We start from the raw sequence: 57671 nt of genomic DNA on the forward strand, positions 1-57671 counted from the left end.
GCCACCGCGTTCGGCGTCGCCATCGACCAGCTCGTCGAGCAGGTGCGGGCCGGCACCCGGGACCACCGCTGCGACGTCCGCTTCGGCCGCGAGGTCGTCAGCATCCTCGCCGCCGCCGAAACCGCCCGCACCGAATCCCGCACCATCCCCGTCCCCCTCCCCTGACGCCCACCCGCCGTTCCCGTTGATCATGAAGTTAGCGGCGCGACACGCCGTGGCGGATGGCAATAACTTCATGATCAACGGGGTCGGACCGGGGCCGGGTGGGTGGGGGTTAGGTGGGGGTGGAGAGGGCGGCGTTTAATTCGTCGGGGGAGTTGAACTGGTCGGGTGGTAGTGCCTGCAGCATCTGCAACATCGCTGTGCTGGCCCCGTTCTCCTGACCCCAGCGGATCAGGTCCTCCCGGGAGACCGGGTAGTCGAGCCCGGCCAGGTACTCCTGCAACTGAACCCCGGTGACGGTCATGCCGGCCGGCTACCCGCTCGCGGTGGTCGTACACCGGCTTGGTTGGGCCCACGACGGCCCGGCGGCCGGCGTGTCGGCCCGCGTTGCGCGCACGGTTTGCCGCAGCGGCGGCCGGGTAGCCGCTGGCATGCTGGTTCAGCGGCTCGGCGCGCCGAGCGATTTCGACCCGTTGCTGGAGCGCGTTCGGAACGCCAGGGTGGTGATGATCGGTGAGTCCACCCACGGCAGTTACGACTACTACCGGTTGCGCGAGCAGCTCACCCGCCGGTTGATCGCGGAGTGCGGTTTCTCCTTCGTCGCGGTGGAGGGTGACTGGCCCGACTGCGACCGGGTGCACCGTTCGGTGACCGCCTCGCCCGGCGGCGCGCTCGAACCGCAGCTCGCCCTCCACCAGTTTGAGCGATGGCCGACCTGGATGTGGGCCAATGCCGAGGTGGCCCGGTTCGCCAGTTGGTTGCGGGCCTGGAACGTGGAGCGGCCGGAGGAGCAGCGGGCCGGTTTCCACGGCCTCGACGTGTACAGCCTCTGGGAGTCGATGCAGGCGATCTTCGACTACCTGGGGGAGGAGGACCCGAAGTCGCTGGAGGCGGCGCAGGACGCGTACCGGTGTTTCGAGCCGTACGGCAAGAGGGTCGAGGAGTACGGCGCGGCCAGCCGCTTCGTCTCCGCCCGGTGCGAGGAGGAGGTCGTCCGGTTGCTCGCCCGGACCCGCGAACACGCCCTCTCCGATGGCCCGGACCGCTTCTCGGCCTGGCAGAACGCGGAGGTGGTGGCCGGCGCCGAGCGCTACTACCGGGCGATGGTGGCCGGCGGACCGGACTCGTGGAACATCCGCGACACCCACATGCAGGACACCCTGGACCGGCTGTTGGACCGCTACGGCCCCGACGCCCGGGGCATCGTCTGGGCGCACAACACGCACGTCGGGGATGCGCGGGCCACCGACATGGCCGCCGACGGGATGGTCAACATTGGCCAGTTGGCCCGGGAGCGGCACGGCGAGGACGCGGTGGCCCTGGTCGGCTTCGGCAGCTACCGGGGCACCGTGATCGCCGCACCACGCTGGGGTTCGCCGCCCGAGGCGATGGTGGTGCCCCCGGCTCGCGAGGGTTCGATCGAGCGGCGGTTGCACGAGCTGATGCCGGAGCGGGCGGTGCTGATCTTCGGCGGTGACGACCAGCCGGGCTGGGTCACCGAGACAGTGGACCACCGGGCGATCGGGGTCGTCTACGACCCGTCGTTCGAGTCCTGGGGCAACTACGTGCCCACCCGGCTCGGCGACCGCTATGACGCCTTCATCTGGTGCGACGACACCACGGCCCTGCACCCACTGCCGGTGCCAGCGGTCCCCGGCGAGATGGAGACCTACCCGGCCGGCGTCTGACGCAGTGCCTGATGGCGTCGATCATGGAGTTGTGGTGCTGGACGAAGGCCTCTGATCGGGGCACGACGGGCACCACAACTCCATGATCGACCGGGGTGGTGCGGGTCAGACGTGCGTGGGCGTGCGGTCTTCGAGGTGGGTCCGCAGGCCCTCGCCCTCGATGTCCACGTTGGGCAGGACGCGGTTGAGCCAGCGCGGCAGCCACCAGGCGCGGTCGCCGAGCAGCGACATCACCGCCGGGACGATTGTCATCCGGACCACGAACGCGTCGATGGCGACGCCGATGGCGAGCGCGAAGCCCATCGACTTGATCACCGGGTCCTCCAGGAAGACGAAGCCCCCGAAGACCGAGATCATGATCAGCGCGGCGGCCGTGACCACCCGTGCGCCGTGCCCCATGCCGCTGATGGTGGCCTGTCGGGCGGTCTCACCGTGGACGAAGTCCTCCCGCATCCGGGAGACCAGGAACACCTCGTAGTCCATGGCGAGCCCGAACAGGATGCCGATGAGCAGGATCGGCAGGAAGCTGATCAGCGGGCCGGGCGTGTCCAGGCCGACGAGGTCGGCGAGGTGTCCCTGCTGGAAGACGGCCACCGTGATGCCGAACGTGGCGGCGACGGTGAGCAGGAAGCCCAGGGCTGCCTTGATCGGCACCAGCAGCGAACGGAACACCAGCATCAGCAGCAGCACCGAGAGGCCGACCACCAGCAGCAGGTAGATCGGTAGCGCGTCGGAGAGCTTCTCGGATACGTCGATGCCGATGGCGGTGACGCCGGTGAGCAGCACGTCCGCGTCCGGGATTCCGCTCACCGCGCCACGGATGTCGTGCACCAGGGTCTCGGTGGCCTCGTCGGTCGGGCCGGTCTTCGGGACCACGCCGAGCAGCGCGGTCCGGCCGTCCGGACTGAGCTGGGGCGGCGCCACCGCGAGGACGTTCTCGGTGCGCTGGAGCAGGGCGGTGACCTGCGGCACGGCGGCCGAGGTGGCCTGTGGGGTGTCACCGGCGACCACCACCGCGAGCCGGCCGGTAAAGCCAGCCCCGAAGCCCTCGACGGTCAGGTCGTTCGCCACCCGGGCGGGTGAGCCGACGGCGGCCGTCGCTGCGCCCGGCAGGGCCAGCCGCATGTCCGGCGTGGGCAGCGCGAGCAGCCCCAGGCCGAGCAGGCCGACCAGGATGACCGGTACGCGGAACCTGGTGACCAGTCGCGCCCAGCGGAAACCGAACCGGTTGCGCTCCTCGGTCGTGGTCGTGACCGCGGCGGGCCGGTCGGTGACGTCCGAGTCGTCCTCGTCAGCGACGGTGCCGTCAGCGACGGTGCCGTCGGTGGGAACGGAGCGCAGCCGGCGGGGGAGCACCCGGCGACCGGCGAAGCCGAGCAGCGCCGGCTGGAGGGTGATGGCGACCAGCACGGCGACGGTGACAGTGCCGGCGGCGGCGAGACCCATCACGGTGAGGAACGGGATGTCGACCACGGCGAGCCCGGCCAGGGCGATGACCACTGTGGCGCCGGCGAAGACCACTGCCGAGCCGGCGGTACCCACGGCCCGGCCGACCGCCTCCTCCGGGGACAGGCCGTCGAGCAGGTTCTGCCGGTGTCGGGAGGTGATGAAGAGTGAGTAGTCGATGCCGACAGCGAGACCGAGCATCAGCGCCAGGATCGGCGCGGTGCTGGTGAGCTGGACGGCGCCGCTCAGCGCGAACAGTCCGGCCATGCCGGCGCCCACGCCGATCAGCGCGTTGAGCATCGTCATGCCGGCGGCGACCAGGGAACCGAACGTGATGATCAGGACGATCGCGGCGACAAGCACGCCGAGCGCCTCGGTGGAGCCGATCTCCGGCTCGCCGCCGAGCACCTCACCGCCGGGGGCGACCTGCCAGCCCTGCGCCTTGGCCGCCGCGCCAACCTGTTCGTACGCGGTGCGCTGCTCGTCGGTCACGTCGTCCCCGCCAGTGGCGAACTGGACCTGGACCAGCGCGTACCGGCCGTTGGGTGAGACCGCGCCGACCTGGAGCGGGTTGACCGCGCCGACCACGCCGGGCAGTGCCGAGGCCTGCTGGACGAGCTCCTGCACCACTGCCTGACCCTGCGGGGTGGCCAGTTGGCCGTCGGCGGGCGCCTTGACCGCGATGGTGCCGGTGGCGCCGCTGGCTGCGGGGAACTGGTCGGCCAGCAGGTCGAGCGCGCGCTGGCTTTCGGTGCCGGGCATGGTGAAGTTGCTCGCCGTCGGGCCGCGCAGGGTCGCCGCGGCCAGGCCGGCGACGACGAGTACGACGAGCCAGAGCGCGACGACGAGCCGTCGCCGGCGCAACGCGCCCCGGCCGAGCCGGTAGAGCAGGGTGGCCATCAGGAGTCCTTGTCCTCGGTCGTGGGTGGATGGGGCAGTGGTGCGTCGACGGGTTCGACGGCCCGCCGGGCGAGGGTGAGCAGGCCGAGTCGCAGTTCGTCGTCGGGGATGTCGGCGAACTCGGCGCACGCCTCGGAGATGCCAGCGAGCAGGACCAGCGCGGCGATCCGGGCGCCCGGCCGGTCGGAGTGCCCGGCCAACGCGTCCCGCAGCCGGTCGGAGATCTCCTGGATGTGCGCGAAGGCCGGCTGGCACAGCAGCTCCGGGAACTCGCCGCGCAGTACCGCGATCTCCTGCCGGAACCGGACCGCGAGGTCGACGAAGCCCTGTGCGGCGACCTCCTGGGCGGCCGCTCCGGTCAGGCCGTTGAGCTGGTCGTCGAGGTTGCGGAGCACAGCGATCGCGGGTGCCATCAGTTCGGCGAGCAGGGCTTCCTTGTTGGCGAAGTGGTAGAGCACCGTGGCCTTGGAACAGCCGACCTCCCGGGCGATGTCCTGCAGGGAGGTGCCCCGGTAGCCGCTCACAGTGAACTGCCGCGCCGCGGCGGCGAGGATCTCGCCGTGCGTGTCGGGTACCGCTCTGACCATGCCGGTCCACCTCCCGCAGACCAGCATGCCTGACCGATCGGTCAGACCCTGACCGATCGGTCAGATGGAAGCGGTGGCGTTCACCACACCCCTTGGCGGTTTATCGGGTGTGTTGGGTGTCGTACCTGGTCCGGGCCTCGGCGATGGCCCGCCGGTGCCGCTCGGCCCAGCTGGTCAGCGCCACCAGCGACTCGTAGAGCTCCAGCGCCATCGGGGTGGCGGTGTACTCGACCTTGGGCGGGACGGTCGGATAGACAGTGCGGTGCAGCAGGCCGTCCCGCTCCAGGTTGCGCAGGGTCAGCGTGAGCATCCGGCGGCTGATCCCCTCGATGTGCCGCTCCAGCTCGGTGAAGCGCACCGGCCCGTGCGAGGCGGCCACCAGGATGCCGATGCTCCACTTGCCGCCGACCCGGTCGAGCACCTCGCGGACGGTGCACGCCCGAGCCTGACCGGGGGTGAACGGCACGTTCCCGGCTGAGCAGGTCAGCTCAGCCTCGACCAGCGCGGACACATCGCTGTTCCTCTGGGACATCAAAGTGCCTCCTTCCGCTCCGCCTCATGGTCACAGACGATGACCTCGGTAACAAACCGTGCACCAAGGAGGATTCGTGGAGCGTGTCGTCCCATCCCGTTGGCCGGCGTTGCTGGTGCTCTGCGCCGGCAGCCTGATGATCATCCTGGATGGCACAGTCGTCGCGGTGGCGCTGCCCGCCATCCAACGCGACCTGGGCTTCAGCGCCGCCGGCCTGGCCTGGGTGGTGAACGCCTACCTTGTCGCGTTCGGCGGGCTGCTGCTGCTCGCCGGCCGGCTCGGTGACCTGCTGGGCCGGCGCAGGGTCTTCCTGGCCGGGGTCACGCTGTTCACAGCGGCCTCGCTGGCCTGCGCGGTCGCCACCGGGCCGGCAGTGCTGGTGGGCGCGCGGTTCGGGCAGGGCGTCGGCGGTGCGCTGGCCATGGCGGTCAGCCTCGGCATGATCGTCCGGCTCTACCCGGAAGCGGCCGAGCGGGCCCGCGCCATCGCCGTCTTCAGCTTCACCGGCGCGGCCGGCGCGTCGGTCGGGACTGTCGCCGGAGGGGTGCTCACCCAGGCCGCCGGCTGGCGGACGATCTTCCTGGTCAACGTGCCGATCGGGGCGGCCATCCTCATCGCGGCCCTCCGCCGAATCCCGGCCGAACGAGGGATCGGCCTGCGCGCCGGACTGGACCTGCCCGGCGCGCTGCTAGCCACCGCCGGTCTGATGGCCGCCGTGCTGGGCATCGTCGGCACCGGCGAGCACGGCTGGACCAACCCCCGGACGCTCGGCGCGGTGGCCCTCGCGGCGCTGCTGCTCGGCGGGTTCGCGCTGCGCCAGCGGGTGGCGGCGACCCCGCTGGTGCCGCCCCGGGTGCTGCGCGTCCCGGGCCTGGTGGCGGCGAACGCCGTGCAGTTCCTCATGGTCTGCGCGTACTTCGGATTCCAGTTCCTGCTCGCCGTGGAGCTGCAACTGGTGCTGGGGCTGGACGCCGCCGCGACCGGCTGGGCCTTCCTGCCCACCCCTGTCGTGATCGCCGTGGTCTCGCTCGGCCTGGCCGGTCGGCTGATCGCCCGCTTCGGTGCCCGGATGGTTCTGCTGGTCGGGCTCGGCGTGGCGACCGTCGGCTTCCTCCTGCTCGCCCGGCTGCCCTCCGACGGCGCCTACGTCGCTGACGTACTCCCCGCGATGTTGATCTTCGGGGTGGCCGGCGGCCTGACCCTGCCGGCGGTCACCACGGCGGCCATGGCCGGCGCGACCGACACCGACGCCGGGCTCGCCTCCGGCCTTGCCAACACCACCCAACAGGTCGGCGGAGCGGTCGGCCTGGCCGCGCTGGCCACCCTGGCCGCCACCCGCAGCGACGCGCTGAGGGCCGGCGGCTGGGCCGAGACCGCCGCGCTCGCCGGCGGCTACCGGACCGCGTTCGCCGTGGCCGCCGGTCTGGTGGTCGCCGCGTGGCTGGTGGCGCTGACCACGGTGCCCCGACGCCCGGCCCGGCCGTCGTCGGCCACCGACCCGTCAGGCCCGGCCGGGGTGGGCGCCGGAATCGATCCGTACCGAAGCGCCGCGTCCGGTTGACCGACGGCATCCAGGCCGGGAGGGTGGTCGGGTGAGCGAGGCTGACGAGACCCGGGACGGCGTGGCCCTGACCAACCTGGACCAGCCGCTGTCCGACCGCGACGGCGCGACAAAGCGTGACCTGGTCGACTACCTCGACGCGGTCCGGGACCGGATCCTTCCGCAACTGCGGGGCCGGCCGCTGTCGGTGATCAGGGTCCGCCCCGGCCAGCCGCCGTTCATGCAGAAGAACCTGCCCCGCTACACCCCGGACTGGGTCCGCCGGGCACCGGTCTGGGCGGAGGCGTCACACCGGGAGATCTCGTACGCCCTCTGCGACGACCGCCGCACCCTGCTCTGGTTCGCCAACCAGCGGGCGGTGGAATACCACCCGACGTTGGCCACCGTGGCGGATCTGCACCGCCCGACCCACCTGATCCTCGACCTGGACCCGCCGGACGACGACGGGTTCCGCGCGGCTGTCGACGCCGCCCTGCTGGTCCGTCAGGCGCTCGCCGACGCCGGCCTGGCCGGTGCCGTCAAGACCAGCGGCGCCAAGGGCGTGCACGTCTTCGTACCGGTGACCGACGAACCAACGGCCGAGGAGCTGGCCGCCGCCACCCGGGCACTCGCCGTCCGCGCCGAGCGGCTCGACCCGGCGCTGGCCACCACTGCCTACATCAAGGAGGACCGGGGTGGCCGGGTCTTCGTGGACGCCACCCGGGCGGGTGGAGCGACAGTGGCCGCCGCGTACAGCCCCCGGCTGCGGCCGGGGATGCCGGTCTCGTTCCCTGTCGACTGGGCGGAGCTGACCGAGGTGACCCCCGCCGACTTCACCATCCGGACCGCGCCAGCACTGCTCGCCGACGGCGACCCGTGGGCCGCGCTGATGCCGGCACCGCAACAGCTCCCCGCCGATCTGGTCGCCGAGGGCCGGACCATCCCGGTGGCCCGGGTGCAGGCCATGCACGAGGGGAAGCGCCGGGCCCGCGCCCGCCGCGAGGCCGGCTGACCAGGCTCGTCGGCCTCCGCTCGCGCCCGGCGAGCGCTCGATTGTCGGTGGGTTGTGGCACGATTTCGCAGGTGAGCAGCAAATCCGACGCGACCCAGCGACTGGCCGACCTGGCACGGCTGCGCCGGGTCCGCGACCGGATCGACAGGGAGTACGCGTCTCCGCTGGACGTCGAGGCGCTCGCCCGCGGCGCGCACATGTCGGCCGGGCACCTCAGCCGCGAGTTCCGGCTCGCCTATGGCGAATCTCCGTACAGCTACCTGATGACCCGACGGATCGAGCGGGCGATGGCCCTGCTGCGCCGTGGTGACCTGAGCGTCACCGACGTCTGTTTCGCTGTCGGTTGTTCGTCGTTGGGCACCTTCAGCACCCGCTTCACCGAGCTGGTGGGTGTGCCACCCAGCGTCTACCGGCGGCAGGCGGCGCAGGCCACGGCGGGGATGCCGTCGTGCGTGGCGAAGCAGGTGACCAGACCGGTCAGGAATCGAGAAGCGCAGGTCACCGAGGCGCAACTAGCGTGACCAGCATGGACATCACCATTCATTCGAGTTTCCTGCCGCACACCGACCCGGAGGCCTCGCTGGTCTTCTACCGCGACATCCTCGGTTTCGAGGTCCGCCTCGACGTCGGGTACGAGGGGATGCGGTGGATCACGGTCGGGCCGGTCGGCCAACCCAGCACCGCCATCGTCCTGCACCCGCCGGCCGCCAACCCCGGCATCACCGACGACGAGCGGCAGACCATCCTCGAGTTGATGGCCAAGGGCAGCTACTTCGGCGTCAACCTCGCCACCACCGACCTCGACGCCACCTTCGCCAAGTTGGAGGCCAGCGACGCCGAGGTCGTCCAGGAGCCGACCGAGCAGCCGTACGGCGTGCGCGACTGTGCCTTCCGGGACCCGGCCGGCAATATGGTCCGCATTCAGGAAGTGCGCTGAGTCCCGCGCGCCCGACAGATGGAGAGACGATGAGCACGGCCATCCAGCCGTCCGCGCCGCACGTCGCCGACAGCCACGACCTGATCCGGGTGCAGGGCGCGCGGGTGAACAATCTCAAGGACGTCAGCGTCGAGATCCCGAAGCGGCGGCTGACGGTGTTCACGGGTGTCTCCGGCTCCGGCAAGAGCTCGTTGGTGTTCGGCACCATCGCTGCCGAGTCGCAGCGGATGATCAACGAGACCTACAGCACCTTCGTGCAGGGTTTCATGCCGACGTTGGCGCGACCCGAGGTTGACCTGCTGGATGGCCTGACCACGGCGATCATCGTGGACCAGGAGCGGATGGGCGCCAACTCCCGCTCCACCGTCGGCACCGCCACCGACGCCAACGCGATGCTGCGCATCCTGTTCAGCCGGCTCGGGCAGCCGCACATCGGCCCGCCCAACGCGTACTCCTTCAATGTTCCCTCGGTGAAGGCGACCGGGGCGATCACAGTCGATCGCGGCGTCGGCAAGACGAAAACCGAGAAGGCGACCTTCAACCGTCTCGGCGGCATGTGCCCGCGGTGCGAGGGCAGAGGTGCCGTGACCGACATCGACCTGTCGGCGCTCTACGACGACAACCTCTCGCTCAACGAGGGCGCGATCACCATCCCGGGTTACAGCATGGAGGGCTGGTTCGGCCGGATCTTCCGGGGCTGCGGCTACTTCGACCCGGACAAGCCGATCGCCAAGTTCACCAAGCGGGAGCTGCACGACCTGCTCCACCGGGAGCCGACCAAGATCAAAGTCGATGGGATCAACCTGACGTACGCGGGCCTGATCCCGTCGATCCAGAAGTCCTTCCTCGCCAAGGACATCGACGCGTTGCAGCCGCACATCCGCGCCTTCGTGGAGCGCGCGGTGACCTTCACGACCTGCCCTGACTGTGCCGGCACCCGGCTCAGCAAGGAGGCCCTGTCGTCGAAGATCAAGGGCCTGAACATCGCCGACGTGTGCGCGATGCAGATCAGCGACCTGGCCGCCTGGGTACGCGGGATCGAAGACCCGTCGGTGGCCCCGTTGCTGGCCGGCCTGCAACACCTCCTCGACTCGTTCGAGGAGATCGGGCTGGGCTACCTGTCGCTCGATCGACCGTCGGGCACCCTCTCCGGCGGTGAGGCGCAGCGCACCAAGATGATCCGCCACCTCGGCTCCTCGCTCACCGACGTCACCTACGTCTTCGACGAGCCGACGATCGGGCTGCACCCGCACGACATCCAACGAATGAACGAGCTGCTGCTCCAGCTGCGCGACAAGGGCAACACCGTCCTGGTCGTGGAGCACAAGCCGGAGGCCATCGCCATCGCCGACCACGTCGTCGACCTCGGCCCCGGCGCCGGCACCGAGGGCGGGACCGTCTGCTACGAGGGCACAGTGGAAGGTCTCCGGGCCAGCGGCACCATCACCGGCCGCCACCTCGACGACCGGGCGGCCCTCAAGGAGACGGTCCGGACACCCACCGGCAAACTGGAGATCCGGGGCGCCACTGCCAACAACCTCCAGGACGTCAACGTCGACGTACCCCTCGGGGTGCTCGTCGTCGTGACCGGCGTCGCCGGCTCCGGCAAGAGTTCGCTCGTGCACTCCTCGATACCGGCCGGCGCGGGCGTGGTCTCCATCGACCAGGGCGCGATCCGCGGCTCACGGCGCAGCAACCCGGCCACGTACACCGGGTTGCTCGACCCGATCCGTAAGGCGTTCGCGAAGGCCAACGGGGTGAAGCCGGCGCTGTTCAGCGCCAACTCCGAGGGTGCCTGCCCGAGCTGCAACGGCGCTGGCGTCATCTACACCGACCTGGGGATGATGGCGGGCGTCGCCGCCCCCTGCGAGGACTGCGAGGGCAAGCGGTTCCAGGCATCGGTGCTGGAATACCGCTTCGGTGGTCGCGACATCAGCGAGGTGCTCGCCATGTCGGTGACGGAGGCCGAGAAGTTCTTCGGCGCAGGCGAGGCCCGTACGCCGGCGGCGCACGCCATCCTCGACCGGCTCGCCGACGTCGGGCTCGGCTATCTGAGCCTCGGGCAGCCGCTCACGACTCTCTCCGGCGGGGAGCGGCAACGGCTCAAGCTGGCCACCCACATGGCTGAGAAGGGCGGCGTCTACGTCCTCGACGAGCCGACCACCGGCCTGCACCTGGCCGACGTCGAGCAACTGCTCGGCCTGCTCGACCGCCTTGTCGACTCCGGCAAGTCGGTGATCGTCATCGAGCACCACCAGGCGGTCATGGCGCACGCCGACTGGATCATCGATATCGGCCCCGGCGCAGGCCACGACGGTGGGCGGATCGTCTTCGAGGGCACGCCCACAGACCTCGTCGCCGCCCGCTCCACCCTCACCGGCGAGCACCTGGCGGCGTACGTCGGCACCTGACGGCCGCCATTCACGCCACCGGTGGTTGGACGCGGCGTGCCGTCGTGTTGGCGAGGACTCCGCAGGTGGCGGCGACCAGACCGAGGCCGACAGTGGCCGGGGTGACGTACCCGGGCACCGACGAGGTCACGTAGGCGCCGCCACCGCTGAGGCGGCACTCGAAGTGCAGCGGTAGGAAGCTGACGTCGTAACCGACGACCAGGCTCGCCACCTGTGGCCCGGCCTGGCGACAGGGCCCGACCGGGGCGGATCCGGCGCCACCGTCCTCGGCCTGCATCACCGCGTAACCGAGGTGGAGCAGACCCCATGCGTACAGGGCGACGGCACCCGCACCGAGGAGCAGCGCCGCAGTGCGCAGGCGACCCGACCGTTCGCTCTTTTTGAACACCGCGCGGAACCCACGGACGGTGAGGAGTGTCGCCATGACGGCCCCACCCAGCGCGGCGAGGAGCAGACCGAGAAACAGCATGATCGACATTCTGGCCTGTGCTCCGCCAAAACGATGAAGGCCCCTGACCGAATTTCTGGGTCAGGAGCCTGTAGTGCTGGTCAATCTTGGTGCCCCCGGCAGGATTCGAACCTGCGCCCCCGCCTCCGGAGGGCGCACCTACCGCGTTCGCTGGCGCGTCGCCGGGCAGCCACGCAAAGAGGTATTCAAGACAAAGGCGCTCGCGGAGGGCTTCCGGTCTGAACTGGTAACGGCTTCCCGAAAGGGTGAAGCGTTCGATGTCGCATCGGGGCTTCCGGCCACGATGCGACGCGAAACGGTCACCATGTCGTGGTACGACCTGGCCTGCGCATTCGCCGACATGAAATGGCCGCACGTAGCCGCCACGACTAGGCGCACTCACGCCGAAGCACTGACCGTGCTTACCGTGCTCATGCTGACCAATGGAAAGGGTCGACCAGACGGCAAGTTACTTCGCCACGCGCTAGGCCGGTGGGCATTCAACACTGCCCGCCGCAGCGCTGAGGACATGCCCGCCGACGTGGCGAAGGTGCTCAGTTGGGTGAAGCGGAACGCCCGAGACGTGGCAAGCCTTAGCCGCCCGGAAGTGCTGCGGCCGGTGCTGGATGGCCTCACAGTGCGACTCGACGGCGCACCGGCCGCACCGAGCGTCATCAGTCGCCGACGGAAGATTTTCAACACGGCAATCGAATACGCAGTGGAAAGACGGGCGCTGCTGGCAAACCCGCTGCCGCGACTGAAGTGGAAGCCACCAAAAACCGTTGTGACGATCGACCGGCGATCAGTGGCTAACCCGGTTCAGGTACGGACTCTGTTAAACGGGGTCCGAGAGCAGGGGCGCATCGGTCCGCGCATGGTCGCCTTCTACGCCTGCCTCTACTAGGCGGCTATGCGACCGGAGGAAGCTGTTCGCCTCGCAAAGCCGAACCTTCACCTATCGGAGAAGGGCTGGGGAGAATTCACGCTCGACGGAGCTAACCCGCACGCGGGTCGGGAATGGACCGACAGTGGGAAGAATCGGGACAGCCGCCAACTCAAGCAGCGCGCCCGAGGGGAGACACGAACGGTTCCCTGCCCACCCGAACTAACCGCAATCATTAATGCCCACATCGCGCTATTCGGCTACGGCCCAGACGGTTGGCTGTTCGTGGGAGAGCGCAACAAGGAGGAATTACCCAAGGGCACGATCAACCGCGTCTGGCGGTGGGCACGCGCCGCCGTGTTAACGCCCGAGGTCTACGCCTCCCCGCTGGCACGCACCCCGTACGACCTGCGGCACGCCGCCGTGTCGACACAGCTAAACGGGGGAGTGCCGCCGACCCAGGTAGCTGACTGGGCCGGACAGTCAGTGGAGGTGCTGCTCAGGATCTACGCCAAGTGCCTAGACGGCCGTGAGGCTGCTCTCCGGCAACGCGTCGAACGAGCGTTCGGCCACGGCTGACCCGTGCCGAACTTCGGCACTCAGGACTGCGATGGCCGGCCGCTTGCGTGCGGGCGATTGCGCGACGTATAGCCGATGCTAACAAGCCGAGAGCCGCCTACTAGTACTCGATTCGGGCGGGTCCATCCGTCCACCCTGATTGCTGAGGTGACTGGACGACGCGCGGTTGGACGCGTCGTCCAGTACCACCTTGTGAGTTGCCAGCCGTCAGGTAGGGATCATTGCCAACGGTGTGACCGTGCGTAGTAGTAAACGTCGCTGTTTTTCACGCCTTGCGCAAGATTATGTTGAGCAGTCACATAATTCGCGCCTTGGTAGAGTGTGACGCCACGGTAGGCCGGGCTGGTCCCGCGGTTGTAGACCGAGCGCACTGGCCAATTGAGAGACCAGGAGCAAGTGATACCGCTGCGCCAGTCGGGGTCGGCGTCACTCCAAAGGCAGCGCGCGCCCGTTCCACCCGTGCCGTCCCAGACGCAGAGGTTTCCGGAGGGGCAATCCCAAGCTGCCAGGGCTGCTGCCGGCTGCGGGGTGGCGGCTTGCGCGGCTACGGGTGGCGCGACGGCCATGCCTAGCGCTATAAAGCCCAAAACGGCAATGGCTTTTCGGATGATCCTCATATGCGCTCCCCGTTCGTTGTGCCCGCACTCGATTTTCCGGCGATCTCAAGCTGAAGATGCTGCGAAGTTGTCGGTACTTCTGGACCTTCATCATTGATTAGCGCGGCATATCGAGATATGGAAGTTAACAAGATCCTATCAACGGTATTTTGATGTGTCAAGGACTGGGGAGGAGGTAGCAAGGCGCTCCCGTGACCACTTCTGTCGGTTAATCTAAGCCTCACTCTTTTAAAGGTGGGCCAGCGGGCAATCGTGGTGGGTATCTCAGTACACCTTCCCAAGTGTCGGCGCGCCGGGTATTCGGCGAAGCTGCCGCACAGCGAGCCGTCGATGTTGAGCAGTGCCGCGCCTACCTCGCCGAGCAGCCGCCCGAGGTAGGCGTTCATCCGTCGTGGCGGAAGGTGACGGTCGGCCATGCCGAGTCGAACCACGCTGGCCCCTTAACGGCCGGCGATACATGCGCCGTGTTGAATTGGTTCAACGGGGGAGTCTTGCCGACCCAGGTAGCCGGCTGGGCCGGGCAGTCGGTGGAGGGGGTGCTGCTCAGCATCTACGCCAAGTGCCTAGACGGCGGTGAGGCTGCTCTCCGGCGACGCGTCGACCGAGCATTTCGGCCACGACTGACCGAGCGGCCGAACTTTGGCACGGATATGGCACAGACGCCCGCCACGCGCCGCTGACGGCCGGACACAGCCGGACACACGAGTAAGGCCCTTGACCGAGTTTCCCCTGGTCAAGGGCCTTTTCGTGCTGGTCATTGATGGTGCCCCCGGCAGGATTCGAACCTGCGCCCCCGCCTCCGGAGGGCGGTGCTCTATCCCCTGAGCTACGGGGGCTCAGCGACTGGAGAAGACTAGCAAACCTCCCCTGCGTACGCCGAATCGGTATCGGGTGGGCCGATCGTGTCGGACCGGCCCACCCGGTGCTCAGGCGGCTACCGCCCGCCCGCAACTGGGCAGAGGGTGCAGGACGATTCGCCGAGGGAGTCGGCGCGGCCACTCGTTGCGCGGCCAGGAGCCATCCACGATCAGGTGGACGGTGCGCTGCTCCTCACCACTGAGCCGCAGCACGAAGTCGCGGGGGAGCGGCGGGTCCACCGTCGGCGTAGTGATCATGAAGCGCACCCGACCACGGGACGAGACAGCGGAGATCACGTCGGCGGCCGGCATCGTGCCGCGCAGCCGGACCCGGCCGATCCAGTAGACCTCCGCGAGGTGCTCCTGGGCGGCCCGGGTGATCCCCGGGTACTCGCTGCGGACCCAACGCTCGACCGCGCTGACGCAGAGCCCGCAGGCCCGCTCGCGCGGCTCCCGCGGACCCAACCCCCAGGCCCGCAGGTACGCCCCGACCGCGCCAGTGTCCAGCGGCAGCTCGAAGCGCCGTTGGATGAGCGTGGTGAGGCTCTGCCGCGTCCACAACTCCTCGTCCAGGCCGAACTCGTCGGGATGGACGCCCCGCAGCGTGTCGATCAACTCGAGTTCCTGTTCGCGGCTGAGCATTCCCGGCTCGCCCTGCCGCTGTCCGCGACGGACGGCTGCCACCGCCCCGTCACCACCGATGGTGTGGCGTCGGCACCAACTGGTGACCGAACGCCGTGCGTCTCTGAGTGCAACCCCCACGTCTTGGGCAACGAGCCCGAATCGCAACTGGTCACGATATGTGGGGAGAAAACTCTCTAAGCAACGTAATCGCCTGTGCCACGCAAAACGCCCACAAGGGACGAGAGGGGTGTTCAGGTCATACGCGACGTGTGTGACCGCCGTGATCGACTCGGGTTCCTGAAGGTCGGGGTGTCCCGGTTGCGGGGACGGCGCGGTTTTCTGAAAGCCGAGTCGATCAAGGCCTAGGGGTTGGCCCAGCCCGGGTTTGGGCGGGATCGAGCCGGGCTGGGTGGGGGTCGGGCCGGGCTGGTGGGGGTTGGGTGGGGGGCCGGGCTGGGCGGGGTCGGGCGGGGTCGAGTCGGGTCGGGCCGAGGCGGGTTGAGTTCGGTCACGCGGTGGCGGTCCGCCGGCGTTGATCGACTCGGGTTCCTGAAGGTCGGGGTGTCCCGGTCGGGCGGACGGCGCGGTTTTCTGAAAGCCGAGTCGATCAAAGCCTGGGGGCCGAGCCGAGCCGGGGCCGAGCCGAGCCGAGGCTGGGCCGAGCCAGGGCTGGGCCGAGCCGGGGCCGGGCCGAGCCGGGGCCGGGCCGAGCCGGGGCCGGGCCGAGCCGGGGCCGGGCCGAGCCGGGGCCGGACCAGGGCCGCGCCAGGCCGAGTCGAGGGTCGAGCCAGGTCGGGGCTAAGCCAGGGCTGGGCGGGCCGGGGGTCAGGCCGGGACCAGGGCTGGGCTGAGGGCGAGCCGGGGGCGGGTTGGTGGGGGCGCGGGTTGGGGAACTGATGGTGACATGGTGCGGCCCGCGTCACCGCCACTGTTCGGCGGGGACGCGGGCCGGGTGCGCCGTCCGGTCGGTCAGCCCTTGGCCTGCGCCTGGAGCTGCCGGAGGTTGTTCAGTTCGGTCTGCTGGGTGGCTTTCATGGTGTTCGCCACCCGCACCACCTCGGCGTTGTCTGTCGCGCCGAGCGCCGCGTCGATCATGTGGATGCCGCCGAGGTGGTGGTTGTACATCAGGGTCAGGAACTGCCTGTCGACCTCGATGCCCTGGGCGTCGCGCAGGGCGGTCATCTGTTGCGGCGTGGCCATGCCCGGCATCAGGCCGTCCTTGACGGTTGCCCCGTCGGACATCCACGACATCGGTGGGTTCGACCCGGTCGGGCTGAGGCCCCACTCGCGCAGCCAGGTCTGCATCGCGCCGATCTCGCCCTGCTGCCCGGTGGCGATGTCCACGGCGATCTGCCGCACCTCGGGGAGGGTCGCCGACCGGTACGCGATCAGGCTCATCTCCACCGCCTGCGCGTGGTGGGTCGTCATGTCCCGGGCGAAGCCCGCCTCGACCGAGGCGTCACCGGGTCGGGTGAGCCGCGGGGTGAGCAGACCGCCCGCGTACCCGAGGAGGAGCCCCACCACCAGCATGATGGCGAGCGCCAGCACGCCGTAGCGCGACGCCGGGGTCCGGCCGCCCTCGTCCGGGGCGGCCGGGATCTCGTCGTACTCGCTGTCGGTGGTTGCCGGAGCGGTCATTGCCGTCCTTACTGGGTGGGCTGCTGCTGTTGCTGGAGTTCACGTGGCGTGGTGCCGGTGGCGGTGATGCCGGTGTTGCAGAGCGCCGTCGGGCCCTCGACGGAGGCGTTCACCCGCAGGTCCTTGATGAACTCGTCGATCCGCGAGTCGTCGGCGTTGTCGACCTTGAGTTGGTAGCCCCAGGCCTGCAGCGAGATCGGCTTGTCCAGGCCCTCGTACGGGCTCATCAGCATCTTCTCGACGCCGCGTACCTTGCCGGCGAGCTTGTCGACCTGGTCCTTGGGCAGGTCCGGGCGGTAGGTGATCCACACCGCGCCGTGCTCCAGGCTGTGCACCGCGTGCTCGCTGGCGATCGGGGCGTCGTACACGTCGCCCATGCAGTTCTGCCAGGCGGCGTTGTGCACCCCGCCCACCGGCGGCGAGTACTTGTAGGTCAGCGGGCCCGACTTGTGCGACTCGTAGTCGAGGCTCGCCTTGTCGGTCTTGCGGATGTTGACGATGCCGTCGATGGCGTTGGCGCGCTTGTCCCACGGCTTGGAGCCCTGGAACGACGCCCAGGCGCCGTAGCCGATGATGCCGGCCGCGAGCACGCCGACCGCGACGAAGAGCGCGATCGGCCCCCACGCGCGGCCCTGGCTCACCTTGACCGGGGTGACCGGCTTGCGCGGGCCCTTGCCCCCGGCCCGGGGGGAGCCCGTCGGCTTGCCGGAACCGGCCTTGGCGCCGGACGCCGGCCGGCCCGCAGCCGGCTTCTTGCCGGTGCTGACCACGGTCGGGCGGCGCTCAGGGCCACCCGGGGTGCTGATGCTCATCGTGCCTCGTCAAGTCGGTCGGTCAGGGGAGTGGCGGGCCGGATGACGCGCAGGGGAGCCGCCGAGTGCCCGAGTCTACCCCCGATAACATGGTTGGGTGACTCCTGCAGAACTAGCCTCGGTCGTCCTTGCCGCCGCCCACGCCGTCTTCGAGCAGCGTGGGCTGGACCGCGCCGCGTTGCCGGCGAGCACGGTGGTGGAGCGACCGCGCAACCCCGAGCACGGCGACTACGCCTCGACGCTCGCGCTGCAGTTGAGCAAGAAGGTGGGCGTCCCGCCCCGGGAGCTGGCGACGGCCCTGGCCGATGAGCTGGGTCGGGCGGCGGGGGTCAAATCGGTGGATATCGCCGGGCCGGGCTTTCTGAACATTCGGCTCGACGCCGCCGCGGCCGGTCAGCTCGCGCGGGTGATCGTCGAGACCGGCGCGGAGTACGGCCGCAGCGACCGGCTCGCCGGCGAGAAGATCAACCTGGAGTTCGTCTCGGCCAACCCGACCGGGCCGGTGCACATCGGCGGGGTCCGTTGGGCTGCCGTCGGTGACGCGCTGAGCCGGCTGCTGCGGGCCACCGGCGCCGACGTCGGCACTGAGTACTACTTCAACGACGCCGGTTCGCAGATCGACAGGTTCGCCCGGTCGCTGCTCGCCGCCGCCAAGGGCGAGGCGGCGCCGGAGGACGGCTACGGCGGGGCGTACATCGCCGAGATCGCCGCCGAGGTGCAGGCCCGCCGGCCGGAGGTGCGCTCGCTCGACGACGACGCCGCCCAGGAGGTCTTCCGGGTCGAGGGCGTCGCGCTGATGTTCGACGAGATCCGCACCTCGTTGCGCGACTTCGGGGTGGAGTTCGACACCTACTTCAACGAGAAGGACCTGCACGACCGGGGTGAGCTGGACCTCGCCCTGGCCCGGCTGCGCCAGCAGGGGCATCTCTACGAGTCCGAGGGCGCCACCTGGCTGCGCACCACCGACTTCGGCGACGACAAGGACCGGGTGCTGCGCAAGTCCAACGGCGAGTGGACGTACTTCGCCGCGGACTGCGCCTACTACCTGGACAAGCGCGAGCGCGGCTTCGAGCGGGTCGTGATCATGCTGGGCGCCGACCACCACGGCTACATCGGCCGGATGAAGGCGATGTCCGCCTGCTTCGGCGACGACCCGGAGCGCAACCTGGAGATCCTCATCGGGCAGCTGGTCAACCTGCTGCGCGACGGCGCGCCGATGCGGATGAGCAAGCGGGCCGGCACCGTGATCACCCTGGAGGACCTTGTCGACGCGATCGGCGTGGACGCCTCCCGGTACGCGTTGGCCCGCTACTCCAGCGACTCCCCGATCGACATCGACATCGAGCTGTGGACCCGGGCGACCCGCGACAACCCGGTCTACTACGTGCAGTACGTGGCAGCCCGGACGGCGGGCGTGGCCCGCAACGCCGCCGAGGTGGGGCTGGTTCCGGGTGACGCCGACGCGTTCCGCCCCGAGCTGCTCGACCACGAGAAGGAGAACGAGCTGCTCAAGGCGCTGGCCCAGTTCCCAGCGGTGGTGGCGACGGCCGCCGAGCTGCGGGAGCCGCACCGGGTGGCCCGCTACCTGGAGGAGAGCGTCGCCGCCTCCTACCACCGGTTCTACGACAACTGCCGGGTGCTGCCGCTGGGCGACGAGGAGATCACCGACCTGCACCGCGCTCGGCTCTGGCTCAACAACGCCACCCGCACGGTGATCGCCAACGGCCTCTACCTGCTCGGCGTCTCCGCACCCGAGAGGATGTGACATGAGGGCTCACGAGGCCGGTGCGCTGCACGCGGACATCAGCAACCAGGGGCCCGCCTGGCTGCGTACCCCGGCCGACGTCAACGCCCTCGTGCCGGCGCTGTGGCCACGGTCGGTGACCCGCGGCGCCGACGGCGCGGTCGCCGTCGCGGGCCTGAGCGTCAGTGACATCGCAGCCGAGTTCGGCACCCCGGTGTACGTCCTCGACGAGGCCGACCTGCGCTCGCGCTGCCGCGACTTCCGGGCGGCCTTCCCGACCGAGGACGTGTACTACGCGGGCAAGGCGTTCCTCTGCCGGGCGGTGGTCCGGATGATCGCCGAGGAGGGGCTGCACCTGGACGTCTGCACCGGTGGCGAGCTGGCCACGGCGCTGTCGGCCGGGATGCCGCCGGAGCGGATCGGCTTCCACGGCAACAACAAGTCGGTCGCCGAGCTGGGCCGGGCGCTGGACGCGGGCGTGGGCCGGATCATCGTCGACTCGTTCACCGAGATCGACCGGCTCACCGCGCTGGCCCGCGAGCGCGGGGTCCGGCCTAGGGTGCTGGTCCGGGTCACTGTGGGCGTCGAGGCGCACACCCACGAGTTCATCGCCACCGCCCACGAGGACCAGAAGTTCGGCTTCTCCCTCGCTGGCGGCGCCGCCGCGAACGCCGCGTTCAAGATCCTCGACGAGGGTGTGCTGGAGTTGCGTGGGCTGCACTCGCACATCGGCTCGCAGATCTTCGACGCCAGCGGCTTCGAGGTCTCGGCCCGGCGGGTGCTCGCCCTCCAGGCGCAGATCCGCGACGCGCGCGGGGTGGAGCTGCCCGAGCTGGACCTGGGCGGCGGCTTCGGCATCGCGTACACCACCCAGGACGACCCGGCGACCCCGCAGGATCTGGCCAAGCGGCTTCGGAGGATCGTCGATTCGGAGTGCGCCGCGGAGAACCTGGCGGTGCCGCGCCTGTCGATCGAGCCGGGCCGGGCCATCGTCGGGCCGGCCGTGTTCACCCTCTACGAGGTCGGCACTGTGAAGGACCTCGACGGCCTACGGACGTACGTCAGCGTCGACGGCGGGATGAGCGACAACATCCGCACCGCCCTCTACGACGCGACCTACTCGGCGACGCTGGCCTCGCGGGCGTCGACCGCGCAGCCGTTGCTCGCCCGCGTGGTGGGAAAGCACTGTGAGTCCGGGGACATCGTGGTGAAGGATGAATTCCTGCCCGCCGACGTGCAGCCCGGAGATCTTGTAGCAGTGCCCGGCACCGGTGCGTACTGCCGAAGCATGGCCAGCAACTACAACCATGTGCCCCGGCCACCGGTGGTCGCGGTGCGCGACGGCCAGGCGCGCCTGATCGTCCGGCGGGAAACCGAAGAGGACCTGCTCGCATTGGATGTTGGATGACGTCACCTGTGCGCTTGGCGCTGCTCGGCTGTGGCACTGTCGGCCAGGAGGTGGTCCGGCTGCTGCACGAGCAGTCGGCCGACCTCACCGCGCGGATCGGCGCCCCGCTGGAGATCGCCGGCATCGCCGTCCGTCGGCTCGGCCGCGACAGGGGTGACCTGCCGGTCGACGAGGACCTCTTCACCACCGACGCGCTTGGCCTGATCAAGCGCGACGACGTGGACGTGGTGATCGAGGTGGTCGGTGGCATCGAACCGGCCCGGAGCTGGCTGGTCGAGGCGCTGCGCGCCGGCAAGAGCGTGGTCACCGCCAACAAGGCGCTGCTCGCCGAGGACGGCGTGGCCCTGCACGAGGCGGCGGCCGAGGGCGGCGGCGACCTCTACTACGAGGCGTCAGTGGCCGGGGCCATCCCGCTGCTGCGCCCGCTACGGGAGTCGCTGCACGGCGACCGGATCAACCGGGTCATTGGCATCGTCAACGGCACCACCAACTTCATCCTCTCCGCGATGGACGCGACCGGCGCCGGCTTCGCCGAGGCCCTCGAAGAGGCCACAGCCCTGGGGTACGCGGAGGCCGATCCGACCGCCGACGTGGAGGGCTTCGACGCGGCGGCGAAGGCGGCGATCCTCGCCTCGCTGGCGTTCCACACCCGGGTCGGCGCCGCCGACGTGCACCGCGAGGGCATCACCGAGGTGACCGCCGCGGACATGGCCAGCGCCCAGGCGATGGGCTGCACGATCAAACTGCTCTGCATCGCGGCCCGGGGTGTCGACCCCACCGGCCGGGAGACGGTCAGCGTCCGGGTGCACCCGGCGATGATCCCGCGCAGCCACCCGCTGGCCAGCGTCGGGGACGCGTTCAACGCGGTCTTCGTGGAGGCGGACGCGGCCGGGCAGTTGATGTTCTACGGTCGGGGCGCCGGTGGCGCACCCACCGCCAGCGCGGTGCTCGGTGACGTGGTCGCGGTGTCCCGCAACCGGCTCGCCGGGGTGCGCGCGGCCAGCGAGAGCGCGTACGCGGCCCTCGCGGTACGGCCGATGGGTGAGGCGTTGACCCGCTACCACGTGAGCCTCGACGTGGCCGACCGCCCGGGTGTGCTGGCCTCGGTGGCGGGCGTCTTCGCCCGGCACGACGTGTCGATCGCGACGGTGCGGCAGGGCTCGGCGGGCGGGCCAGCGGGCCGCGACGGCGACGCCGAGCTGGTCATCGTCACGCATGTGGCACCGGACGCCGCGCTCGCCGCGACAGTCGGCGAGCTGCGCGGTCTGGACATTGTCCGGTCGGTGACCAGTGTGCTGCGGGTCGAGGGCGACGCCTGAGTCGTTGCATCATCGACGGAACGGCTCGCGCGTCCCGCCAGGTGGGTAGGCGGGGGTGTGCCATTGACCACTCCAGCGGGCTGGTCCAAGGTGGCCCTGATATCGGGTGGGCGCAGCGGTAGAAGCGAGGAGAGCGACATGTGGCGGGGTCTGATCGAGGCGTACCGGGATCGGCTGCCGGTCACTGCGGCCACGCCGGTCGTCACGCTGCACGAGGGCAACACCCCGCTGTTGCCGGCGCCGGTGCTGTCCGCCCGGCTCGGTTGCGACGTGCACCTCAAGGTGGAGGGCGCCAACCCGACCGGCTCCTTCAAGGACCGGGGGATGACCCTCGCGGTGTCCAAGGCGGTCGAGGCCGGCAACAAGGCCATCATCTGCGCCTCCACCGGCAACACCAGCGCCTCCGCCGCGGCGTACGCGGCCCGCGCCGGGTTGACCTGCGCCGTGCTGGTGCCGCAGGGCAAGATCGCGCTGGGCAAGCTGGCCCAGGCGCTGGTGCACGGCGCGAAGCTGCTGCAGGTGAACGGCAACTTCGACGACTGCCTCGCGACGGCGGCCAAGCTCGCCCAGGACTACCCGGTCGCGTTGGTCAACTCGGTGAACATCGACCGGCTGCACGGCCAAAAGACCGCCGCCTTCGAGATCGTCGAGGCGCTCGGTGACGCGCCCGACATCCACTGCCTGCCGGTCGGCAACGCCGGCAACATCTCCGCGTACTGGATGGGATACGCCGAGGAGCTGGCCGCCGGCGCCACCACCCGCGCCCCGAAGATGTACGGCTTCCAGGCCGCCGGGGCGGCCCCGATCGTGACCGGCCAGGTGGTGCCGGAGCCGTCCACCATCGCCACCGCGATCCGGATCGGCAACCCGGCCAGCTGGACGAAGGCGTTGGATGCCCGGGACGCCTCCGGTGGCCTGATCGCGTCGGTGACCGACCGGGAGATCCTCTCCGCGTACCGTCTGCTCGCCCGTGAGGTGGGGGTCTTCGTCGAGCTGGGCAGCGCGGCCAGCGTGGCCGGCCTGCTGCAGCAGGCCGCGGCGGGCGCGGTGCCGCCCGGTTCCACTGTGGTCTGCACTGTGACCGGCCACGGGTTGAAGGACCCGGAGTGGGCGATCTCCACTGCGCCGGCGCCGGTGACCATCGCGAACGACCCGCTGGCTGCGGCGCGCGCCCTCGACCTGGCCTGAGCGCGCCACCTCCGGGTGGTGATCGGCGGCGGGTGACTGGACGGCGCGACGGTCCGGGGGCGGCGGGGGCCGAGGTATGCGAGTCCGGCACACTTTCGGGTATCCCCGCCCGCAATCTCGTTCAGGAGTGAGCCAGGCCGATGTCGCTGCTCGCCAGATTCAGCCTCGCCAACCGAGGGCTGATTGCCCTCATCGCGGTGGTGACCACGGTGTTCGGAGTGTTCGCCGTGCCGTCGCTGAAGCAGCAACTGCTGCCGTCGCTCGAGTTCCCGGCCGCGTTCATCGTGGCTCCCTACCCCGGAGCCGGCCCCGAGATCGTCGAGTCGCAGGTGACCGAGCCGATCGAGAACGCCCTCCAGGGCATCCCGGGGCTGGACCAGGTCACCTCCACCTCACGCGAGGGGGCGGCCACCGTCCAGGTGACGTACGAGTTCGGCACCGACCTCGACGACGTGGTCAACAAGATGCAGACCGCGTTGAGCCGGATCGACGCCCAACTGCCGGAGGGCGTCGACCCGCAGGTCATCGCGGGTAGCACCGACGACCTGCCGGCGGTGGTGCTGGCCGCGGCCGGCGCGGCGGACGAGCGGGCGCTCGCCGAGAAGCTGCGCGCGACCGTGGTGCCGGAGCTGGAGGGCATCGAGGGGGTACGCACCGTCGAGGTGACCGGCACCCGCGACAACGTCGTGGTGGTCACCCCGGACCCGGCGAAGCTGGCCGCCGCGAAGATCCAGCCGACGGCGATCGGCGCGGCGCTGAAGACCAATGGCGTGGCGGTTCCGGCCGGCGCGGTGACCGACGGCGCGTTGGCCCTCCCGGTGCAGGTCGGCACGCCGATCGCCACCCTGGAGGAGCTGCGCGGCATCGTTGTCGCCCCGGCCGCGGCACCGGTTCGCCTCGGTGACGTGGCGACGGTCGAGCAGCAGCTCGCACCGGCCACGGCGATCACCCGGACCAACGGCAAGGACAGCCTCGGCATCGCGGTCACGGCCTCGCCGGACGGCAACGCCGTGGAGATCTCGCACGAGATCAGGGACCGGCTCGACGATCTGAAGGACGCCTCCGGCGCGGAGCTGACGGTGGTCTTCGACCAGGCGCCGTTCGTCGAGAAGTCGATCGAGTCGTTGACGACGGAGGGCCTGCTGGGCCTGGTGATGGCGGTCATCGTCATCCTGGTCTTCCTGCTGTCGGTGCGCTCGACGGTGGTCACCGCGGTCTCCATCCCGCTCTCCGTGCTGGTGGCGCTGATCGCCCTGTGGATCGGCGACTACTCGCTCAACCTGCTCACCCTCGGCGCGTTGACGATCGCGGTCGGTCGGGTGGTCGACGACTCGATCGTGGTGTTGGAGAACATCAAACGACATCTGGAGTACGGCGAGGAGAAACGGCACGCCATCATCACCGGCGTCCGGGAGGTCGCCGGTGCGGTGACCGCGTCCACGCTCACCACGGTGGCGGTGTTCGCGCCGATCGCGCTGGTCGGCGGGTTCGTGGGCCAGCTCTTCGCGCCGTTCGCGATCACCGTGACGGTGGCTCTGCTCGCCTCGCTGCTGGTGTCGCTGACAGTGATCCCGGTCCTCGCGTACTGGTTCCTCAAGCCGCGCGGCGGCACCGCTGACGACGAGGCGGTACGGCACGCCGCGGAGGAGAAGGAGCTGCGCAGCCCGTTGCAGCGGGCGTACCTGCCCGTGATCGGGTTCGCCACCCGCAAGCGGTCGACCCGTTGGATCACCGTCGGGCTCGGCCTGCTGGTGCTCTTCGGCACGTTCGGTCTGGCGCAGAAGTTGGAGACCAACTTCCTGGACGACTCCGGCCAGGACACCCTCAACACGAGCCAGGAACTGCCGGCCGGCAGTGGCCTGGCGGCCACCGACGCGGCGGCCAAGCAGGTCGAGTCGGTGCTGTCCCGCACCGACGGTGTCGAGACGTACCAGGTGACAGCCGGCGGTGGGGACAACCCGTGGGCGGGCGGCGGCGGCAACAACGTCGCCAGCTGGTCGCTGGCGCTCGACGGTGACACCGACGCGAAGCAGATGCGTGAGGTGCTGCGCAAGGAGTTCGACAAGCTCGGCGCCGGTGTGGGTGAGATCAGCTTCGGTGGCGGGCAGGAGGCGTCGACCAGCCAGCTGGAGGTGATCGTCCAGGCCAGCGACCCGGAGACGCTGACCCGGGCCGCCGAGGAGGTGCGGGCCGCGATGGATGGCGTCCCGGACGTCGAGGACGTCTCCACCAGCCTGGCAGCGCGGGTACCGCGGGTCGACGTGGTGGTCGACCGGGTCGCCGCGGGTCGGGTCGGGCTCACCGAGGCCGCCGTGGGGCAGCTCGTGTCGCAGGCGTTCCGGGGAGCGCCGCTGGGTCAGGTAGCGCTCGACGGCCAGCAGCAGAACGTGGTGCTGCGGTTGGGCACGCAGCCGCCGACGACAGTGGAGGAGCTGCGCGCACTGCCTGTTGGTCCGGTCAAGCTGGGCGACATCGCGCAGGTCACCCAGGGCGAAGGCCCGCAGCAGGTCACCCGGATCGACGGTGAGCGCAGCGTGTCGGTGACCGGCGCGGCGACCGGGTCGAACCTGGGCGCGACCAGCCAGGAGTTGCAGAAGCGGCTGGACGGCATCAACGTCCCGGGTGCGAGTTTCACCATCGGTGGTGTCAGCGCGGATCAGGCGGATGCCTTCGCGGACCTGGGTCTGGCGGTGCTGGCCGCGATCGCCATCGTCTTCCTGATCATGGTGGCCACGTTCCGCAGCCTCACCCAGGCGTTGATCCTGCTGATCTCCATCCCGTTCGCGGCGACCGGTGCCATCGGTCTGCTGTTGGTCACCGGGACGCCGCTCGGTGTTCCGGCGCTGATCGGTGTGCTGATGCTGGTCGGCATCGTGGTGACCAACGCGATCGTGTTGCTCGACCTGATCAACCAGTACCGGGCGCAGGGCATGGGGGTCCGGGAGGCGGTGGTCGAAGGTGGCCGTCGCCGGCTGCGCCCGATCCTGATGACGGCGGTGGCGACCATCTTCGCGCTGCTGCCGATGGCGTTCGGGTTGACCGGTGAGGGCGGCTTCATCTCTCAGCCGCTGGCGGTCGTGGTGATCGGTGGTCTGCTCAGCTCGACGCTGCTCACGTTGATCCTGGTGCCGACGCTCTACACGATGGTGGAGCACACCAAGGAGTCGCTGCGGGCTCGGCGTGCACGGCGTCGTTCCGGAGGGTCGGCGGTGACCACGACGGAGACCGACGAGGTGCCGGCGCCGAACCAGGTCGCGGTGCCGAGCGGCGCGCCCGCCCCGGTCGCTGCCGAGGGTGTGCAGCCGGCCGGGCGACCCGCGCCGTCGGCCGCGTTGGTGGAGGGCACGGACCAGTTCGAGGTGCTGCGGTTGCCGCGTAGCCGTACCTCGCCGTTGCCTCCGGCGGAGCCGACCGAGTAGGTCGCAGCGCGCTTCGGAACGCCCCCGGCGGATTTTCGTCGGGGGCGTTCCAGGTTCATTCGACCGAAAACACTCCGACTCGACCACCCCATACTTTGTGTAACTTCTTGCATACTCCTCGTAGACGGGTGGGGAGTGTGGGTGAAGCGGGGCGGGCAGATGGCCGAGGGCGCGCGTGGGTGGGGGCGACGCGACCTGCTGCGCCGTGGCCTCCTGGTGGTGGGCGGTGTGGCCATCGGCGCCGGGACGTCCGAGGCGTGGTGGATCACTCATCGCCGGATGCCGATCGCCGGCGGCCCCGCCAGCACCACCCTCGGTAGCGGCCAACAGGATGTCGGCTCCGGCGCGCTGGAGGTCGTCTGGTCCGGGCGGACCAACCAACGCCTGGTGGCCCTCACCTTCGACGACGGCCCAGCACCACAGTGGACACCCATGGTGCTCGACACCCTGGCCCAGCACCGGGTTCCGGCCACCTTCTTCATGGTCGGGGCGCAGGTCCGTCGGCACGCCGACGTCGTCCGCGACCGGCTCGCCGGGCACGAGGTGGGCAACCACAGCTGGGAACACCGGGACCTGGCCGAACTGGACGCCGCCGAGGCGTACGACGACCTGCGCCGCAGTCACGACGCGATCACGGACCTGACCGGGGTGCCGCCGGCGCTCCTGCGCCCGCCCTACGGCCACCTGGGCGGGGCGGTGCTGCACGCGGCGGCCCGGCTGGACTATCGGCTGGTGCTCTGGTCGTTGCAGATGGTGGAGCGTCAGTTCCCCGACGATCCGGCCGGTCACGCCCAACGGATGGTGGCCGAGGTTCGGCCGGGAACGATAGTGCTCGGCCACGATGTGGGGGCGCGCCGGCGGCTGGTCGCGCTGCGGGGTCTGACCGACATGATCAACGGGCTACGGTCGCGCGGTTACACCTTCGTCACGGTTTCGGCGCTGCTGGGAGCAGGTGTGGCTCCGACACCGACCAGGTAGGGTCGCGCTCCGTGGCGTCCACCCTCTCGGTTCTGACCGGCAATCGGAGCTTTCGCAACCTGTTCCTCGCCGAGCTGGTGGTCTTCGGCGCCGACTGGTTCGTCATGGTGCCGCTGCTGGTGCTGCTGCCGCAACTGACCGGCAGCGGCGTCTGGGGCGCGCTGGTGTTGGCGGTGGACACCGGCATCGTGGCGTTGCTGCTGCCGTACACGGGCACGATCGCCGACCGCTTCGACCGCCGGAAGATCATGATCGCTGCGAACGTGGCCGCGCTCGCGGGCGTGTTGCTGCTGCTCGGCGTGCGCAACGCCGCAACGGCGTGGCTGGCGCTGGTGGCGATCGGTGTGGTGGCGGTCGCCAAGGCGTTCTACTCGCCGGCCGCCCAGGCCGCGCTGCCCAACGTGCTGGAGCCGCACGAACTCGCCGCGGGCAACGCCGTCGCCGGTTCTGCCTGGGGCACCATGACAGTGGTCGGTGCCTCGCTCGGCGGCGTGCTCAGCACCGCTGCCGGCCCGTACGTCTGCTTCTGGGTGGCGGCGGCGAGCCTCGCGGTGGCCGCGACCCTCGCCACCCGGATCCGCCGGCCGTTGCAGGCGCCCCGGGACACCGACCAACCGGCCCAGCGGACGTGGTCGGCGGTTCGCGAGGCGCTCGGCTACATCGGCCACCGCCCCCGGGTGCTCGCGCTGGTCACCGTCAAGTCCGCGGTGGGCCTGGGCAACGGCGTGCTGACGGTGTTTCCGCTGCTGGCCGGCGTGTACGGTGTGGGCCCGCTCGGCGCCGGCCTGCTCTTCGCCGTACGCGGCGCGGGAGCGTTGGTGGGGCCGATCCTGATGCGCCGGGTGTTGACCAACCGGGCCTGGCTGCTGCCCGGGCTCGCGCTGTCCATGTCGCTCTACGGCCTGTCCTACCTGGGCACCTCGGTGGTGCGATGGTTTCCGCTGGTGCTGCTGCTGGTCTTCGTGGCGCACTTCGCGGGTGGCAGCAACTGGGTGATGTCGAACTTCGCCCTTCAGGGTGAAGTTCCGGACCGGTTGCGGGGCCGCGTCTTCGCCACCGACATGATGCTGGCGACGCTGGCGATCTCGGTGAGTCAACTGGCGGTGGCCCTGGTGGTGGACTCGGTCGACGAACGGGTGGTGCTCGCCGGCTGCGGTCTGATCACTCTCGTGTACGCGGTCGGCTGGCGGATCGCCACCCGCCGGCTGTCGCTCACCGATCCGGCCGTCGAGCCGGTCCCGGACCCGGCCGGCTGAACTCGGCGGTCCCAGGCAGCGGGCGCGGGACCAGTTCGTCGGTCCCGGGCCCTAGCATGAGCGCGTGCCGACGAACTTCACCGCCGAGCCGGTCCGGGTCCGCGTCCCGGCGACCAGCGCCAACCTGGGCCCGGGCTTCGACGCGCTGGGTCTCGCGCTCGGGCTCTACGACGACGTGGCCGCCGAGATCGCCTCGGGTGGTGTCCGGGTGACAGTGACCGGGCAGGGCGCCGGTGAGCTGCCAGACGACGACCGGCACCTGGTGGTGAGCGCCATGCGCGCCGCGTTCGACGTGCTCGGGGCCCACCCCGCCGGGCTGAGCGTGGAGTGCGTCAACCGGATCCCCCAGGCACGTGGGCTGGGCTCCTCGTCCGCTGCGATCGTCGCCGGGGTGCTGCTGGCCCGTGCCCTCGTCGTCGATGGGGAGGACCGCCTCGACGACGCCGGTGCGCTGCGGCTGTGCGCCGAGATCGAGGGCCACCCGGACAATGTGGCGCCGTGCCTGCTCGGCGGTTTCACGCTGGCCTGGTCCGAGCCGGGCGGCGCCCGGGCGGTCTCCCTGCCGGTCGCCGAGGCGGTGCGGCCCACTGTTTTCGTCCCGGCAGAACGCGGTTTGACAGCGACCGCGCGGGCGGCTCTGCCGGCAACCGTGCCGCATGGTGACGCCGCGTTGACCGCCGGGCGGGCGGCGCTGCTGGTGCACGCGCTCACCACGGACCCGTCCCTGCTGCTGCCGGCCACCGTCGACCGACTCCACCAGGATTACCGCGCCGCTGGGATGCCAGGCACGTCTGCCCTGGTCAGCGCGTTGCGTGCGGCCGATGTGGCAGCTGTGGTCAGTGGGGCGGGGCCGACTGTGCTGGCGCTCAGCCAGCCTCCAGCGGGCTTCCCGGTGGGAACAGACTGGGAGATCTGGCAGTTACCGATAGACGTCAGCGGCGCGCGGGTCGCTCGGGGTAGACTTGGACACGCCGAGCGGGACCCTGTTGCCGCAGGTCGGAAGAGTTGATTACGCTCTAGACCTAGCACAGCCGCGAAGCACGCGATCTCCTGCGGGGCGGCGCACCCCCGAAGCTCTCGGCGGTCAGCCCGTCTACCCCTGCCAAAGGCCCACGCCGCACCGCAGTTTCCACAGGTCGCCGCAGACGGCGAGACCTGCTCACCGACGTTGGTGAGTCGGGATACCGACCGGCTGCTGTGTCACAGACTCCCGCGACGCGTCCTTGCGAGGCGGGTGCACCGAGGCCGCCCGGCCACCTGAGTTCCGACTCCGGGCAGTCCCGGCCTTATCGAGGGAAGGAATCCATTGAGCGACACCACCGACGTGACGTCGGATGTTTCCAACGTCGCTGGCGATGCCACCGCAGCCGCTCCCGCCCGTCGTCGGCGTAGCGGCACCGGTCTGTCGGCGATGCTGCTGCCGGAGCTGCAGAGCCTGGCTGCGTCGCTCGGCATCTCCGGCACGGCTCGCATGCGCAAGGGCGAGCTGATCGCCGCGATTTCCGAGCGGCAGGGCGGCAACGCCGCCGGGACCCCTCGACCACGGGCCGAGGTCGCGGCCGCGGCCGCCCCGACCCGTGAGGGAGTGCGCGCCGAGGTGCGGGAGACCGCCGACCGGCCGGCAGCCGAAGGACGCGGTGCCGAGCAGGCGCCGGCCGAGCCGGCCGCCGAGACCGAGGGCCGTAGCCGCACCCGGCGGAGCCGGACCGCAACGGCGGAGGCCCGTACCACCGAGGCTCGCCCCGCTGAGGCGCGGGCGACCGAGCCGCGGGCGACCGAGCCGCGGGCGACCGAGCCGCGGGCGACCGAGCCGCGGGCGACTGAGGCGCGGGTGACCGAGACGCGTACCGACGAGGCGGAAGCCGGCGAGCGGGCCGACCGTGGCGAGAACCGCCGCGACCGGGCCGAGCGTCCGGAGCGTGCCGAGCGGGGCGACCGTGCCGAGCGGGGCGACCGTGCCGACCGGGGCGAGCGCAACGACCGGACCGACCGTGCCGACCGAGGCGAGCGTGCCGACCGGGGCGAGCGCAACGACCGGACCGAGCGTGCCGACCGTGGCGAGCGGGCCGAGCGCAACGACCGGGGCGAGCGTGCCGATCGGGGTGAGCGGGCCGAGCGCAACGACCGGGGCGAGCGTGCCGATCGGGGTGAGCGGGCCGAGCGCAACGACCGACCCGACCGCGGTGACCGCAACGACCGCAACGACCGCAACGACCGCAACGACCGCAACGACCGTGGTCAGCGTGCCGAGCGGGACAGCGACGACGACGACGAGGGTGGCGGCCGGCGCGGCCGGCGCAGCCGCTTCCGGGACCGTCGCCGCGGGCGCGGCGAGCGCACCGAGACCGGTGCCGACACCGGCGGACGTGAGCCGCAGGTCAACGACGACGACGTGCTCGTCCCGGTGGCCGGCATCATCGACGTGCTCGACAACTACGCCTTCGTGCGGACGACCGGTTACCTGGCCGGCCCGAACGACGTGTACGTCTCGATGTCCCAGATCAAGAAGTACGGCCTGCGCCGCGGTGACGCGATCACCGGTGCGGTGCGGGCGGCCCGAGAGGGCGGCAACAGCGGCGACCAGCGGCGCGACAAGTACAACCCGCTGATGCGGCTGGACACGATCAACGGGATGGAGCCGGAGGAGGCGCGGCGTCGTCCGGAGTTCTACAAGCTCACCCCGCTCTACCCGCAGGAGCGCCTGCGGCTGGAGACCGAGCCGCACATCCTGACCACCCGGGTCATCGACCTGGTCATGCCGATCGGCAAGGGCCAGCGGGCACTCATCCAGTCTCCGCCCAAGGCGGGTAAGACGATGGTGCTGCAGGCGATCGCGAACGCGATCACCCGCAACAACCCGGAGTGCCACCTGATGGTGGTGCTGGTGGACGAGCGGCCTGAAGAGGTCACCGACATGCAGCGGTCGATCAAGGGCGAGGTCATCGCGGCCACGTTCGACCGTCCGCCGCAGGACCACACCACAGTGGCGGAGCTGGCCATCGAGCGGGCCAAGCGCCTCGTCGAGCTTGGACACGACGTCGTCGTGCTGCTCGACTCGGTGACCCGGCTCGGTCGGTCGTACAACCTGGCGGCGCCGGCCAGCGGCCGGATCATGTCGGGTGGTATCGACTCCACAGCGCTCTACCCGCCGAAGCGCTTCCTCGGCGCGGCCCGCAACATCGAGAACGGTGGGTCGCTGACCATCATCGCCACGGCGCTGGTGGAGACCGGTTCCATGGCGGACACGGTCATCTTCGAGGAGTTCAAGGGCACCGGCAACGCCGAGTTGAAGCTGGACCGGAAGATCGCCGACAAGCGGACCTTCCCGGCCATCGACATCAACCCGTCCGGTACGCGTAAGGAAGAGGTCCTGCTCGCACCGGAAGAGCTGGCCATCATCCACAAGCTCCGGAAGGTGCTGCACTCGCTGGACTCGCAGGCCGCGATGGATCTCCTGCTGGACCGGCTCAAGCAGTCCCGCACGAACATCGAGTTCCTGATGCAGATCGCGAAGTCGACGCCGGGGGAGTAACCATCCCCGCGTGACGACGAAGGGGCACGGCCATCGCGGCCGTGCCCCTTCGTCATGTCCCCCCGGCCGACATCCGCAGTCGGCGGGAGATGGCGCCCGCGGCGCGAGGTGGTGGAATTTTCCTTCGGTTAAGTCGACAGGTATTGAAACTTCTATTCATTGCCGGGTTGACTGTCGTCCATGCGTACCCGCAGACGATCCGCCCGCCGCACCGGCGTCCTGCTGCTGACGCCGCTGCTCGCCCTGGCCCTGTCGCCGCCGGCCACCGCCGCACCCACCATCGACCCGCCCACAGTGGCCTCGTCGTCAGTGGCCTCACCCACCATCGCCGAGGACGCGCCGCCCGCGTCCTCCCGCCCGGCCGGCTCGGTCAGCCTGGCCACTGCCCCGACCACCGGCGCTGGTGGTCTGGAGCCGGCCGGCGGGCTGGAGACCACGAAGGCCACCCGGCCGGTCGCGCCGGGCGTGCAGCTGACGTCCTTCGACCGGTACGACGCCGAGGGCTGGCTGCGCGCCGACGCGCTCACCACCGACCTGGCCGGCGGCTCCACCGTCGACTACGTCAACTCCGGCGCTGTCAGCCGGGCCGAGCCGCTGCGAAAGGCGGTGGACCAGACGCACGCCGTCGCCGCTGTCAACGGCGACTTCTTCGACATCAACAACTCCGGCGCCGCCCAGGGCGTCGGCGTCCGTGACGGCGAGCTGATCCAGTCGGGGGTCAGCGGTCACCGCAACGCGGTGGCGGTCACCACGAACGGGCTCGGGCGGGTGGTCGAGGTGAACTTCGACGGCAGCGCGACGCTGCCCACCGGGCCGGTCCCGCTGACCCAGTTCAACAACATGGTGCAGGCCGACGGCATCGGCGCCTTCACCGAGCTGTGGGGGACGTACTCCCGGCAGCGTGCCGTCGAGGGCGCGGACCGGGTGGTCGAGGTCACAGTGACCGGCGGTCGGGTGGCCGCCGTGGGAAGCGTGGCCGGCAGCGGCCCGATCGTCGCGGGGAGCACCGTGCTGCTCGGCCGCGACCTCGGCGCGGACGCGCTGTCCGACCTGCGCCCCGGTGACCCGGTGGCGGTGGCCTGGCGGCCGAAGCCCGCCGATGGCAGCACCCTGCACGCGGCGGTCGGGGGCGGCAACGTCCTGGTCCGCGACGGCGTCGTGCAGAGCATCGCCGACCCGACCCTCGCCCCCCGCACCGCCGTCGGGTTCAGCGCCGACGGCCGCAAGATGATCATGTTGACGGTGGACGGGCGTCAGGTCGACAGCCGTGGCGTGACGCAGACGGAGATGGGCCGGATGATGGCCGAACTGGGTGCCCACCACGCGCTCAACCTGGACGGTGGCGGATCGTCCACGCTGCTGGCCCGGGAGCCGGGCGCGCCCGCCGTGCAACTGGAGAACGGCCCCTCCGACGGCAGCGAGCGGGCCGTGCCCAACGGCCTGGCCATCTACGCGCCGAAGGGCAGCGGTCGACTCACCGGCTACTGGGTCGAAACGGCCAGCGACCCCACCGCCGCCCCGGGCGTCTCACCGGTGCGAGGCGGGCGGCCCGACCGGGTCTTCCCCGGGCTGACCCGCACCATCACCGCATCCGGCTACGACGAGACGTACGGCCCGGCGGCCGGCGCCCCCACCTGGCGGGCGACCCCGGCGGTACGCGGCCGCATCGACAGTGACGGCGTGTTCCACGCCGGCGCGCCAGGGGCCGGCACTGTCACCGCCGCACGGGGGCGGGTCACCGGCTCGCTGAACCTCACAGTCCTCGGCCCGCTGGCCCGGATCGGCACCACCGAGCCGCGGGTCGGGCTGACCGGCCAGGACGGTAACGCAGTCGTCGGCGTGGTCGGGTACGACGCCGAAGGTAACACCGCGCCGATCGAGCCGGCCGACCTCACCCTCGACTACGACAGGGACCTGCTGCGGATCACCCCCACCGGGGACGGCAACCTGTCCATCGCCGCGTTACGGGACACCGGCTCGGGCCTGGTGACCGTTCACGTCGGAGGCACGAGCGCTGTCCTGCCGGTCACCGTCGGGCTGACCGACGTGCCGGTCGCCGGTTTCGACGACGCCGCGTCCTGGCGGTTCAGCCAGGCCCGGGCCAGCGGTTCGGTGGCTCCGGCCCCCGGGCACACCGGCACCGGCCTGCGAATGTCGTACGACTTCAGCCAGTCCACCGGCACGCGGGCCGCGTACGCCGACCCGCCCGCCTGGATCGAGGTGCCCGGCCAGCCGCAGGCATTCGGGATGTGGATCCACGGCAACGGCACCGGGGAGTGGCCCAGCCTGCACCTGCACGACGCCCAGGACACCCAGCACGTGCTGCGTGGCCCACTGATCACCTGGACGGGCTGGCGCTACGTGGAGTTCGCGGTGCCGGCCGGGGTGCAGTACCCGGTGCGGGTACGCCGCTTCTACGTGGCCGAGACGAACGCCGCGGCGCAGTACACCAGCGAGGTGATCATCGACGACCTGGTGGCGAAGGTGCCACCGACTGTCGACGTGCCGGCGGTGGCCCCGCGTACCGATCGGGTGGTGGTCCGCGACGGCACCGTGGACGGCGCGCCGTGGCGGTTCGCGGTGCTCTCCGACGCCCAGTTCGTCGCCGCCGACCCGGACAGCGACCTCGTTGCCCAGGCCCGGCGGACGTTGCGCGAGGTGCGGGCGGCCCGGCCGGACTTCCTCCTGATCAACGGCGACTTCGTGGACACCGCCTACCCGGCGGACTTCGCGCTGGCCCGGCGGATCCTCGACGAGGAGTTGGGCGACGCGCTGCCCTGGTACTACGTGCCCGGCAACCACGAGATCATGGGCGCCCCGATCAGCAACTTCGCTGCCGCCTTCGGTGCCACCTCCCGGGTGTTCGACCACAACGGCACCCGGTTCGTCACGCTGAACTCGTCCACCGGGACGCTGCGCGGCGGAGGCTTCGACCAGGTACGGATGCTCCGCGAGACGCTGGACGCGGCGGCCACCGACCGGCGCGTGGGTTCGGTCGTCGTCCTGCACCACCACCCGCCGCGTGACCCCAGCCCGGCGCAGGCCAGCCAGCTCGGCGACCGCAAGGAGGCGGCGCTGCTGGAGCAGTGGCTGGCCGACTTCCAGCACCGCACCGGCAAGGGCGCGCTGTTCGTGGGCGGGCACGTCGGCACCTTTCACGCCGACCGGGTGGACGGGGTGCCGTACGTGATCAACGGTAATGCGGGCAAGACGCCGTCCACCCCTGCCGACCAGGGCGGCTTCACCGGTTGGACGGAGTTCGGCGTGGACCCGGTGACCCCGGCCGAGGCCGACCGGGCCCGTCGTGACCCGCTCGCCGAGGGCCCGCGCTGGGTGGACGCGGAGTTCCACGCGCACACCGATCGGCTCGCGCTGACCGCCCCGGCCAGCGTCGCGGTCGGCACCCCGGCGTCGGTGACCGCCACGCTGACCCAACCCGGTGGGCGTACGGTCCCGGTGGCCGCCCCGGTCAGCGCCGACTGGTCGGCCTCGCCGGGAGTGCACGTCGGCTCGGCGGCCGGGGTGCGCCAGTGGCACACGGCCCGATTCGACCCGGCCACCGGCACCCTGACGGCGCTGCGGCCCGGCGCGCCGATCCGTCTGACAGTCGAGGTCAACGGCGTCCGCGCCGAGGCCACCACCACCGTCACCGGGTGACCTGTCCGGACGGGCCCCCACGCGTGGGGCCCGTCCGGACGCCTCAGAAGTCGCCGTCGGCCACCTGGAAGACGGTGAGACCGAGAGATCGCCACATCTGGACCACCTGGACACGGTCGTCGAAGACGCCGGCCACCCGGTAGGTGTCCCGGATCTCCCGGTCGTAGATCTCCCGCTTGACGATCGAGTCCTTCCGGGAGTCGCCGACGGCCCGCAGGTGCAGGTCCAGGTAGGGCACTCGTACGTGCCGGGCCAGCCACGCCTCGGTGTCCGCGCGGGCGGAGGCGTCCCTCCCCGAGCAGAAGACCACCCCGTACCCGGCCGCGTGCATCGCCCGGACCGCCGCGATCACCGCCGGGTTCGGCGCGTCCTGGCCCACCCGGGTCATGTCGTACGGGCTGCGGGAGACGGCCAGCGCGACGGTGCCGTCGATGTCCACCAGGACGATCTCCGGTGGCTCGGTCGACGGCGGGTGCACCACGGCGGGGCGTCCGGTGCGGGCCTGCGGCACCGGCAACGGCAACTCCCGCCCCTGCAGGTACCGCTCGTGCAGCCGGCGGATCGCGTCCGCGCCGACCTGGTCGGCGGCCGGACGGGCGGCGTCGCGGCGCAGGCACTCGTCCAGCGGCACGTCGGTGAAGTCGTGCACCTCGAAGTCCGCGCCGTGGCGGGCGGCCAGCTCGGCCCAGCCCCGCAGGGTTCGCGCGCGCAGGTTGGTGTCGTCCACGCAGACGTCCGCTCGGGCCCGCAGCAGCGCCTCGACCTGAGCCTGCTGTACGGCTGTCACCTGCGCCTCGGCCCACTGCGTGAACAACCGCTCGCCGTGCAGCATCCGGCGCAGATCGTCCCGGTTGACCCGGAGCACCGACGGCTGGAGCGTGCGGGCGAACGTCGTCTTGCCGGAGGCGGGCAGTCCCCGGGTGGCGATCAGGCGGGTCATCGACGCACCTCCGGCTCGACGGGCGTACCCCGGCCGGGGTACCTGGCGGCGGTCCGCCGGACGCGCGAATGCCCCACCAGCCGGCGGGAATGCGGACGGGTAGGCACGTGTTGACGATGCCGGACGAGGTGTGCGGCCCGATTACCGGGTGGGCTCAGGCCCATGGCACACTGGTCAATCGGCCACCGGTTCCGGTTCACGCCCGAGCCCGTCGCGTACGGCGCGACGAGCGATGACGGCGACCCGGCGACCACCAACGAGAGGACCGAGGCGACATGAAGGCAAACATCCACCCGGAGTACGTGACCACCGAGGTCAGCTGCTCCTGTGGCAACACGTTCACGACCCGCAGCACCGCCAAGGGCGGGGCGATCCACGCCGAGACCTGCAGCGCCTGCCACCCGTTCTACACCGGTAAGCAGCGCGTTCTCGACACCGCCGGCCGGGTCGCGAAGTTCCAGCAGAAGTACGCCAAGGTTCAGGCCAAGAAGGCCAAGTAACTCCTCGTTCGGCGCCCGCGTCCGGTTTTCCACCGGACGCGGGCGCCGTCCGCGTTTTCCTCCACTTCCGCCCGGCCGCTGGCCCCCCGGCCCCGGCCCGGTCGTCGCGCACCGTCGAAGGAGCATCCGCAGCATGAGCAGCGAGCGTCTGGCCGGCCTTCTCGACGAGTACGCGGAGCTGGAGAAGCGGTTGGCCGATCCGGCCATCCACGCCGACCAGGCGACCGCGCGCAGGGTCGGCCGCCGGTACGCCGAGCTGGTGCCGCTGCACAAGGCCGCCGACGAGTTGGAGCAGGCCCGCGCCGATCTGGCCGCGGCTCGCGAGTTGGCCGCCGAGGACCCGTCCTTCGCGGGTGAGGCGGACGCCATCGCCGGGTCCCTGCCGGTGCTGGAGGAGCGGCTCGCCGAGCTGCTCATTCCGCGCGACCCGCACGACGCCAAGGACGTGATCGTCGAGATCAAGGCCGGTGAGGGTGGCGAGGAGTCGGCGCTGTTCGCCGGTGACCTGCTGCGGATGTACACCAGGTACGCCGAGCGGCACGGCTGGGTCACCGAGGTGATCGACGCGCAGGATTCCGACCTCGGCGGGGTCAAGGACGTCTCCCTGGCGATCAAGACCAAGGGGGTGCCGGACGGTGGCAACGGCGTCTGGTCGCGGCTCAAGTGGGAGGGCGGCGTGCACCGGGTGCAGCGTGTCCCGGTGACCGAGTCGCAGGGCCGGATCCACACCAGCGCCGCCGGAGTGCTGGTGCTGCCGGAGGCCGAGGACGTCGACGTCACGATCGACCAGAACGAACTGCGCATCGACGTGTTCCGCTCGTCCGGCCCGGGTGGCCAGTCGGTGAACACCACCGACTCGGCGGTGCGGATCACCCACCTGCCGACCGGCATCGTCGTCTCCTGCCAGAACGAGAAGTCCCAGTTGCAGAACCGGGAGCAGGCGATGCGGATCCTGCGGGCCCGGCTGCTCGCCGCTGCCCAGGAGCAGGCCGACGCCGCCGCCTCGGACGCGCGCAAGGCCCAGGTGCGCACCGTGGACCGCTCGGAGCGGATCCGCACCTACAACTTCCCGCAGAACCGGATCACCGATCACCGGATCGGCTACACCGCGTACAACCTGGACCTGGCGCTCGGCGGCGAGCTGGACGGGGTGCTGGACGCCCTCACCGAGGCCGACCGGGCCGCCCGGCTCGCCGGCGACACCGAGCTGACCCGCCGCTGACCGCAGCACCGAGCTGGCCCCAGCACGCCCGGTCGATCATGGAGTCGTGGTGGGTCGGTTGTGGTGTCGTGGGGCTTTTCTGAGGCACCACAACTCCTTGATCGACCCCGCCGGGTGGGGGCGATCAGCTCGCGCGGGGGCGGGTCTTGGCGCGGAGCATCTCGCGGTCGGCCTGCTCGAACGCGACGCTGAGCGCGTCGCGTAGCCCGCTGCCACCGGAGACCTCGGCGAAGCCGATGCTGACCCCGACCGGGGTGCCCGGGACCAACGACTCCCAGTCCTCCAGGCGGACCGCCGCCTCGATCCGGCGGGCCACCTCGGTGGCCTCGGTCATGCCGGTGTCCGGCAGCACCACAACGAACTCGTCACCGCCGTAGCGGGCCACGAAGTCGCCCCGGCGCATCACCCGGTTAATCACGCCGGCGATGCGTTGCAGCACCAGGTCGCCCGAGTGGTGCCCGTGCCGGGTGTTCACCGCCTTGAAGCCGTCCAGGTCGCAGACGCCGATCACCACCCGGTCGCCGCGGGTGACCACGGCCGTGATGTATCGCTCCAGCCGGCGGCGGTTCGGCAGCCCGGTGAGCGGGTCGGTCAACGCCTCGCCCTCGAAGCGGGCCGCCTCGCGGCGCATCTCCTCGTGGTCGATGCGGGCGGCGATGCCGTCGATGTAGACGTCGCGCAGTCTGTCGTTGCGCTGCGCGGCGAGCCGGAACGCCAGCCGATCGGCCCGGTGCGCCGCCAGGTGGTCCCCGGCGCGGGTCAACGCGATGCTGCGCAGCCGGGCCGGCTCGGCCGCCCCGAGCGTCTCGTTGGAGACCTGGACGGTGTCCAGTCGCGCGACCGCCTCGATCGGCCGACCGTCGGCGACGGCGAGGCACACCTGCCCGAGCTGACGCAGGTCGCGGGCGCGGGCGCTGTCCCCGCCGTGGGTGATCAACCGGGCCGGCTCGGGGCCCTCGGTCGCCACCTGGTCGCCGAGCGCTGCCTGTCGGGCCGCCGCGTAGCCGTACGCGGCGAGGCTGCTCGGGCGTAGCTGGCCGGCCCGGCCGGCGCGGACGAAGCGGGTCAGGTCGGCGGCCACGTCCCGGAGCACCCGCAGACACCCATCGCTGTCGCCGTTGTGGTCAAGGGCCACGGCGTTGCGCAGCCGGATGCCCGGCGCGGCGAACGTCTCCTCCGGGATCCCGGCGGTCAGCCCGAGCTGCCGGGCCCGTTCGATGGCGCCCAGGGCGTACCCGTGGAAGCTGAGGTAGCTGTAGGCCATGGCCAGGTCGTGCCAGCCCCAGGCGGTGTCCCGGTCCGGGTCGGCGACGGCGCCCAGCGCCCGGGCCGCTCGGACGAGGTGCATGACGCAGCGGTCCAGTGCGCCCTGGTGGTGCGCGGCGAGCGCAGCGAGGGCGTTGAGGTGACCGTGCAGATAGGGCTCGGCGAGGTCGCGGACCGCCGCCGACGCCTCTTCGATGGCCCGGGTGAACTCCGCGGTCCGACCGAGATTGATCAGCGCGGAGAGGCGCTGCACCATCGCGTCCGCTCGCGCCGCCGGGTCGTTGGTGGTGCGGATCACACGCTCCAGCAGGACGTACGCCTCCGCGGAGCGGCTGGCCTCCTGCAACGCCCGGGCGTGCGTCAGGGCGTCAACCTGGTCATCGACCCGGTCGAGCCAGCCCACCCGTCAACCTCCTGTCGTGCGCGCCCGGGCGCACCTGTTCGTCACGTCGCCCGCGACGCTTCATGATTATGTCGTGAGTACTTTGCCGCAACACCCCCCCGAAGGGACAGGCCCCATCCGGCCGTCCGCCGCGGTGGCCCGAGTGGCCCGCGCGCTCGCCGCCGCCGGGGTCGGGTCCGCCCGGGTGGAGGCCGAGTTGCTGATGGCGTACGTGCTCGGGGTTCCCCGGGGTCGGTTGGCTCTCGCCGACGACCTGAGCGACGACCAGTTGGTGCGGCTCGACGGGTTGACGCGCCGCCGCGCCGCGCGCGAGCCGTTGCAGTACCTGACCGGTCGGGCCGGGTTCCGGCACCTGGAGTTGTCGGTCGGCCCGGGTGTCTTCGTGCCCCGACCGGAGACCGAACTGTTGGCCGGCTGGGGTGTCGAGCAGGCCCAGGGTCGACCCGCCCCCGTGGTGGTGGACCTGTGCAGCGGCTCGGGCGCGATCGCGTTGGCGGTGGCCCAGGAGCTGCCGGGAGCGCGGGTGATCGCGGTGGAGCGGTCCCCGGAGGCGCTGGCCTGGCTGCGCCGCAACGCGGCGGAGCGCGCCGCGGCGGGGGACCGCCCGATCGAGGTGGTAGAGGCCGACGTGACAGCGCCGGACCTGCTGGCCGAGCTGGTGGGCCGGGTGGACGTGCTGCTCTGCAACCCGCCGTACGTGCCGGACGACGTGGTGGTCCCGCCGGAGGTGGCCGGGCACGACCCGGCGGAGGCGGTCTTCGGCGGCGCGGACGGTCTGGTGGTGATCCGGCCGGTCGTCGCCCGGGCGGCGGTGCTGTTGCGCCCGGGGGGCGTGTTCGGCGTCGAGCACGACGACACCCACGGTGCGGCGGTGCCTGAGCTGCTCGCTCAGGGCGACGGCTTCACCGCTGTCGCGGAGCATCTCGACCTCGCCGGGCGTCCCCGCTACGCGACGGCGTCCCGACGGGCGGACGGCCAGCACGCCCCGATCGGGGCGGCGTGGCAGACTGACTCCTCGTGATGCTCTACGACTGCCGGTCGCCCGCCGATCGGGACCGCGGCATCGCTGCGGCGATCGAGGCGGTCAAGAACGGCGAGCTGGTCGTTCTTCCGACGGACACCGTGTATGGGATCGGCGCGGACGCGTTCACCCCGTACGCGGTGAAGGCGCTGCTCGATGCCAAGGGCCGGGGTCGGCAGATGCCGCCGCCGGTGCTGATCGGCTCGCGGCACACCCTGGACGGGTTGGTCTTCTCGCTGCCCACTGCCGCACGGGACCTCGTGGAGGCGTTCTGGCCGGGTGCCCTGACGATCGTGGTCGAGCACTCGCCGAGCCTGCAGTGGGACCTGGGCGACAAGACCGGCACGGTGGCGGTGCGGATGCCGCTGCACCCGGTCGCGTTGGAGGTGCTGCGCGAGACCGGTCCGATGGCGGTCTCGTCGGCCAACAAGACCGGCCAGCCGGCAGCTGTCACCGCCGACGAGGCGCGTGACCAGCTCAGCTACTCGGTGCGGGCCTACCTGGAGGCCGGTCCCTGCCCGGATCCGGTACCGAGCACGATCGTGGATCTGACCGGTGAGGTGCCGCAGCTCCTGCGGGCCGGGGCGATCCCGTTGGAGAAGCTGCGCGACGTGGTTCCGGATCTCGTCGACGGTCGGGCGGTCTGAGTGCCCCCGTTCACTGTTCTGCACGTCTGCATGGGCAACATCTGCCGCTCGCCGATGGCGGAGCGGCTGCTGGCCCTGGCGGTGCGGGAGCGGCTGACCCGGCGTTCGCAGGACCCTGCCCAGGCCGAGGAGCTGGTGCACAGCCACAGCGCCGGCACGGGTGGCTGGCACGCGGGCGAGGAGATGAACCCGCCGGCGGCACGGCAGGTCACCGGCCGTGGTGGGGACGTGGAAGGGTTCGCCGCGCGCAAGCTGCGCTCGGACCACATCGACGCCGCCGACCTGGTCCTGACCGCCACCGCCGATCAGCAGGAGTACGTGGTGGCGCTTCGTCCGGACGCGGCGGCCCGCACATTCGTGCTGGGCGAGTTCGGTCGGCTGCTGGCTGCCGTGGACGCCGCCGCGCTGCCGCCGGGTGACGCCACCCCGGAGGCCGTGTACGCCCGCGGGGTGGCACTGGTGGCGGCGGCTCACGACGCGCGCCTCGGCGCCTCGGCGCTGACCACCGATGATCTTGATGACCCGTGGGGTCGTGGCGACCAGTGCTTCAGCAGGGTCGCCGACGAGATCGAGGAGACGGTCCACCCGCTGGCCGGCGCGCTGCTGCCCTGAGCGTGGTGCGAGTTTCCTCCGGGTTTGGGGAAAACCCAGGGCTAAAGGGGCGTTCCGGGTCATTCTGAACTGGTCCTAGCGTGACCGGCTCCTGCGGGGAGAGCTGATGATCCGGGCCCAATTCGACAAACTGCTGACCGTGGTGATCGCCGGAGTGCTGGCCGGGTTGGTGCTGGCCGCCGCCGCACTGCCAGCAGCCCTGGTCTTCGGGATCGGCTTCAGCGCCCTGTCGACGCCGTACTCGGAGCTGCCGAACACACTCCGGACGCCGCCCACCGCGCAGCGCTCCAACCTCTACGCCAACGACGGCACGACCCTGATCACCTCCTTCTACCAGGAGGACCGGGTGGACGTGCCGCTGCACGAGGTGGCTCCGGTGATGCGCCGGGCCATCGTGGCCGCCGAGGACGTCCGGTTCTACCAGCACAGCGGGGTCGACCTGCGGGGCGTGGTGCGCGCGTTCACAGTCAACAAGCGCGACGGCCAGACCCGGCAGGGCGCCTCCACGCTGACCATGCAGTACGTCCGCAACGTGCTCAGCAACGACCCTCGGCTGACCGAGGCGCAACGGGACGCCGCCACCGAACTCACCACAGTCCGCAAGCTCCAGGAGATGCGGTACGCGCTCGCGTTGGAGCGGGAACTCGACAAGGACGAGATCCTGACCCGCTACCTCAACATCGCCTACTTCGGTGCCGGGGCGTACGGCATCGCGGCGGCCAGCAAGCGGTACTTCTCCCGGTCCCCGGCCGAGTTGACACTGGCCCAGGCGGCACTGCTCGCCGGTCTGGTGCGTTCGCCGGACAGCGACGATCCGATCAACGGCGACGCCGACAGCGCCGTCGCCCGACGGTCGTACGTGTTGGAGCGGCTGGTGGAGACGGGGCAGGTGCCGGCGGACGCGGCGGCCGCTGCCCGCGCCGAACCGCTGCAACTGCGGCCCAGCGAGACCCCGAACGACTGCACGGGAGTGCCCGACGGGCACAACGACTGGGGCTTCTTCTGCGACTGGTTCACCCGCTGGTGGAGCAGCCAGTCCGCGTTCGGGGCGACCGCCGACGACCGGCAACGCGCACTGCGCCGGGGCGGCTTCTCCATCGTGTCGTCGCTGGACCCGGGGGTGCAGCGGGCCACCACCGAGCAGGTGCTGAAGATCTATCCGACGACCAGGGCCGAGGCGGTGCCCACCGCGGTGGTGCAACCGGGCACCGGGCGGGTGCTGGCGATGTCGGTGAACCGTGCCTACAGCGTGGCGGACAACCCGGTCGGGCAGAAGAACCGCCCGAACACCGTCAACCAGTTGGTCGCTGGCGGCGGCGCGATCGAGGGTTACCAGGGCGGTTCGACGTTCAAGCTCTTCACCCTGCTGGCCGCGCTGGAGTCGGGCCTGCCGCTGTCGACCAACTTCGTGGCGCCGACGCAGTTGCTCACCCGCTTCCCGGTGACCGGGGAGGCGAGCTGCGACGGACGGTGGTGCCCGGCGAACGCCAGCCCGTCGTCGATGGACGGCCCCCGCACCATGTGGAGCGCGTTCGGCCGCTCGGTGAACACGTACTTCGCCTGGCTCACCGAGAAGGTCGGCGCCGACCGGGTGGTGGAGATGGCCGAGCGGCTCGGCATCGTGTTGCGGGCCGAGTCCGACGCCAAGCTGGCCCGCTACGGCGCGAAGGACTGGGGTCCGTTCACCCTGGGCGTGGCCGCGACCACCCCGTTGGACCTGGCCAGCGCGTACGCCACAGTGGCGGCCGAGGGAACCTGGTGCGCGCCGCTGCCGGTGGTCTCGATCACCGACTCGGGCGGCCGGCCGGTCGACGCCGCCAAGCCGGACTGCCGACAGGTGCTCGACCCCGATGTGGCGCGGGCGGCCACCGACGCGGCCCGCTGCCCGGTCGGCGACCAGTCGATGTACGGACGCTGCGACGGTGCCACAGCACCCGGGTTGCGGGCGAAGCTCGGCCGTCCGGTGGCGGGAAAGACCGGCAGTTCGGAGCGGTACGAGACGGAGACGGTGGTGGCGTTCACCCCGCAGCTCGCGGTCGCCTCGATGGCCGCGAACCCGGACGATCCCCGGGACGCTGTCGGTCAGACGGTGCAGGCCCAGATGGTGAACGCGGTCGGTGAGGTGCTCGCCTTCGCCCTGCGCGACCAACCGGTCCGCGACTTCGTCCCGCCGAGCGAACGAACCGCCTTCCAAACCCAACCCCAAGCCGGCAACTAACCCCCACCCCACCACGCTCGCCGATCTTGCACTTTCTGCCGCGACAAAAGGCGCCAAGGTCTGCAAATCGCCAACACAAAGTGCAAGATCGCGGGGAGCGGGGAGCGGGGAGCGGGGCGGGGTTAGCGGGGTTGTTCGGCGTTGCGGGCTATGTTGCGGGCCATTCCGCCGAAGACCACAGCGTGGAACGGGGCCACCGACTTCCAGTAGGCGTGCCCCGGCAGGCCACGCGGCAGGAAGACGGCGCGTTGCTGGTAACGGCTGCTGCCGTCGTCGGCCGGCAGTACCCGCATCTCCAGCCAGGCCCGGCCGGGTAGCCGCATCTCGGCGCGCAGTCGCAGCAACTCGCCCGGGACGATCTCCTCGACCCGCCAGAAGTCCAGCGCCTCACCGACCTGGAGGCGGTGTGGGTCGCGTCGACCGCGGCGTAGCCCGACCCCGCCGACCAGCCGGTCCAGCCAGCCGCGGATCGACCAGGCGAGGGGGAACGAGTACCAGCCGTGTTCGCCGCCGACGCCCTCGACGACCCGCCAGAGCGCCGCGGGTGGCGCGTCCACCGTCCGCTCCCGGACGTCGGTGTAGGCGGTGCCACCGGACCACACCGGGTCGGTGGGCAGTGGCTCGGCGGGCGCGTCCGGGCCGCTCGCGTTCGACCAGCGGGTCTCCACCTGGGCGTCGCGCACCTTGGCCAGCGCCAGCGCCACCGCCTCGTCGAAGCCGGTCAGCCCGCCGGCCGGGTCCGGGACGTAGCGGGCGATGTCGTGTTCGTGGGCGATCGCCTCGTGGATCAGGCTCTCCACCAGCGGGCGGGCGATCTTGTTCGGCACCGGGGTGATCAGGCCGACCCAGTGCGAGGAGAGCGACGGGGTGAGTGGGCGGACCGGCACGATGATCCGCCGGCGCAGCCCGGCAACCCGGGCGTAGCGCTGCATCATCTCGCGGAAGGTCAGCACGTCCGGCCCGCCGACGTCGAAGCCCCGGTTGACCTCGGCCGGCAGGTCGGCGCAGCCGGCCAGGTAGTGCAGCACGTCGCGGACCGCGATCGGTTGGATCCGGTTGCCGACCCAGCGTGGGGTGATCATGGCGGGCAGCCGCTCGGTCAGGTAGCGCAGCATCTCGAACGACGCCGAGCCGGACCCGATGATCACTGCGGCGCGGAGCACCGCCGTGGGCACCCCGCTCTCCAGCAGGATCCGACCGACCTCGGCACGGGACCGCAGGTGTGGGGAGGGCACCTCCGCGTCGGACGCCGGCTCCGGGCCGCCCAGGTAGACGATCCGCCGTACGCCGGCCGCGCGCGCCGCCGCCGCGAAGTTGGTCGCCGCCGTTCGGTCGGCCGCCTCGAAGTCGGACCGGCCCAACGAGTGCACCAGGAAGTACGCGACGTCCACGTCGGCGAACGCGGCGGCCAGCGTCTCCGGTCGACTCAGGTCCCCTTCGACGATTTCGGCCGCCGAGGCCCAGGGCACGTCGCGCAGCCGCACCGCCTTGCGGGCGAGGCAACGCACTGTGTGTCCATCCGCGAGCAGCAGCGGCGTCAGCCGCCCGCCGATGTAGCCGGTCGCTCCGGTGACGAGGCATCTCACAGGTCCCAGTCTGCGGCCCCCTAGACTCGTTCGCTGTGGAGACCGAGACGAGCACCTTCTGGGGGCCGGATTTCGCGCAGCTCAGGGCCACCGATCCGGAGATCGCCGCTGTGGTCCTCGGCGAGCTGGACCGGTTGCGGGGCGGCCTTCAGCTCATCGCCAGCGAGAACCTGACCTCGCCGGCGGTGCTGGCCGCGCTCGGTTCGACCCTGACCAACAAGTACGCCGAGGGTTACCCGGGTCGGCGCTACTACGGCGGCTGCGCCGAGGTGGACCGGGCCGAGGAGATCGGCATCGCCCGGGCCAAGGAGCTGTTCGGGGCCGAGCACGCCAACCTCCAGCCGCACTCCGGGGCGAGCGCCAACCTGGCCGCGTACGCCGCGTTGGTGCAGCCGGGGGACACGGTGCTGGCGATGGACCTGCCGCACGGCGGGCACCTCACCCACGGCAGCCGGGTGAACTTCTCCGGCAAGTGGTTCCACCCGGTCGGCTACCCGGTCCGGCCGGACACCGAGCAGATCGACTACGACGAGGTACGGGACCTGGCGCGGGCGCACCGACCCAAGCTGATCATCTGTGGGGCCACCGCGTACCCGCGTCTGATCGACTTCGCGCGGTTCCGGGAGATCGCCGACGAGGTCGGCGCGTACCTGATGGTGGACGCGGCGCACTTCATCGGCCTGGTCGCCGGCCGGGCGATCCCGTCCCCGGTGCCGTACGCCGATGTCGTCTGCGCCACCACCCACAAGGTGCTGCGCGGTCCGCGCGGCGGCATGATCCTGTGCCGCGAGTCGCTGGCCCAGCGGATCGACAAGGCGGTCTTCCCGTTCACCCAGGGCGGTCCGCTGATGCACGCTGTCGCGGCCAAGGCGGTGGCGTTGCGCGAGGCCGCCCAGCCGGAGTTCCAGACGTACGCCCGGCAGGTGGTCAGCAACGCCCAGGCGCTCGCCGCCGGGCTGGCCGACGAGGGGATGCGCCCCGTCTCCGGTGGCACGGACACCCACCTCGCACTGATCGACCTGCGGGAGCTGGGGGTGACCGGCACCGAGGCCGAGCGACGCTGCGACGCCGCGTCGATCACCCTGAACAAGAACGCCATCCCGTACGACCCGCAGCCGCCGATGGTGGCCTCCGGCATCCGGGTGGGCACCCCGAGCGTCACGACCCAGGGGATGCGCGAGGGGGAGCTGCGCCAGGTGGCGACCCTGATCGCCCGTGCGGTGCGCACCGATCCCGGTGCCCCGGGCGGTTCCGACGAGCTGACCCGGCTGGGTGCCGAGGTGTCCGAGCTGGTAGCGGCGTTCCCGGCGTACCCCCGTGGCTGAGCCCGGGGTGGTCGAGCCGGGCACCGACCGGCGGTGGCGGCTGCGGCACCTGCCGGTGTTGCTCGGGGCGTCGGCGGCGCTCGCCGTTGTCGCCGCGGTGGTGGGCGGTGTGACCGGCGGCGTCACGGCCGCGCTCGGCGCGGCGGCCGGCGTGGGCGTCACGGTGCTCAGCTACACCCTCACCACCGTGGTGCTGGCTCGGGCCGACCAGGTCAACCCGCAGTTGCTGCTGCCGCTCGGCGTGGGCCTGTACGTGCTGAAGTTCAGCCTGCTGGGTGTGGTGCTGGTGGCTGTGGCGTCGACCGGTTGGCCCGGTTTGATCCCTCTCTGCCTTGGCATCGTCGCCGGGGTGGCAGTGTGGACAGCGGTACACCTCTGGTGGCTGACCGCGGTGCACGCTCGCCGGCCCCGCGGCTGACCTGGAGGTCGTCCCAACCAGCGGACGCGCCGCAATGTGTCGGCCTCCGGTCATTTTCCGACGGGCGGAAGGGGAGTAGCGTGCCCACAGACGACGGCGCCCACGAGAAGCCCACACAACGACGGTTGTGCGGGGGGTGAGGCACAGCCTCGTCTTCCCGGCTGATATCGTTCGCCCCGTCATGGCTGGTGACCAAACCCCCCGTCCCGCCGGTGAACCGGACGATTATCCGTCCGGCGCCGGTCAGGGTTGGACCGCGCTCAGCTACCTCATCGGAGGAATGCTCGTGTGGGGTTTCATCGGCTGGCTGGTCGACCAGTGGCTCGATACTGGTGGCGTCGCCACCGGCATCGGCGTCGTGCTCGGCGTGACCGGGGGGATCATCCTCGTCGTCCGTCGGCTCGGCACGCCTACTTAGGAAGGGACACGGTGTTCGGACAGGCGAACGTTCTGGCAGCGGGCCAGGCGGCATTCCCACCCAGTGTGGACGACTTCTACCTGCCCGCGATCGTGCCCTGGGGTGTGGAGAACGCCCCGTGGTTCACCAAGTTCACGCTGATGATCTGGGTCGCGGTCGGCGTTCTGATCATCTTCTTCCTGGCGACGTACCGGAACCCGAAGTTGGTGCCGACCAAGAAGCAGTGGTTCGCCGAGTCGATCTACGGCTTCGTCCGGAACAACATCTCGGTCGACATGATCGGTCACCAGGGCGTGCGGTTCGCTCCCTACTTCACGACGCTGTTCTGCTTCGTGCTGGTGACGAACGCGTTCGCGATCATTCCGTTGTTCCAGATCTCGCCGAACTCGCACATCGCCTTCCCGGCGATCCTCGCGGTGATCAGCTACGTGCTGTTCAACTACATCGGCATCCGGCACCACGGCTTCGGCAAATACTTCAAGCACGCCCTGATCCCGCCGGCACCGTGGTACATCCTGCCGCTGCTGATCCCGATCGAGGCGTTCTCGACCTTCATCATCCGGCCGTTCTCGCTGGCCGTTCGTCTCTTCGCCAACATGTTCGCCGGCCACATGCTCCTGCTGGTCTTCACGCTCGGCGGCTTCGCGATGCTCAACGCCAACGCCTGGCTGGCGCCGATCTCGGTGGTCTCCTGGGTGATGACCGTGGCGCTGACCCTCCTCGAGGCGCTGGTCATCGTCCTGCAGGCCTACGTCTTCACCGTGCTGAGCGCCAGCTACATCCAGGGTGCGCTCGCCGAAGAGCACTGATCCACGCACCAACCGTTGTCGTCCCGCGTGAGAGTCACGCGTGATAACCAGGAGGAACCACACCAATGGACGCTAGCGTTCTCGCCGAGGTCACCGGTAGCACCGCTGCCATCGGCTACGGTCTCGCCGCCATCGGCCCGGGCATCGGCGTTGGCCTGGTCTTCGCCGCCTACATCCAGTCGACCGCCCGGCAGCCCGAGTCGTCGCGCATGACCCTGCCGTACGTCTGGATCGGCTTCGCCGTCATCGAGGCGCTCGCGCTGTTCGGCATCGCCTTCGGCTTCATCTGGGCCGGCTGATTCCGCCCCTTCCGACCGGGAGGTCACCCATGTTGTTCCTCCTCGCCGCCGAGGGTGGTGAGTCAGACCACAACCCGATCATTCCGATCTGGCAGGAGATCGTGGTCGGCACGGTCGCCTTCGCCGTGCTCTGCTTCGTGCTGATGAAGTTCGTCTTCCCGCGTATGGAGCAGACGTTCCAGGCTCGGGTCGACGCGATCGAGGGCGGCATCAAGCGCGCCGAGGCCGCCCAGGCCGAGGCGAACCAGCTGCTCGAGCAGTACCGTGCCCAGCTCGCTGAGGCCCGGACCGACGCCGCCAAGATCCGTGACGACGCGCGGGCCGACGCCGAGGGCATCCGTCAGGACATCCTCGCCAAGGCGCGGGAAGAGTCCGACCGGGTCATCCAGGCCGGCAAGGACGCGCTCGCCGCCGAGCGGGCCACCATCGTGCGCGAGCTGCGTGCGGAGGTCGGCACGATCGCGGTGGACCTGGCCAGCAAGATCGTTGGCGAGTCGCTGGCCGACGAGGCGCGGCGTAAGGGCACCGTCGACCGGTTCCTGAGCGGTCTCGAGAGCACGGGGGCCCGCTGATGCAGGCCGCCAGCCGGGAGTCGTACAAGGTCGCGGCCGAGCGCCTCGACGCGTACGTCCGCGGCGCGGAGCCGTCGGCGGTGGCCTCCACCGCCGACGCCATCCTCTCCGTGGCCACCCTGCTGCGGCGCGAGCCGCGGCTGCGCCGGGCGCTCTCCGACCCGGCCCGGTCTGGTGCGGATCGCGGCGCTCTGCTCGGCGACATGCTGGGCGGGCGGATCGGCGCTGACGCGCTCGACCTGCTCGTGTCGCTGGTCTCCGGCCGGTGGTCGGCACCGTCGGAGCTGCTCGACGGCACCGAGCGCCTCGGCGTGGAGGCGCTGCTGGCCAGCGCCGACTCCGCCGGGGAGCTGGGCGAGGTCGAGGACGAGCTGTTCCGCTTCGGCCAGGTCGTGACCGGTCAGTCGGCGCTGAGCAACGCGCTCGCGGACCCGGTCGCCCCGGTCGAGCAGCGGACCACCCTGGCCCGCGAGCTGCTCGCCGACAAGGCCCTTCCGGTCACCGTCCGCCTCGTCGAGGTCGCGCTCGGCGGGTTCGGGGGACGTTCCTTCACCGGAGCGCTCACCCGGCTGGTCGAGCTCGCCGCCGAACGGCGTGACCGGCAGGTGGCGTACGTGACCGTCGCGGCCCCGTTGAGTGACGAGGACGAGCGTCGGCTGGGTGCGAGCCTCACCGCGATATACGGTCGGGAGGTCTCCGTCAAGCAGACGGTCGACCCCGCCGTCCTCGGTGGCGTGAGCGTCCGGGTCGGTTCCGACCTGTACGACGGCACCATCCTGCGCCGCCTCAACGAGACCCGCAACGCGCTCGCGAAGCGCTGATCGGCTGCACCGCCCCGTGTTGGGGCGGTGTGTCGCCCAGCAATGCGGTGGTTCCGCCGCCTCACCGTTGGGGCGGCTCCGCCGCCGCAGCGCCCGGATTGACAGACGCCATTCGGACCGGTTGGTACTAGGTATCCCGGGCCCCTGAATTTTAAGGAAGCAGAGGATGGCCGAGCTGACCATCTCGACGGAGGAGATTCGCGGCGCCCTGGAGCGCTACGTCTCCTCTTACTCGTCCGACGTCTCCCGCGAGGAGGTCGGCACCGTCGCCGACACCGGCGACGGTATCGCCCACGTCGAGGGCCTGCCCTCGACCAAGACCAACGAGCTCCTGGAGTTCGAGGACGGCACGCTCGGCGTGGCGTTGAACCTCGACGTCCGGGAGATCGGCGTCGTCGTCCTCGGTGACTCCGCCAAGCTGGAGGAGGGGCAGCGGGTCAAGCGCACCGACCGGGTGCTCTCCGTGCCCGTCGGCGATGCCTTCCTCGGCCGCGTGGTCAACGCGCTCGGCCAGCCGATCGACGGCCTCGGCGACATCGCCGACGAGGGCTACCGCGAGCTGGAGCTGCAGGCTCCGAACGTGATGTCCCGGCAGTCGGTGTTCGAGCCGCTGCAGACCGGCATCAAGGCGATCGACGCGATGACCCCGATCGGTCGGGGCCAGCGGCAGCTGATCATCGGCGACCGGAAGACCGGCAAGACCACTGTCGCCCTGGACGCCATCCTCAACCAGCGGGACAACTGGCGCACCGGCGACCCGAAGAAGCAGGTTCGCTGCATCTACGTCGCCATCGGCCAGAAGGCCTCCACCATCGCCTCCATCAAGGGGCAGTTGGAGGAGGCGGGCGCGATGGAGTACACCACCATCGTGGCCTCCCCGGCGTCCGACCCGGCCGGCTTCAAGTACATCGCCCCGTACACCGGCTCGTCCATCGGGCAGCACTGGATGTACGGCGGCAAGCACGTCCTGATCGTCTTCGACGACCTGAGCAAGCAGGCCGAGGCGTACCGGGCCGTGTCGCTGCTGCTGCGTCGCCCGCCGGGCCGTGAGGCGTACCCGGGCGACGTCTTCTACCTGCACTCGCGTCTGCTGGAGCGTTGCGCGAAGCTCTCCGACGAGCTGGGTGGCGGCTCGATGACCGGTCTGCCGATCATCGAGACGAAGGCCAACGACATCTCGGCCTTCATCCCGACCAACGTCATCTCGATCACCGACGGCCAGATCTTCCTGGAGACCGACCTGTTCAACCAGGGCGTCCGTCCGGCGATCAACGTCGGTACCTCGGTCTCCCGGGTCGGTGGCGCCGCGCAGGTGAAGCCGATGCGTAAGGTCGCCGGTTCGCTGCGTCTCAACCTGGCCCAGTACCGCGAGCTGGAGGCGTTCGCCGCCTTCGCCTCCGACCTGGACAAGGCCTCCCGGGCACAGCTGGACCGCGGTGTCCGGCTGGTCGAGCTGCTCAAGCAGCCGAACTACTCGCCGTACCCGGTGCAGGAAGAGGTCGTCTCGGTCTGGGCCGGCACCGAGGGCAAGCTGGACGACATCCCGGTGGGTGAGGTCCGGCGCTTCGAGTCGGAGTTCCTCCAGTACCTGCGGCACAAGCACGCGGGTGTGCTGGCCGGGATCGCCGACAACCAGTGGGGCGACGACATCGTCGGCTCGCTGGACAAGGCGATCAGCGAGTTCAAGCAGGTCTTCCTCGGCAAGGACGACGAGCGCAAGGTCAACGACGCGCCGGCCGCGCCACTGGAGGGCGAGGAGAACCGCGAGACGGTGACCCGCTTCCGCGACGGCGCGACCGACCGCCCGGCCGAGAGCTGATCCCATGGCGGCCCAGGTACGCGTTCTTCGTCAACGGATCCGCTCGGCGAAGTCGATGAAGAAGATCACCAAGGCGATGGAGCTCGTGGCGACGAGCCGGATCGCCAAGGCCCAGGCCCGGGTGCAGGCGTCCCTGCCGTACGCCCAGGCCATCACCGGCGTGCTCACGGCGCTGGCGTCCAACGCGCGGATCGACCACCCGCTGCTCACCCCGCGCGAGCGGGTGCGCCGGGCGGGCGTCCTGTTGGTCACCAGCGACCGTGGCCTGGCCGGCGGCTACAGCGCCAACGCGATCAAGATGGCGGAGTCGCTGATCGCGCGGCTCAAGGCGGACGGCAAGGAGCCGGTGCTCTACGTCATCGGGCGTAAGGGCGTCGGGTTCTACCGGTTCCGCAACCGGCCGATCGAGGCCAACTGGACGGGCTTCAGCGAGCAGCCCTCGTTCGAGGACGCCCGCACTGTGGGTGAGACGCTGATCAAGGCGTTCACGGCCGGCGCGGACGATGTCGACGGCGGTGCAGGCGCGGACGGGGTGCTCGGCGTCGACGAGTTGCACATCGTCTACACCGAGTTCCACTCGCTGATGACGCAGAACCCGGTCACCAAGATCATTGGTCCGATGCAGGTGGAGGACCGGCCGCGCTCCGAGGGGCTGCTGCCGGCGTACGAGTTCGAGCCGGAGGCGGAGGCGCTGCTCGACGCGCTCCTGCCGAGGTACATCAACACGCGGATCTACGCGGCGTTGATCGAGTCGGCGGCGAGTGAGTCGGCGGCACGGCGGCGGGCGATGAAGAGCGCCACCGACAACGCCGAAGACATGATCGAGAAGTACACGCGTGAGATGAACTCGGCTCGCCAGGCCGGGATCACCCAGGAGATCAGCGAGATCGTCGGCGGCGCCAACGCGCTGGCCGCGTCGGGAAGTGAAGTGTGATGACTGCACCAGTAGAGACCAAGACGGCCACGGGTCGCGTGGTCCGGGTCATCGGCCCGGTCGTCGACGCCGAGTTCCCGCGCGACGCCATGCCGGCCCTGTTCAACGCCCTGAACGTGACGGTGAACCTGTCCGGCGGTGAGAAGACGCTGACCCTGGAGGTTGCCCAGCACCTGGGTGACAACCTGGTCCGTGCCATCTCGATGCAGCCGACGGACGGCCTGGTCCGTGGCGCGGAGGTGCGCGACCGCGGCAAGCCGATCACCGTTCCGGTGGGCGACGCGGTCAAGGGCCACGTGTTCAACGCGATCGGCGAGGTGCTCAACCTCAAAGAGGGCGAGACCCTGACCCCGGACGACCACTGGGGTATCCACCGCAAGGCCCCGGCCTTCGCGGACCTGGAGCCGAAGACCGAGATGCTGGAGACCGGCATCAAGGTCATCGACCTTCTCGCCCCGTACGTCAAGGGCGGCAAGATCGGCCTGTTCGGCGGCGCGGGTGTGGGCAAGACGGTGCTCATCCAGGAGATGATCACCCGGGTTGCCCGTAACTTCGGTGGTACCTCGGTCTTCGCCGGCGTGGGTGAGCGCACCCGTGAGGGCAACGACCTCATCGCCGAGATGACCGAGTCCGGCGTCATCGACAAGACCGCGCTTGTCTACGGCCAGATGGACGAGCCGCCGGGCACCCGGCTGCGGGTGGCGCTGTCCGCGCTGACCATGGCCGAGTACTTCCGGGACGTGAAGAAGCAGGAGGTGCTGCTCTTCATCGACAACATCTTCCGCTTCACGCAGGCCGGCTCGGAGGTCTCCACCCTGCTCGGCCGTATGCCGAGCGCCGTGGGTTACCAGCCGACCCTGGCCGACGAGATGGGCGAGCTCCAGGAGCGGATCACCTCCGTCCGGGGCCAGGCCATCACCTCCATGCAGGCGATCTACGTGCCGGCGGACGACTACACCGACCCCGCCCCGGCCACCACGTTCGCCCACCTGGACGCGACCACCAACCTGGAGCGGTCGATCTCCGACAAGGGCATCTACCCGGCCGTGGACCCGCTGGCGTCCTCGTCCCGGATCCTCGCCCCGGAGTTCGTCGGCAACGAGCACTTCCAGGTGGCCACCGAGGTGAAGCGGATCCTGCAGCGCTACAAGGACCTGCAGGACATCATCGCCATCCTCGGCATCGAGGAGCTCTCCGAGGAAGACAAGATCACCGTGGCTCGCGCCCGGCGGATCGAGCGCTTCCTGTCGCAGAACACCTACGCGGCGGAGCAGTTCACCGGCGTACCGGGCTCGACGGTCCCGATCAAGGAGACCATCGAGGCGTTCCGGAAGATCAGCGAGGGTGAGTACGATCACTTCCCCGAGCAGGCGTTCTTCATGTGCGGCGGCCTCGAGGACCTTGAGAAGAAGGCTGAGGAGCTGATGAAGGGCTGACCAGCCCTCATCCGACTCGTAGCAAAAGACTGCCCCGGCAATGCCGGGGCAGTCTTTTGTTCATGTTCGCGTCCTACCATCGTCGCGGTCCGTTACTCGTGGTCGTCACTTTGGAGGCTCCCGAGCTACGGTTCGTTCCGCGCTCACCTGAACGAGCGTTGATCTTTGCAACCTTTCGGCGACGTGCGCCCGTCTTCCTCGTCGTGGGCGTAACGAACGGAGATGCTCGTGGGTAAGGCCGGCAAGAGGGGCCGCAAGCCGTCCATCTGGCGAGGTGTGCCGCGGTGGGCCAGGATCTGCACCGTGTTCGGCACGGTGCTGGCCGTGCTCAGCGGCGCCGTGCTGGTCGGCACCGAGGTGCTGATGGCCCGCTACGAGGGGTCCGTCGGCAAGGCAGACCTCTTCGGCGACCAGGCCGCGGGCGCCCAGGCGAAGAAGAGCGACATCAAGGGCCCGCTCAACATCCTGCTCGTCGGCATCGACCCGCGTACGCCGACAGCCGCGCCGCTGGCCGACTCGATCATGGTGCTGCACGTGCCGGCCTCGATGGACCGGGCCTACCTGTTCTCGCTGCCGCGTGACCTCTACGTGCGGATCCCGGCGTTCAAGAAGGCCGACTTCCCGGGTGAGACCACGAAGATCAACGCCGCGATGTCGTTCGGCAGCAAGGTGCCGGGGGCCAACCCCGACGCGGCACGGGGCTTCGAGTTGCTGGCCACCACAGTGCAGAACGTCACGGGCATCAAGCGCTTCGACGCGGGCGCGATCATCAACTTCACCGGTTTCCAGAAGATCGTCGACGCCATGGGCGGTGTCGACATGTACATCGAGCGCGACGTGAAGTCCGAGCACAAGCAGCCGGACGGCAAGCCTCGGCCGGGCAACACCCGTGGTGAGGGCTACGTCGGCCCGCAGGCGCTCTACAAGAAGGGCAACCGGCACCTGAGTGGGTGGCAGGCGCTGGACTACGTCCGGCAGCGCTACCCGAAGAACGGCGTTCCGGATTCCGACTACGGCCGGCAGCGCCACCAGCAGCAGTTCGTCAAGGCCATGGTCGGCCAGGCGTTCAGCGCCGACGTGGTGTCCAACCCGATCAAGCTGGACAAGGTGCTCCGCGCCGCCGGCCAGTCGTTGATCTTCAACGGTCGAGGCAACAGCGTGGTCGACTTCGGCCTCGCCCTGAAGGACATCCGCCCGAACACCATCGAGATGATCAAGCTGCCCGGTGGCGGGGTCTTCGAGGGTCAGAAGTACCTGGGCGAGCAGTTCCAGGACGGCGTTCCGGACTTCTTCACCGCCCTGCACAACGAGCAACTCGACCCGTTCCTGCTGGAGCACCCGGAATTTGTGAACAAGGCCAAGTAGTCAGGGCGGCGTTGTCCCCACCCGCGTTGGGCGCGCCGCGTCGTCAGGCTAGACTTTCGGCAATCCGTAGCCGCAGCAAGGAGACAGCGTGGCACAGCAGCTTCACGTCGAGCTCGTCGCCGTCGAGGAGAAGGTCTGGTCCGGTGACGCCGAGATGGTCGTCGCCCGGACGACCGAAGGCGAGCTCGGTGTCCTGCCGGGGCACGCGCCGCTGCTCGGCCAACTCGCCGAGCCCGGCCAGGTACGCATCAAGCTCGCCGGCGGTGAGCAGGTCGCCTACGAGGTGGCCGGCGGCTTCCTCTCGGTGAGCGCCGACGGTGTCACAGTGCTGGCCGAGAGCGCAACCCCGGTCTCCGCGCAGAGCCGCTGAGCCACACCGGGGATGGAGATCGTCGAAGGATTCGGAATCGGCGTTGTCGTCATCCTCGGCGCGCTACTGATCCTCTTCGTCCGGCGAGCTCTGGTCACCCGCAGCGGTGGCATCATCCGGCTCAGCGTCCGGGTCTCCACCATGCTCGACGGCCGCGGCTGGTCGCCCGGCTTCGGCCGGTTCGCCGGTGACGAGTTGCGCTGGTACCGGATGTTCAGCTTCGCGATCCGGCCCAAGCGGGTGCTCTCCCGCAAGGGGTTGGCAGTGGAGCGCCGCCGGTTGCCCGAAGGTCAGGAACGGTTCTCCATGCCGGCCGACTGGGTGATCCTCCGCTGTACCAGTCACCACGCACCGGTGGAGATCGCCATGGCGCGATCGACAGTCACCGGTTTTCTCTCCTGGCTCGAGGCCGCCCCTCCGGGGGCGGTCTCGCCGCGTATGGCCTCCCAGGACTGGCCGGCTGCCTGACCTGCTCTTCGGTGGTTGCTCTTCTGGG

Annotated in this window: 50 protein-coding genes and 1 tRNA gene (1 of these 51 running past the window's edge); 38 read left to right on the plus strand and 13 right to left on the minus strand. The window is 70.6% G+C overall.

Going from position 1 to position 57671, the window contains the following annotated elements:
- Positions 1-165, plus strand: partial view of a Gfo/Idh/MocA family oxidoreductase gene (locus tag AB0B98_RS24505; protein WP_357365567.1) — the final stretch only. It extends 744 nt beyond the left edge of the window; 165 of the gene's 909 nt are visible here — the last part of the coding sequence; the start codon falls outside the window, past its left edge; its stop codon occupies positions 163-165.
- 109 nt (positions 166-274) lie between these two features.
- Here the strand turns inward: AB0B98_RS24505 and AB0B98_RS24510 are convergent, their stop codons facing one another.
- Positions 275-466 (minus strand): DUF2795 domain-containing protein, encoded by a 192-nt coding sequence (locus AB0B98_RS24510; RefSeq protein WP_238670564.1) that lies wholly within the window; start codon positions 464-466, stop codon positions 275-277.
- Between the two features lie 127 nt (positions 467-593).
- Between AB0B98_RS24510 and AB0B98_RS24515 the strand changes: the two genes are divergently transcribed.
- Positions 594-1850 (plus strand): erythromycin esterase family protein, encoded by a 1257-nt coding sequence (locus tag AB0B98_RS24515; RefSeq protein WP_357365568.1) that lies wholly within the window; start codon positions 594-596, stop codon positions 1848-1850.
- A gap of 105 nt (positions 1851-1955) precedes the next feature.
- On the opposite strand, the gene AB0B98_RS24520 is transcribed toward AB0B98_RS24515, so the two are convergent.
- The 3 genes from AB0B98_RS24520 to AB0B98_RS24530 all read right to left on the minus strand — a co-directional run bounded on the left by AB0B98_RS24520 (position 1956) and on the right by AB0B98_RS24530 (position 5318).
- Complete coding sequence (locus tag AB0B98_RS24520) at positions 1956-4196, minus strand: MMPL family transporter (RefSeq protein WP_357365569.1); 2241 nt, start codon at positions 4194-4196, stop codon at positions 1956-1958.
- On the minus strand, positions 4196-4783 hold the full coding sequence (locus AB0B98_RS24525) for a TetR/AcrR family transcriptional regulator (protein WP_238670561.1): 588 nt from the start codon (positions 4781-4783) through the stop codon (positions 4196-4198). The genes AB0B98_RS24520 and AB0B98_RS24525 overlap by 1 nt, the downstream gene beginning before the upstream one ends.
- Positions 4784-4883: 100 nt before the next feature.
- Positions 4884-5318 (minus strand): helix-turn-helix domain-containing protein, encoded by a 435-nt coding sequence (locus tag AB0B98_RS24530; protein WP_238670560.1) that lies wholly within the window; start codon positions 5316-5318, stop codon positions 4884-4886.
- Between the two features lie 73 nt (positions 5319-5391).
- Between AB0B98_RS24530 and AB0B98_RS24535 the strand changes: the two genes are divergently transcribed.
- The 5 genes from AB0B98_RS24535 to AB0B98_RS24555 all read left to right on the plus strand — a co-directional run bounded on the left by AB0B98_RS24535 (position 5392) and on the right by AB0B98_RS24555 (position 11215).
- Positions 5392-6876 carry an MFS transporter gene (locus AB0B98_RS24535; RefSeq protein ID WP_357365571.1) on the plus strand — a complete coding sequence of 495 codons (1485 nt, stop codon included), beginning with the start codon at positions 5392-5394 and terminating at the stop codon, positions 6874-6876.
- A gap of 31 nt (positions 6877-6907) precedes the next feature.
- On the plus strand, positions 6908-7867 hold the full coding sequence (locus tag AB0B98_RS24540; protein WP_357365573.1) for an ATP-dependent DNA ligase: 960 nt from the start codon (positions 6908-6910) through the stop codon (positions 7865-7867).
- 71 nt (positions 7868-7938) lie between these two features.
- A complete protein-coding gene (locus AB0B98_RS24545; protein ID WP_238670557.1) occupies positions 7939-8388 on the plus strand; it encodes a helix-turn-helix transcriptional regulator in 450 nt (149 codons plus the stop codon).
- 5 nt (positions 8389-8393) lie between these two features.
- The gene (locus AB0B98_RS24550; RefSeq protein ID WP_238657381.1) at positions 8394-8804 is read left to right on the plus strand and encodes a VOC family protein; all 411 of its coding nucleotides are present in this window, start codon (positions 8394-8396) and stop codon (positions 8802-8804) included.
- A gap of 29 nt (positions 8805-8833) precedes the next feature.
- The gene (locus AB0B98_RS24555; protein WP_357365576.1) at positions 8834-11215 is read left to right on the plus strand and encodes an excinuclease ABC subunit UvrA; all 2382 of its coding nucleotides are present in this window, start codon (positions 8834-8836) and stop codon (positions 11213-11215) included.
- 10 nt (positions 11216-11225) lie between these two features.
- On the opposite strand, the gene AB0B98_RS24560 is transcribed toward AB0B98_RS24555, so the two are convergent.
- The gene (locus AB0B98_RS24560; RefSeq protein WP_357365578.1) at positions 11226-11684 is read right to left on the minus strand and encodes a hypothetical protein; all 459 of its coding nucleotides are present in this window, start codon (positions 11682-11684) and stop codon (positions 11226-11228) included.
- Between the two features lie 73 nt (positions 11685-11757).
- Between AB0B98_RS24560 and AB0B98_RS24565 the strand changes: the two genes are divergently transcribed.
- Positions 11758-12567 (plus strand): hypothetical protein, encoded by an 810-nt coding sequence (locus tag AB0B98_RS24565; protein ID WP_357365580.1) that lies wholly within the window; start codon positions 11758-11760, stop codon positions 12565-12567.
- Between the two features lie 264 nt (positions 12568-12831).
- Entirely contained in the window at positions 12832-13125 is a 294-nt protein-coding gene (locus tag AB0B98_RS24570) for a hypothetical protein (RefSeq protein ID WP_357365582.1), read from the plus strand.
- 218 nt (positions 13126-13343) lie between these two features.
- Here AB0B98_RS24570 and AB0B98_RS24575 read toward each other — a convergent pair whose 3' ends face one another.
- The 5 genes from AB0B98_RS24575 to AB0B98_RS24595 all read right to left on the minus strand — a co-directional run bounded on the left by AB0B98_RS24575 (position 13344) and on the right by AB0B98_RS24595 (position 17673).
- Complete coding sequence (locus AB0B98_RS24575; protein WP_357365584.1) at positions 13344-13742, minus strand: peptidase inhibitor family I36 protein; 399 nt, start codon at positions 13740-13742, stop codon at positions 13344-13346.
- A gap of 761 nt (positions 13743-14503) precedes the next feature.
- Positions 14504-14578: transfer RNA gene (locus AB0B98_RS24580), tRNA-Arg, on the minus strand.
- A 90-nt stretch (positions 14579-14668) separates the two neighbouring features.
- Positions 14669-15361, minus strand: a complete 693-nt coding sequence (locus tag AB0B98_RS24585; RefSeq protein WP_238670588.1) for a winged helix-turn-helix domain-containing protein — start codon at positions 15359-15361, stop codon at positions 14669-14671.
- An 831-nt stretch (positions 15362-16192) separates the two neighbouring features.
- Positions 16193-16861 carry a DUF305 domain-containing protein gene (locus tag AB0B98_RS24590; protein ID WP_357365586.1) on the minus strand — a complete coding sequence of 223 codons (669 nt, stop codon included), beginning with the start codon at positions 16859-16861 and terminating at the stop codon, positions 16193-16195.
- 8 nt (positions 16862-16869) lie between these two features.
- Entirely contained in the window at positions 16870-17673 is an 804-nt protein-coding gene (locus AB0B98_RS24595) for a DUF3105 domain-containing protein (RefSeq protein WP_357281730.1), read from the minus strand.
- A 97-nt stretch (positions 17674-17770) separates the two neighbouring features.
- Between AB0B98_RS24595 and argS the strand changes: the two genes are divergently transcribed.
- The 10 genes from argS (at position 17771) to AB0B98_RS24645 (ending at position 36174) form a co-directional block, all read left to right on the plus strand.
- Positions 17771-19438, plus strand: coding sequence for an arginine--tRNA ligase (gene argS, locus AB0B98_RS24600; RefSeq protein WP_357365588.1), 1668 nt, complete (start codon positions 17771-17773; stop codon positions 19436-19438).
- A 1-nt stretch (position 19439) separates the two neighbouring features.
- Positions 19440-20825, plus strand: a complete 1386-nt coding sequence (lysA, locus tag AB0B98_RS24605; protein ID WP_357365590.1) for a diaminopimelate decarboxylase — start codon at positions 19440-19442, stop codon at positions 20823-20825.
- Positions 20826-20833: 8 nt separating this feature from the next.
- A complete protein-coding gene (locus AB0B98_RS24610) occupies positions 20834-22144 on the plus strand; it encodes a homoserine dehydrogenase (protein ID WP_357365640.1) in 1311 nt (436 codons plus the stop codon).
- Between the two features lie 138 nt (positions 22145-22282).
- The gene (thrC, locus tag AB0B98_RS24615) at positions 22283-23332 is read left to right on the plus strand and encodes a threonine synthase (RefSeq protein ID WP_238670550.1); all 1050 of its coding nucleotides are present in this window, start codon (positions 22283-22285) and stop codon (positions 23330-23332) included.
- A gap of 140 nt (positions 23333-23472) precedes the next feature.
- Positions 23473-26751: an efflux RND transporter permease subunit gene (locus AB0B98_RS24620; protein ID WP_357365592.1), complete on the plus strand. Its 3279-nt coding sequence runs from the start codon at positions 23473-23475 to the stop codon at positions 26749-26751.
- Positions 26752-26892: 141 nt separating this feature from the next.
- Positions 26893-27729, plus strand: coding sequence for a polysaccharide deacetylase family protein (locus tag AB0B98_RS24625; RefSeq protein ID WP_357365594.1), 837 nt, complete (start codon positions 26893-26895; stop codon positions 27727-27729).
- An 11-nt stretch (positions 27730-27740) separates the two neighbouring features.
- Positions 27741-28985 carry an MFS transporter gene (locus AB0B98_RS24630; protein WP_357365596.1) on the plus strand — a complete coding sequence of 415 codons (1245 nt, stop codon included), beginning with the start codon at positions 27741-27743 and terminating at the stop codon, positions 28983-28985.
- Between the two features lie 64 nt (positions 28986-29049).
- Complete coding sequence (gene thrB, locus AB0B98_RS24635; RefSeq protein ID WP_357365598.1) at positions 29050-29994, plus strand: homoserine kinase; 945 nt, start codon at positions 29050-29052, stop codon at positions 29992-29994.
- Between the two features lie 297 nt (positions 29995-30291).
- Positions 30292-32517, plus strand: a complete 2226-nt coding sequence (gene rho, locus AB0B98_RS24640) for a transcription termination factor Rho (protein ID WP_357365599.1) — start codon at positions 30292-30294, stop codon at positions 32515-32517.
- Positions 32518-32697: 180 nt separating this feature from the next.
- Entirely contained in the window at positions 32698-36174 is a 3477-nt protein-coding gene (locus tag AB0B98_RS24645) for a phosphodiester glycosidase family protein (RefSeq protein WP_357365601.1), read from the plus strand.
- Positions 36175-36217: 43 nt separating this feature from the next.
- Here the strand turns inward: AB0B98_RS24645 and AB0B98_RS24650 are convergent, their stop codons facing one another.
- Positions 36218-37114, minus strand: a complete 897-nt coding sequence (locus AB0B98_RS24650) for an AAA family ATPase (RefSeq protein WP_357365603.1) — start codon at positions 37112-37114, stop codon at positions 36218-36220.
- 275 nt (positions 37115-37389) lie between these two features.
- Between AB0B98_RS24650 and rpmE the strand changes: the two genes are divergently transcribed.
- Both rpmE and prfA read left to right on the plus strand, forming a co-directional pair.
- Complete coding sequence (gene rpmE, locus AB0B98_RS24655) at positions 37390-37614, plus strand: 50S ribosomal protein L31 (RefSeq protein ID WP_030333150.1); 225 nt, start codon at positions 37390-37392, stop codon at positions 37612-37614.
- A gap of 133 nt (positions 37615-37747) precedes the next feature.
- On the plus strand, positions 37748-38836 hold the full coding sequence (prfA, locus tag AB0B98_RS24660; protein ID WP_238670542.1) for a peptide chain release factor 1: 1089 nt from the start codon (positions 37748-37750) through the stop codon (positions 38834-38836).
- Positions 38837-38960: 124 nt separating this feature from the next.
- Here prfA and AB0B98_RS24665 read toward each other — a convergent pair whose 3' ends face one another.
- The gene (locus AB0B98_RS24665) at positions 38961-40505 is read right to left on the minus strand and encodes a GGDEF domain-containing protein (RefSeq protein ID WP_238670541.1); all 1545 of its coding nucleotides are present in this window, start codon (positions 40503-40505) and stop codon (positions 38961-38963) included.
- A 73-nt stretch (positions 40506-40578) separates the two neighbouring features.
- On the opposite strand from AB0B98_RS24665, the gene prmC reads away from it, so the two are divergent.
- The 4 genes from prmC to AB0B98_RS24685 all read left to right on the plus strand — a co-directional run bounded on the left by prmC (position 40579) and on the right by AB0B98_RS24685 (position 45003).
- The gene (gene prmC, locus AB0B98_RS24670; protein WP_357365605.1) at positions 40579-41526 is read left to right on the plus strand and encodes a peptide chain release factor N(5)-glutamine methyltransferase; all 948 of its coding nucleotides are present in this window, start codon (positions 40579-40581) and stop codon (positions 41524-41526) included.
- Positions 41526-42173, plus strand: coding sequence for an L-threonylcarbamoyladenylate synthase (locus tag AB0B98_RS24675; RefSeq protein ID WP_091406475.1), 648 nt, complete (start codon positions 41526-41528; stop codon positions 42171-42173). The genes prmC and AB0B98_RS24675 overlap by 1 nt, the downstream gene beginning before the upstream one ends.
- Entirely contained in the window at positions 42174-42785 is a 612-nt protein-coding gene (locus AB0B98_RS24680; protein WP_238670539.1) for a phosphotyrosine protein phosphatase, read from the plus strand.
- A 106-nt stretch (positions 42786-42891) separates the two neighbouring features.
- Complete coding sequence (locus tag AB0B98_RS24685) at positions 42892-45003, plus strand: transglycosylase domain-containing protein (RefSeq protein WP_357365607.1); 2112 nt, start codon at positions 42892-42894, stop codon at positions 45001-45003.
- Between the two features lie 122 nt (positions 45004-45125).
- Here the strand turns inward: AB0B98_RS24685 and AB0B98_RS24690 are convergent, their stop codons facing one another.
- A complete protein-coding gene (locus AB0B98_RS24690) occupies positions 45126-46589 on the minus strand; it encodes an SDR family oxidoreductase (protein WP_357365608.1) in 1464 nt (487 codons plus the stop codon).
- A gap of 35 nt (positions 46590-46624) precedes the next feature.
- Here AB0B98_RS24690 and glyA point away from each other — a divergent pair, with 35 nt between their 5' ends.
- From glyA to AB0B98_RS24755, 13 genes are all read left to right on the plus strand, one after another.
- Positions 46625-47914 carry a serine hydroxymethyltransferase gene (gene glyA / locus AB0B98_RS24695; RefSeq protein WP_357365610.1) on the plus strand — a complete coding sequence of 430 codons (1290 nt, stop codon included), beginning with the start codon at positions 46625-46627 and terminating at the stop codon, positions 47912-47914.
- Positions 47907-48332 (plus strand): hypothetical protein, encoded by a 426-nt coding sequence (locus AB0B98_RS24700; protein ID WP_238670536.1) that lies wholly within the window; start codon positions 47907-47909, stop codon positions 48330-48332. Before glyA ends, AB0B98_RS24700 begins: the two co-directional genes overlap by 8 nt.
- A 181-nt stretch (positions 48333-48513) precedes the next feature.
- Entirely contained in the window at positions 48514-48750 is a 237-nt protein-coding gene (locus AB0B98_RS24705; RefSeq protein WP_091405894.1) for an AtpZ/AtpI family protein, read from the plus strand.
- 11 nt (positions 48751-48761) lie between these two features.
- Entirely contained in the window at positions 48762-49559 is a 798-nt protein-coding gene (gene atpB / locus AB0B98_RS24710; RefSeq protein ID WP_357365612.1) for a F0F1 ATP synthase subunit A, read from the plus strand.
- A 65-nt stretch (positions 49560-49624) separates the two neighbouring features.
- Positions 49625-49858, plus strand: a complete 234-nt coding sequence (locus AB0B98_RS24715; protein WP_091405890.1) for an ATP synthase F0 subunit C — start codon at positions 49625-49627, stop codon at positions 49856-49858.
- 32 nt (positions 49859-49890) lie between these two features.
- The gene (locus tag AB0B98_RS24720; protein WP_112584053.1) at positions 49891-50430 is read left to right on the plus strand and encodes a F0F1 ATP synthase subunit B; all 540 of its coding nucleotides are present in this window, start codon (positions 49891-49893) and stop codon (positions 50428-50430) included.
- Positions 50430-51251 (plus strand): F0F1 ATP synthase subunit delta, encoded by an 822-nt coding sequence (locus AB0B98_RS24725; protein ID WP_357365614.1) that lies wholly within the window; start codon positions 50430-50432, stop codon positions 51249-51251. The genes AB0B98_RS24720 and AB0B98_RS24725 overlap by 1 nt, the downstream gene beginning before the upstream one ends.
- Positions 51252-51417: 166 nt before the next feature.
- Positions 51418-53070 carry a F0F1 ATP synthase subunit alpha gene (gene atpA / locus AB0B98_RS24730; protein ID WP_357365616.1) on the plus strand — a complete coding sequence of 551 codons (1653 nt, stop codon included), beginning with the start codon at positions 51418-51420 and terminating at the stop codon, positions 53068-53070.
- 4 nt (positions 53071-53074) lie between these two features.
- Complete coding sequence (locus AB0B98_RS24735) at positions 53075-54004, plus strand: F0F1 ATP synthase subunit gamma (protein WP_238670533.1); 930 nt, start codon at positions 53075-53077, stop codon at positions 54002-54004.
- Positions 54004-55440: a F0F1 ATP synthase subunit beta gene (gene atpD, locus AB0B98_RS24740; protein ID WP_357365618.1), complete on the plus strand. Its 1437-nt coding sequence runs from the start codon at positions 54004-54006 to the stop codon at positions 55438-55440. Before AB0B98_RS24735 ends, atpD begins: the two co-directional genes overlap by 1 nt.
- Positions 55441-55662: 222 nt before the next feature.
- Positions 55663-56805 (plus strand): LCP family protein, encoded by a 1143-nt coding sequence (locus tag AB0B98_RS24745; protein WP_357365620.1) that lies wholly within the window; start codon positions 55663-55665, stop codon positions 56803-56805.
- Positions 56806-56893: 88 nt separating this feature from the next.
- Positions 56894-57175 (plus strand): F0F1 ATP synthase subunit epsilon, encoded by a 282-nt coding sequence (locus tag AB0B98_RS24750; RefSeq protein ID WP_030333186.1) that lies wholly within the window; start codon positions 56894-56896, stop codon positions 57173-57175.
- Between the two features lie 12 nt (positions 57176-57187).
- Entirely contained in the window at positions 57188-57643 is a 456-nt protein-coding gene (locus tag AB0B98_RS24755) for a DUF2550 domain-containing protein (protein ID WP_124857610.1), read from the plus strand.
- The last annotated feature ends 28 nt before the right edge of the window (positions 57644-57671 follow it).

It is taken from the genome of Micromonospora sp. NPDC048947 (assembly GCF_040649495.1).
GTDB lineage: Bacteria > Actinomycetota > Actinomycetes > Mycobacteriales > Micromonosporaceae > Micromonospora > Micromonospora alfalfae.

Bases quoted from the DNA above. Each gene is read 5' to 3' on its own strand.
- AB0B98_RS24510 (WP_238670564.1), bottom strand. From the start codon at position 466: ATGACCGTCACCGGGGTTCAGTTGCAGGAGTACCTGGCCGGGCTCGAC.
- AB0B98_RS24515 (WP_357365568.1), top strand. From the start codon at position 594: ATGCTGGTTCAGCGGCTCGGCGCGCCGAGCGATTTCGACCCGTTGCTG.
- AB0B98_RS24520 (WP_357365569.1), bottom strand. From the start codon at position 4,196: ATGGCCACCCTGCTCTACCGGCTCGGCCGGGGCGCGTTGCGCCGGCGA.
- AB0B98_RS24525 (WP_238670561.1), bottom strand. From the start codon at position 4,783: ATGGTCAGAGCGGTACCCGACACGCACGGCGAGATCCTCGCCGCCGCG.
- AB0B98_RS24550 (WP_238657381.1), top strand. From the start codon at position 8,394: ATGGACATCACCATTCATTCGAGTTTCCTGCCGCACACCGACCCGGAG.
- AB0B98_RS24555 (WP_357365576.1), top strand. From the start codon at position 8,834: ATGAGCACGGCCATCCAGCCGTCCGCGCCGCACGTCGCCGACAGCCAC.
- AB0B98_RS24560 (WP_357365578.1), bottom strand. From the start codon at position 11,684: ATGCTGTTTCTCGGTCTGCTCCTCGCCGCGCTGGGTGGGGCCGTCATG.
- AB0B98_RS24575 (WP_357365584.1), bottom strand. From the start codon at position 13,742: ATGAGGATCATCCGAAAAGCCATTGCCGTTTTGGGCTTTATAGCGCTA.
- AB0B98_RS24590 (WP_357365586.1), bottom strand. From the start codon at position 16,861: ATGACCGCTCCGGCAACCACCGACAGCGAGTACGACGAGATCCCGGCC.
- AB0B98_RS24595 (WP_357281730.1), bottom strand. From the start codon at position 17,673: ATGAGCATCAGCACCCCGGGTGGCCCTGAGCGCCGCCCGACCGTGGTC.
- lysA (WP_357365590.1), top strand. From the start codon at position 19,440: ATGAGGGCTCACGAGGCCGGTGCGCTGCACGCGGACATCAGCAACCAG.
- thrC (WP_238670550.1), top strand. From the start codon at position 22,283: ATGTGGCGGGGTCTGATCGAGGCGTACCGGGATCGGCTGCCGGTCACT.
- AB0B98_RS24620 (WP_357365592.1), top strand. From the start codon at position 23,473: ATGTCGCTGCTCGCCAGATTCAGCCTCGCCAACCGAGGGCTGATTGCC.
- AB0B98_RS24645 (WP_357365601.1), top strand. From the start codon at position 32,698: ATGCGTACCCGCAGACGATCCGCCCGCCGCACCGGCGTCCTGCTGCTG.
- AB0B98_RS24650 (WP_357365603.1), bottom strand. From the start codon at position 37,114: ATGACCCGCCTGATCGCCACCCGGGGACTGCCCGCCTCCGGCAAGACG.
- rpmE (WP_030333150.1), top strand. From the start codon at position 37,390: ATGAAGGCAAACATCCACCCGGAGTACGTGACCACCGAGGTCAGCTGC.
- prfA (WP_238670542.1), top strand. From the start codon at position 37,748: ATGAGCAGCGAGCGTCTGGCCGGCCTTCTCGACGAGTACGCGGAGCTG.
- AB0B98_RS24675 (WP_091406475.1), top strand. From the start codon at position 41,526: ATGCTCTACGACTGCCGGTCGCCCGCCGATCGGGACCGCGGCATCGCT.
- AB0B98_RS24685 (WP_357365607.1), top strand. From the start codon at position 42,892: ATGATCCGGGCCCAATTCGACAAACTGCTGACCGTGGTGATCGCCGGA.
- AB0B98_RS24705 (WP_091405894.1), top strand. From the start codon at position 48,514: ATGGCTGGTGACCAAACCCCCCGTCCCGCCGGTGAACCGGACGATTAT.
- AB0B98_RS24715 (WP_091405890.1), top strand. From the start codon at position 49,625: ATGGACGCTAGCGTTCTCGCCGAGGTCACCGGTAGCACCGCTGCCATC.
- AB0B98_RS24725 (WP_357365614.1), top strand. From the start codon at position 50,430: ATGCAGGCCGCCAGCCGGGAGTCGTACAAGGTCGCGGCCGAGCGCCTC.
- atpA (WP_357365616.1), top strand. From the start codon at position 51,418: ATGGCCGAGCTGACCATCTCGACGGAGGAGATTCGCGGCGCCCTGGAG.
- AB0B98_RS24735 (WP_238670533.1), top strand. From the start codon at position 53,075: ATGGCGGCCCAGGTACGCGTTCTTCGTCAACGGATCCGCTCGGCGAAG.
- atpD (WP_357365618.1), top strand. From the start codon at position 54,004: ATGACTGCACCAGTAGAGACCAAGACGGCCACGGGTCGCGTGGTCCGG.
- AB0B98_RS24745 (WP_357365620.1), top strand. From the start codon at position 55,663: ATGCTCGTGGGTAAGGCCGGCAAGAGGGGCCGCAAGCCGTCCATCTGG.
- AB0B98_RS24755 (WP_124857610.1), top strand. From the start codon at position 57,188: ATGGAGATCGTCGAAGGATTCGGAATCGGCGTTGTCGTCATCCTCGGC.